42 protein-coding genes (1 of these 42 running past the window's edge) are annotated in these 57,671 nt (G+C 61.2%); 29 read left to right on the plus strand and 13 right to left on the minus strand.

Features of this window, described 5'->3' with window-relative positions; translation table 11 throughout:
- Positions 1-242 precede the first annotated feature (242 nt).
- The 4 genes from SB765_RS26955 to SB765_RS26970 all read right to left on the minus strand — a co-directional run bounded on the left by SB765_RS26955 (position 243) and on the right by SB765_RS26970 (position 11,379).
- On the minus strand, positions 243-1,733 hold the full coding sequence (locus SB765_RS26955; protein WP_410932214.1) for a hypothetical protein: 1,491 nt from the start codon (positions 1,731-1,733) through the stop codon (positions 243-245).
- A gap of 64 nt (positions 1,734-1,797) precedes the next feature.
- The gene (locus SB765_RS26960) at positions 1,798-3,990 is read right to left on the minus strand and encodes an autotransporter outer membrane beta-barrel domain-containing protein (protein ID WP_410932215.1); all 2,193 of its coding nucleotides are present in this window, start codon (positions 3,988-3,990) and stop codon (positions 1,798-1,800) included.
- A gap of 188 nt (positions 3,991-4,178) precedes the next feature.
- Complete coding sequence (locus SB765_RS26965) at positions 4,179-6,182, minus strand: hypothetical protein (RefSeq protein WP_410932216.1); 2,004 nt, start codon at positions 6,180-6,182, stop codon at positions 4,179-4,181.
- 79 nt (positions 6,183-6,261) lie between these two features.
- On the minus strand, positions 6,262-11,379 hold the full coding sequence (locus SB765_RS26970; protein ID WP_410932217.1) for an RHS repeat-associated core domain-containing protein: 5,118 nt from the start codon (positions 11,377-11,379) through the stop codon (positions 6,262-6,264).
- Between SB765_RS26970 and SB765_RS26975 the strand changes: the two genes are divergently transcribed.
- Genes SB765_RS26975 through SB765_RS27000 form a run of 6 tightly spaced genes read left to right on the plus strand, consistent with a single transcriptional unit; the run spans position 11,372 to position 25,391 of the window.
- Positions 11,372-13,177 (plus strand): hypothetical protein, encoded by a 1,806-nt coding sequence (locus SB765_RS26975; RefSeq protein WP_410932218.1) that lies wholly within the window; start codon positions 11,372-11,374, stop codon positions 13,175-13,177. The genes SB765_RS26970 and SB765_RS26975 overlap by 8 nt on opposite strands.
- 38 nt (positions 13,178-13,215) lie before the next feature.
- Positions 13,216-15,681: a hypothetical protein gene (locus SB765_RS26980; protein ID WP_410932219.1), complete on the plus strand. Its 2,466-nt coding sequence runs from the start codon at positions 13,216-13,218 to the stop codon at positions 15,679-15,681.
- A gap of 59 nt (positions 15,682-15,740) precedes the next feature.
- On the plus strand, positions 15,741-18,095 hold the full coding sequence (locus SB765_RS26985) for a hypothetical protein (protein ID WP_410932220.1): 2,355 nt from the start codon (positions 15,741-15,743) through the stop codon (positions 18,093-18,095).
- A 4-nt stretch (positions 18,096-18,099) separates the two neighbouring features.
- Positions 18,100-20,991 (plus strand): hypothetical protein, encoded by a 2,892-nt coding sequence (locus tag SB765_RS26990; protein ID WP_341797934.1) that lies wholly within the window; start codon positions 18,100-18,102, stop codon positions 20,989-20,991.
- On the plus strand, positions 20,988-21,488 hold the full coding sequence (locus SB765_RS26995) for a hypothetical protein (RefSeq protein ID WP_341797935.1): 501 nt from the start codon (positions 20,988-20,990) through the stop codon (positions 21,486-21,488). The genes SB765_RS26990 and SB765_RS26995 overlap by 4 nt, the downstream gene beginning before the upstream one ends.
- A 36-nt stretch (positions 21,489-21,524) precedes the next feature.
- Positions 21,525-25,391 carry an RHS repeat domain-containing protein gene (locus SB765_RS27000; protein WP_410932221.1) on the plus strand — a complete coding sequence of 1,289 codons (3,867 nt, stop codon included), beginning with the start codon at positions 21,525-21,527 and terminating at the stop codon, positions 25,389-25,391.
- Positions 25,392-25,438: 47 nt separating this feature from the next.
- Here the strand turns inward: SB765_RS27000 and SB765_RS27005 are convergent, their stop codons facing one another.
- From SB765_RS27005 to SB765_RS27030, 6 genes are all read right to left on the minus strand, one after another.
- Positions 25,439-26,533, minus strand: a complete 1,095-nt coding sequence (locus SB765_RS27005; protein WP_341797937.1) for a fimbrial protein — start codon at positions 26,531-26,533, stop codon at positions 25,439-25,441.
- A 56-nt stretch (positions 26,534-26,589) separates the two neighbouring features.
- Positions 26,590-29,079, minus strand: a complete 2,490-nt coding sequence (locus tag SB765_RS27010; RefSeq protein ID WP_410932222.1) for a fimbria/pilus outer membrane usher protein — start codon at positions 29,077-29,079, stop codon at positions 26,590-26,592.
- Between the two features lie 33 nt (positions 29,080-29,112).
- Positions 29,113-29,865 (minus strand): molecular chaperone, encoded by a 753-nt coding sequence (locus SB765_RS27015; protein ID WP_410932223.1) that lies wholly within the window; start codon positions 29,863-29,865, stop codon positions 29,113-29,115.
- 80 nt (positions 29,866-29,945) lie between these two features.
- On the minus strand, positions 29,946-30,485 hold the full coding sequence (locus SB765_RS27020) for a fimbrial protein (RefSeq protein WP_410911370.1): 540 nt from the start codon (positions 30,483-30,485) through the stop codon (positions 29,946-29,948).
- A 219-nt stretch (positions 30,486-30,704) separates the two neighbouring features.
- On the minus strand, positions 30,705-31,115 hold the full coding sequence (locus SB765_RS27025; RefSeq protein ID WP_410911368.1) for a PA2817 family protein: 411 nt from the start codon (positions 31,113-31,115) through the stop codon (positions 30,705-30,707).
- Positions 31,116-31,183: 68 nt separating this feature from the next.
- Positions 31,184-33,631 carry an acyl-CoA dehydrogenase gene (locus SB765_RS27030; protein ID WP_410932224.1) on the minus strand — a complete coding sequence of 816 codons (2,448 nt, stop codon included), beginning with the start codon at positions 33,629-33,631 and terminating at the stop codon, positions 31,184-31,186.
- Positions 33,632-33,853: 222 nt separating this feature from the next.
- Here SB765_RS27030 and SB765_RS27035 point away from each other — a divergent pair, with 222 nt between their 5' ends.
- The 3 genes from SB765_RS27035 (at position 33,854) to SB765_RS27045 (ending at position 36,317) form a co-directional block, all read left to right on the plus strand.
- Complete coding sequence (locus SB765_RS27035; RefSeq protein ID WP_341797941.1) at positions 33,854-34,477, plus strand: glutathione S-transferase; 624 nt, start codon at positions 33,854-33,856, stop codon at positions 34,475-34,477.
- 131 nt (positions 34,478-34,608) lie between these two features.
- Positions 34,609-35,541, plus strand: coding sequence for an ABC transporter ATP-binding protein (locus SB765_RS27040; RefSeq protein WP_409315476.1), 933 nt, complete (start codon positions 34,609-34,611; stop codon positions 35,539-35,541).
- Positions 35,538-36,317 (plus strand): ABC transporter permease, encoded by a 780-nt coding sequence (locus SB765_RS27045; RefSeq protein ID WP_016500910.1) that lies wholly within the window; start codon positions 35,538-35,540, stop codon positions 36,315-36,317. Before SB765_RS27040 ends, SB765_RS27045 begins: the two co-directional genes overlap by 4 nt.
- On the opposite strand, the gene SB765_RS27050 is transcribed toward SB765_RS27045, so the two are convergent.
- Positions 36,201-36,839: a DUF2062 domain-containing protein gene (locus SB765_RS27050; protein ID WP_341797943.1), complete on the minus strand. Its 639-nt coding sequence runs from the start codon at positions 36,837-36,839 to the stop codon at positions 36,201-36,203. The genes SB765_RS27045 and SB765_RS27050 overlap by 117 nt on opposite strands.
- Positions 36,840-36,981: 142 nt before the next feature.
- On the opposite strand from SB765_RS27050, the gene SB765_RS27055 reads away from it, so the two are divergent.
- The 8 genes from SB765_RS27055 to murB all read left to right on the plus strand — a co-directional run bounded on the left by SB765_RS27055 (position 36,982) and on the right by murB (position 43,839).
- Positions 36,982-39,195: a DNA internalization-related competence protein ComEC/Rec2 gene (locus SB765_RS27055; RefSeq protein WP_410932225.1), complete on the plus strand. Its 2,214-nt coding sequence runs from the start codon at positions 36,982-36,984 to the stop codon at positions 39,193-39,195.
- A 104-nt stretch (positions 39,196-39,299) separates the two neighbouring features.
- The gene (locus SB765_RS27060) at positions 39,300-39,935 is read left to right on the plus strand and encodes a MotA/TolQ/ExbB proton channel family protein (RefSeq protein WP_016500907.1); all 636 of its coding nucleotides are present in this window, start codon (positions 39,300-39,302) and stop codon (positions 39,933-39,935) included.
- Complete coding sequence (locus tag SB765_RS27065; RefSeq protein ID WP_016500906.1) at positions 39,932-40,366, plus strand: ExbD/TolR family protein; 435 nt, start codon at positions 39,932-39,934, stop codon at positions 40,364-40,366. The genes SB765_RS27060 and SB765_RS27065 overlap by 4 nt, the downstream gene beginning before the upstream one ends.
- The gene (gene lpxK / locus SB765_RS27070) at positions 40,366-41,367 is read left to right on the plus strand and encodes a tetraacyldisaccharide 4'-kinase (protein ID WP_341797944.1); all 1,002 of its coding nucleotides are present in this window, start codon (positions 40,366-40,368) and stop codon (positions 41,365-41,367) included. The genes SB765_RS27065 and lpxK overlap by 1 nt, the downstream gene beginning before the upstream one ends.
- Before the next feature lie 45 nt (positions 41,368-41,412).
- A complete protein-coding gene (locus SB765_RS27075; RefSeq protein ID WP_003247142.1) occupies positions 41,413-41,598 on the plus strand; it encodes a Trm112 family protein in 186 nt (61 codons plus the stop codon).
- Positions 41,595-42,359, plus strand: coding sequence for a 3-deoxy-manno-octulosonate cytidylyltransferase (gene kdsB, locus SB765_RS27080; RefSeq protein WP_341797945.1), 765 nt, complete (start codon positions 41,595-41,597; stop codon positions 42,357-42,359). The genes SB765_RS27075 and kdsB overlap by 4 nt, the downstream gene beginning before the upstream one ends.
- Positions 42,359-42,823 (plus strand): low molecular weight protein-tyrosine-phosphatase, encoded by a 465-nt coding sequence (locus tag SB765_RS27085; protein ID WP_049276734.1) that lies wholly within the window; start codon positions 42,359-42,361, stop codon positions 42,821-42,823. The genes kdsB and SB765_RS27085 overlap by 1 nt, the downstream gene beginning before the upstream one ends.
- On the plus strand, positions 42,820-43,839 hold the full coding sequence (gene murB, locus SB765_RS27090) for a UDP-N-acetylmuramate dehydrogenase (protein WP_410932226.1): 1,020 nt from the start codon (positions 42,820-42,822) through the stop codon (positions 43,837-43,839). Before SB765_RS27085 ends, murB begins: the two co-directional genes overlap by 4 nt.
- Positions 43,840-43,986: 147 nt before the next feature.
- On the opposite strand, the gene rne is transcribed toward murB, so the two are convergent.
- Positions 43,987-47,238 carry a ribonuclease E gene (gene rne, locus SB765_RS27095; protein ID WP_410932227.1) on the minus strand — a complete coding sequence of 1,084 codons (3,252 nt, stop codon included), beginning with the start codon at positions 47,236-47,238 and terminating at the stop codon, positions 43,987-43,989.
- Positions 47,239-48,031: 793 nt separating this feature from the next.
- On the opposite strand from rne, the gene rluC reads away from it, so the two are divergent.
- From rluC to SB765_RS27110, 3 genes are read left to right on the plus strand one after another with little or no spacing between them, the layout of a single operon-like run.
- Positions 48,032-48,988 carry a 23S rRNA pseudouridine(955/2504/2580) synthase RluC gene (rluC, locus tag SB765_RS27100; RefSeq protein ID WP_043200393.1) on the plus strand — a complete coding sequence of 319 codons (957 nt, stop codon included), beginning with the start codon at positions 48,032-48,034 and terminating at the stop codon, positions 48,986-48,988.
- Positions 48,989-48,991: 3 nt separating this feature from the next.
- A complete protein-coding gene (locus tag SB765_RS27105) occupies positions 48,992-49,666 on the plus strand; it encodes an HAD family hydrolase (RefSeq protein ID WP_410911354.1) in 675 nt (224 codons plus the stop codon).
- A 6-nt stretch (positions 49,667-49,672) separates the two neighbouring features.
- Positions 49,673-50,671, plus strand: a complete 999-nt coding sequence (locus SB765_RS27110) for a S49 family peptidase (protein ID WP_341797949.1) — start codon at positions 49,673-49,675, stop codon at positions 50,669-50,671.
- 32 nt (positions 50,672-50,703) lie between these two features.
- Here the strand turns inward: SB765_RS27110 and SB765_RS27115 are convergent, their stop codons facing one another.
- A complete protein-coding gene (locus SB765_RS27115; protein ID WP_341797950.1) occupies positions 50,704-51,282 on the minus strand; it encodes a Maf family protein in 579 nt (192 codons plus the stop codon).
- 95 nt (positions 51,283-51,377) lie between these two features.
- Here SB765_RS27115 and SB765_RS27120 point away from each other — a divergent pair, with 95 nt between their 5' ends.
- From SB765_RS27120 to mltG, 9 genes are all read left to right on the plus strand, one after another.
- Entirely contained in the window at positions 51,378-51,905 is a 528-nt protein-coding gene (locus tag SB765_RS27120; RefSeq protein WP_016500896.1) for a YceD family protein, read from the plus strand.
- Positions 51,906-51,918: 13 nt separating this feature from the next.
- Positions 51,919-52,101: a 50S ribosomal protein L32 gene (rpmF, locus tag SB765_RS27125; RefSeq protein ID WP_016485486.1), complete on the plus strand. Its 183-nt coding sequence runs from the start codon at positions 51,919-51,921 to the stop codon at positions 52,099-52,101.
- Positions 52,102-52,104: 3 nt separating this feature from the next.
- The gene (gene plsX, locus SB765_RS27130; protein ID WP_016500895.1) at positions 52,105-53,115 is read left to right on the plus strand and encodes a phosphate acyltransferase PlsX; all 1,011 of its coding nucleotides are present in this window, start codon (positions 52,105-52,107) and stop codon (positions 53,113-53,115) included.
- Between the two features lie 127 nt (positions 53,116-53,242).
- A complete protein-coding gene (gene fabD, locus SB765_RS27135; RefSeq protein ID WP_341797951.1) occupies positions 53,243-54,181 on the plus strand; it encodes an ACP S-malonyltransferase in 939 nt (312 codons plus the stop codon).
- Positions 54,182-54,196: 15 nt separating this feature from the next.
- Complete coding sequence (gene fabG / locus SB765_RS27140) at positions 54,197-54,937, plus strand: 3-oxoacyl-ACP reductase FabG (protein WP_016500893.1); 741 nt, start codon at positions 54,197-54,199, stop codon at positions 54,935-54,937.
- A 203-nt stretch (positions 54,938-55,140) separates the two neighbouring features.
- Positions 55,141-55,377, plus strand: coding sequence for an acyl carrier protein (acpP, locus tag SB765_RS27145; protein ID WP_008096410.1), 237 nt, complete (start codon positions 55,141-55,143; stop codon positions 55,375-55,377).
- 189 nt (positions 55,378-55,566) lie between these two features.
- Complete coding sequence (gene fabF, locus SB765_RS27150; RefSeq protein WP_341797952.1) at positions 55,567-56,811, plus strand: beta-ketoacyl-ACP synthase II; 1,245 nt, start codon at positions 55,567-55,569, stop codon at positions 56,809-56,811.
- A complete protein-coding gene (pabC, locus tag SB765_RS27155) occupies positions 56,811-57,626 on the plus strand; it encodes an aminodeoxychorismate lyase (protein WP_341797953.1) in 816 nt (271 codons plus the stop codon). The genes fabF and pabC overlap by 1 nt, the downstream gene beginning before the upstream one ends.
- A gap of 4 nt (positions 57,627-57,630) precedes the next feature.
- On the plus strand, positions 57,631-57,671 hold the 5' portion of the coding sequence (gene mltG, locus SB765_RS27160; RefSeq protein ID WP_410932228.1) for an endolytic transglycosylase MltG. It continues 1,150 nt past the right edge of the window; only the first 41 of its 1,191 coding nucleotides appear in the window; its start codon is at positions 57,631-57,633; its stop codon lies off the right edge, out of view.

Genomic DNA, 57,671 nt, shown 5'->3' on the forward strand with positions numbered 1-57,671 from the left:
CGGGAATAGCTCAGTTGGTAGAGCACGACCTTGCCAAGGTCGGGGTCGCGAGTTCGAGTCTCGTTTCCCGCTCCAAAATCAAGATTTACAGCCTTCCACGGAAGTCTGTAGATCCTCGAAAATAGACGCTTCGGCGTCTTTTTTCGTTTCGGTCAAAGCCATCGGGATCCATGGTCATCCCGACATTTGGCTTCAACTGCAAAAAACGCCACTCTTTCGGGTGGCGTTTTTTTTGCATCGGGCTACGGCTTGTCTTCCAGTTGGGCTGCCGCATCGGGAAATTTCAACCAGCTCAGCTTATCGTCGAACGACACTTCAACCGACACCCGGAACTGATAGTTGATTGCCAGCCTCAACAGCTCGGTTTTCGTGACGGTACCCAGCACCATTACGTCCGTTTCGCTGGGTACAGGCAGCGCGGTGGCAATCGGCAGCCTGATTTCCCGAGTGACGTTGCCGCTTTCCACCCCGTCGATCCAGGCGTTGACGAATTGCGACGTATGCCGGAACGGCCAGCTTTCCAGGGTAAAGGTCGTGCTTTCGCCCAGTGTGCGCAGGTTCAGTGCGCGGTTGTGAATATCGCTGCACTGTACGATTGGCAGTCCTTCGATTTTCCGCACCGTGACATAGTGCGAAAGCGAGGGGGGCACGTCAGGCTTGTCGATTTGGTAATACAGTTCCACCCGGTCGTTCATGTGCGGCGGCACATATTGGCTGGGGATCAGGTATTCAAGTGCGCCTGGCGATATGGGCGTGTTGGTGGAGTAACCGCCGAGCGTCCCGGGTTGGCCCCAGAATACGGTGACAGTCTCATTCGGCCGGATTTCTGCCCCGTCGGGTATGACGAATGTGACGCCGTCGGATGCATTGCCAGGTTCCAGCGTGCTGGAGAATTCGCTGCCCTTCGCCTCCTTGATGTGTGGCGGTGGCAATTCGCGTGGTGCCAGGGAAAGGTCGGACTCCAACGCGACCGCTAGCGCACGCTGGGGCTGTGTGCCAGCGCGGTCCTGCACTTCATAACGCACGTAACGCGTGCCGTTGCCGGACTGGCGAATGAAAGCGCCCGGGAAGGTCAGCTCGAGCGGTTTGCTGGTGCCTAGCGGGCCCAGTGTTTCGATGTGCTCCTGAGTCAGTGTCATCATGTCGACCATTTCCTGCCCGGCGCCGTTTTCGCTGTAAAACCACTTCACGACATCGCCTGGCTCCGCACCAATGAACGAGGGGACTGTGCAGACGAGCTTGTCGCCGTTGGCCGCGAGGTAGTCCTCGGTGACACCTTCGCGAATAACGTAGTCGGGAAGCATCAATCGATCATCCGCGGGGAGCAGCGGCGGGGTCTTGTCGATGTAGATATCCAGTGGCCGTGAAGGCACATGGGTATCGTTGTGCAGCGTGACTGCGTAGTGCAGGCGGTGCGTGCCTTCAATAAGCCTGTCGACCGGTACCAAAATGAACAGCTCTTCAGGTTCGATAGGCTTGCTGAAGGTCTTCTTGTCGACCAGTACTTCATTCCAGTAGAGGAAAAGGTATTCCTCATCTATTTCCGGGTGCGAATTTGCCCACGGGTGAAACTCTACCCGCAGGGGGGAATAGGTTGCCCGGAACTCGACCGTGTTGGGTTTCCCCCCTTCAACATCGGGCACCACGCTTGGTACGGTTGGGGGGACAAGAGGGGCCGAGGCCAGTTCAGGGGTGGGAGTTCTGCGGTTACCGGAGCGCTTGTTCTGCGTCATCGTCCATCTCCATGTGTCACGCATGAATGCAAAAGGGAAGGCGCATTGGCCTTCCCACGTTTTTTCACCAGTTGTAACGGGCGCCGACGCTCACGCCCCATGGCTGTTCAAGCTTGCTGCCATGGCTGTAATCGAAGTCGGCGTGGGCCTGCCATTTTTCGCCCCAGGCGACCGCCACCCCTGCACCGATTTCAGCACGCGAACCGGCCAGGTTGCTGCTGAAGCGGTTGTCGTTGACTTTCACCTGGTTGTCGTTGACGAACTCATGAACTGCTGCCACCCGCAGGTAGGGTTGCACGCTACGGCCTGTGCCCGCACTGAAGGTGCGCCCGACCGAAGTGCCCACTTTGCCCAGCAGCGAGTGGGTACTGGTGCTGTTGGCGCGCATGCCGTTGTCCAGGCTGTAGTCCTTGCCCTGGACCACGAGCCCGGACAGTTGAGCGAACGGTTCGAGGAACCAGTCGTCGGCCAGGTTCAGATGACGTCCCACCTCCAGCGAAACGCCAGCACCCAGGTTGCTGTAGTCACCCTTGGCCTTCCTGCCGTCACTCAGGCGCACGTCGGCCCGGTTGTGGAAACGGTTGATGCGCGCCACGGTGTCGATGTAATAGCCGCTTTCGGGATCGAGCCAAGTGGCGTAGGCGCCGGCATGGTAGCTGTCTACGCTGGCCGAAGAGCCGCGGGCGAGGTTCAGGTCGGAATTGCTGTAGCCGGCCGTGATCCCGACCAGCCAGTTGCCGTCGCCAGCTGCCAGGGGCGCATCTGCGCCGATCGACAGGCCTTGTTGCTGTTGCTGGTACGCCGCGCCAGACGTCGCCGAGACATTGAATTGGTTACCGTAGCTGCGTACCCAGCCACCGGCTTTGCCAGGGTTGCGGCGCACGTCGCCCATGCGGCTACGCAGCACGCCGAGCTCGCCGTACCAGATGGTCGGCACGACGTTGGCCAAGGCCATCACTGTTTGTGTCCCGGGGCTGACCGTACGGGTGGTCGCGTCCAGGTACCAGTCGTTGTCGCTGCGTTGCACCAGGTCGTAGGAATAGGCGCCCAGGTCCACAGAGCCACCTAGCAGCGAGAATTGTGAATCGCCAGCAGCGGTATGCACCACATGCAGGCTGTTGTCTGTCAGCGGATCGTTGCCGCTGGCGCTGATCAGCAACTGGTGGTTGCCGCTGGCGGTGCCCGTCACGTCGAGGAAGTCCGACTGCGAGGTGCTGAAATCGGCCTCCATGATGAAGGTGCCGTTGCCGGTGAGGTTTTCCACGGAAAGGGTAAAGAATTCGCCCGGCCCGCCGAAGCGCACGGCACCGTTATCCAGTGACAGGTCGGTCACCTGGCTGTTGTCGACCAGGGCCCATTCGCCACCGCTGTTGATTTCCAGGCTTGCAACGTTGTCCAGCCGGCCTTTGAGGGTGGCGAAGTTTTCCAGCAGCACGTTGGCGGTGCCGCCGCTGGCGGCGACGATATCGCCGACCAGGTGGCTGTTGTTGACCCGCAGGTTGGCGGCAGCATCCTCCGCCACCTGCAGCAGCACGCCGTTGCCACCACTGAGGCTGGCACCGTTGATAACGTCGATCTGCGCCGATGCTGCAAAGCCGGCCCCTCGGCCGACGGCAATCGCTGGCCCGTTGCGTCCCTCGATCAGGCTGTTGTCGACCACCAGCGTAGAGCCGCGGCCGTCGTCCTCAAGAATGCGCGCGCCATAATTGCCGCCGCTGATGGTGCTGCCGTCCCTGGCAATCAGGGTGCCGGCAACCAGTCGTGCGCCCTCGCTGCTGGCGCCCGTGCCGCGTAGTTCGCTGCGCTGCAGTTCGGCAGAACTGGCATTGATGGTCGCGCCTTGTACGCCGCCTTCGATCACGCTGTCGTTGATCGAGGCGCGCGAGCCGTTGCCCGCCCCTGCAGCACTCAGCGCCAGGCCACGGGCGTCACTGCGGATGGTCGAGCGGTGTACGGTGGCACTGGCACCATTGAGCGCCAGGCCATTGCCATTCGATTCAGCGGTGACCTGGCTATCCGACAGGTTCACGGTGGCGCCCGCCTGGCCGGCGATCTGCAACGTCGTCGCCCCGGTGGCTGTCAGAATGGCCGGGCCGATCACCCGGTAGCTGTCGAGTGTGCTGCCGGCATCCAGCTGAGTATCGGCATCTATGAGGGTTTCTGCCCAGCAGGCACTGGCGAAAAACAACGGGCCTGCCAGCACGAGATGAGCGGGTGTTGAACAGTGGCGAAGGGTGTGAAAAAGGCGGCTCGGCATTCAGGGAAAACCTCGAAGTGAACAAATTTTTGTAAGACCGTTCTGCTTTTCGTTGGAGAACAATCCGCATACCGCGAGGCTAAGCGCGTTAAATCGCAAAAAATGTAAGGAAATTCCTACTCCTCAACGGAAAATTCCTATAAGTGGATCGGCAGCGGACGATTGCCAAAGCCGCTGCCGAGGCTTGCTCAAGGTTGGCTTACGTCACACGAGCCCCCGGTACCCTGATCGGCGACGCTGATCTTGTTGGCCGTGGTATTGGAGGTAATGGGTGGCTGCGTGTTGAGGACGTAGCTCACCTCGGCCCGCCCGCCGGACGGCGCGGCGTCATAGATGGGCTTGATGTGCTGATCGTACGGCTCGACTCGCGTGACGAAGCCGTTCGCGATCTGCTCGGCGTTCAAGGTCACAGTCCAGGTTTTCTCAACGCCATCGATCAGGTTGCCATCCACAATTTGGTCATACACCACCCAGTTCAGTGTCATGGTGGTGTTTGGTGGCACATTGAAGCGGCTGCAGGGCGGTACCTGCACCCTGATCGCCGGGGCGGCGGAGGGGTCATCAGGGTCCCAGAGGGATCGGCAACTCAGCCAGAGCCGGTCCGTTAAACCCAGGAACTCGAGATCGTCGGCCGTCATGTCGATGGCCGATACCTCTACGAACTGTGGAAGCGACTCCTGTTCATTGAGCGCGTTTTCGTCGCCCTTCACGGTGTAATGCACAGGCAGCGCCAGCTGGTTACCAGCAGCCTCGATATAGCTCCACGGAATCGTGACGGACTTGTCGGCACCGGGTGCCTCATTGACAACCCAGCTTGTCACGTGCGTGCCGTCCCAGTAGAAGTCCACTACCTGGGGGGCTGCGGCGCCCTCGAATACCCTGAAGGTCAGCGTGGCGTCTTTGCCGCGGTCGGCCGGGGGAATGAGGTTCGTATCGCCGCTGAAACTGGTGATTGTGGGGGCGAGCATCTTGTCGTTGACCGGGTCCGGCCAGTCGGGGTCGGGGTCAGGGCGTTCCGGGCCAGCAACGGAAAAGTCGACAGCGAAGTTATCGGCCGCCGGTCCATAGGCGGCGTGGCCACGTAGCACCTGGTAGCTGACAGGGGTCGCTACCTCCCCGGAAGCCTTGCCGTATTCGTTTCGCAAGATATCGCTGGGTACGGATATCGATATAGGGAATGGGCGTGAGCCCACCTGTTCGGCGATCAGGGGCGTCGTGCCCCACTTGATCGCGATCTTGTCCTCTTTGCGGGAATTGGTGTAAGCCTGTATTTCTACCTGCACACCCGCCTGTGCATCTTTCAGGCTCAGTACGCCGTCATCTACCGCTAGCGGCACCTCTGGTGGCAGCAGGTCTTTGGGCTCTGGTGTGAGCACCACATCGACCGTCGCCGGCAGCCGGATGCGACTGCGGTTCTGGGCTTTATCGAACAGGTAGTAGACGATGTAGAACCTGCCATCACCCAGGCTGCGTACCACATCTGCCGGAATGGTTATCTTGCGGTCGTCTGTGACGGTGCCATCAACGACAGGGTTATCGTAGTCCGCATTTTCTTCAGGCCATTCCTTCAGATAGAACGCCTGGTATTTATCTTTGGATGTACGGTCCGGGTACTCGGGTATACCCAGTTCAATGCCGGCCTGGTGGTTGGTCAGGTAGGCTTCGTTGATGATGTCCGTGGGCGCGGTCAGCCGGGGAGCGGGCTCATCCCCCCAGGGCGGAACACTGTCACAGATCAGCTCGATGGGGTGCGAAACATATGGGTCGCTCTTGTGGTCGACCAGTTCGTAGCGAATCCACAGTTTGCCATTGCGTGGAATGGACGCTTGGGGAAAAGCCAGTGCTAACGGAAAGTCTCCTGGCACGAGGGGCGGGAGGAACTTCTTGACAGGGCCAATGGCCCTGAAGGTGTTTTCGGCGCCAGTCAAGGTGAACTGCAGTTGTAACGTCGAGTAGTCATTTGGATCACTGCCCGGTGGCAGGTCAGACCATGCGGGGATCTCGACGGTCAGGTCGGTTTTCAAGCGGTCTTTGTGCAGCGTGCCATCGTCACTGTCGATGATGCCTTGGACATTGGGGGCGGTCACCGGTAACGGCGCTGTCTTGTCAGGGGCATCTTGCAAGTTCAGATACTTGCGCCGGGCTTTGGTGGTGCGGTCATGTTGCTGCGTGCTGAACGTTAGTGGTTTCATTGTTGTCTCCAACAAATATGACTACATGAGGTGTTGAACTGCAGCGACGGGTTTCGTGTTCGTGGCTTCGGGTTGTTATTCAGTGTCTGATATCAGTGGTGGATGGTAAATATATTTTGCGTCGCAGCCTTATTTGATTGACTGATTTTGTGAAGTGCCAGCTTTTTTCAGTTGGAGTGATGAGGGTTTCTGGTCTGGAGAAGTTATTGATTGATTTTACTTGGTGGAGGGTTCTTCCGCTATTTTGAAAAGTTTCAAATGCATGGTCGAGTGTATAACTTCCACTGCGTGTAAATAAATTTGCCAGCTTTGGCACTTGTGAAGCCAACTGCATCGCGCCCACCGCAAGCCCTAAAATAGCTGCCGAGTAATTCAGGATTGTCCCAATATTATTCCGCGTTTCATGTCCCGAAAGTATCGCTTCCGTTTGTAGCGTCGTACCGGCGACTGACAACGCGGCTGTAGCCACCGTGGCCGCCAACTTGATGCCGGCGGCGAGCGATACGCTGGCAATTGCCCCGACACCTGCCGAAAGTGCCGCACCCGCGCCACTGATGCCGCCACCGGCGGCTGACCAGGCAGCCGCGATTGCCGGCGCAGCTACGCCACCTGTCACCACGACGGCGGCCACGGAGGCAACTGCGGCGAAGAGTATGCCCAGGCCCATCCCGATCCAGCCGATCGCACCTAAGGCCATGCCCCGCGAGATGCTGTAGCTATTCAGATCTGCCAGCGATCGGCTCTGCCCGCTATAGCCGATGCTGTAGTGCCCGGTCGGGTCGCGGAAGGTTATCGGGTTGCCTTGGCAATAGCCGTAGTAGTTCAGCCCCCCCGCGCCGAAGGGGCTGAGTGCGTCGGGGCTGTGAAAGCGCATCAGCACCGGGTTGTAGGCGCGGTAGCCACTACCGAGCAGGTACCAGCCGCTGTCGGGATCGAGCGCTTCGCCGTTGTAGCCCAGGGTGCCGAGCAGTGGATCGTCGGCGTGCCGTTCGCCATAGGCGGTATAACGGACGGCGCGCGTGCTGCCGGCCTGGCTCTCGGCGATCACGCTGTGGCTGGCACTGGTGTGCAGCAGCAGGGGCGATTGCGCACCACTGCCTTTCTGCTGCTGGCCCAGCGCTTGCTCGTCATGATGCAGGTACAGGGTTTGCAGGCTGTCACGCACGGCCATGCGCAAACGCTGGCCGTCATGCAGCAGCAGCGTGCGCTCGCCGGCCTCGGGCCTGCTGACCAGCAAGCCGCCTGCGTCGTAGCCATAGGTGTCCGGGGCGCCGCTGTCGTTAAGGCCCAGCAACCGGTTCTGGCTGTCGTAGCGAATCGGCCGGGCTCGCTCGTCTCGGGTCAGGTTGCCATTGGCATCGTAGTTGAACTCAGGATTGGGCTCGGTGCGCGGCGGTGTGTACTCGATACCCTGCAGCTGGCAGGGGTCTCGTTCGGCATGAATGAACTTGGCGCGTTCAGCGGCCGGCCCACCTGTGAAGGAAGTGACGGTCAACTCGATGTTATTGTAGGCATCGAAGTTGAAGACCTGCATGGCGATGCTGCGGCCCAGCGCATCGCGAGGTTGGTCCGGCCCTGTGCAGTTGTACATGTTCAGGCGTGCATGGCTGTCGTAACCGAACTTTTCGACCAGTTGCGATACTCCGCCGACCTGCAGGGTGCGGCTGAGCAGGAGGTCATCCTTGTCCCAGACGGTTTGTTGTGTGCGTTCTGGCTGCCCGGGCTGACGCCAGGTGCGTTTGACCTCACGGTCCTGGTCGTCGTACTCAATCTCGGTTTCCAGGGCCTGTGCGCTGGCTCGGTCATGGCTTGTGATGAATTTGATACGGCCCAGGTCATCGTATATGAACTCGGCCTGCAGCTGCCCCTGAAGGGTTGAGATCAGGCGGCCCTGGGTGTTGTATTCGTGGGTGGTGTCTTCACCGTAGGGTTCGTGGGTGTTCTTCAGACGATCCTGCAAGGTGCTGCTATGAATGCGGCTCCAGGTCTTGCCGTCGCGCTTGTCCTCCCAGTGTTCGGCGGTCAGCTGGTTGGCTTTGTTGTATTCGAAGCGCCGCGCCCATTGCCGGTTGTCGTCGCTCAGCAATCGGGCGCTGACAGGGTCGTAGGCGAAGCTGGCGTGGTCCTCGGGTGCGGTGTTGCTGATCGGCTCATTGGTCAGCTGCAGGTTGTAGTCCAGCTCGATGGTCTCGCCAGCGGGGTTGATGCGTTGGCGCGGTATCGATTCACCGTCGCGGAACAGGAAGTACTCCGTCCGGTCACCGGTGGTGGTACCTATCAGGCGGTCCAGGCCGTCGAAGTACTGCGCGCCGATCTGGCGGGCGGGCAACTGCACATTCGCCGGGGTCACCACCAGGCGGGTCGGCAGGTCTTCGGCAGAGTGTTCGGCGTAGGTGCGGGTGAGCAGGGTTTTATTCGGTTGCTCGGTCGTGAGCATCCGGCCCCAGGCGTCGTAGCTGAATGCAGTGGTGTGGTTTCGCTCATCCGTTTCGGTGAGCGTGCGTCCGAGGCCGTCATAGCTGTAGCGACGTTCGCCAATCAGCTCCCCCAACGCATCCAGGCGCTTGCGCAGCACCGGCTTGTTGAACAGGTTGAGCCAGGTCTCGGTCTTGCCGCTGATGGCCCGTGCCTGGTGGGTGAATCGGATGTTCCTGCCGTTGCGGTTCTGCACCTGGGGCCGTGATCTCTCTTTCCCGGCTACGCGCCAGCTGTAGCGAATGGCGCCCTGGTGATTGGCGTCGCCGATCGGGTCCAGTACGTTGTGCTGCTCCACGTCGTCCGGGCCGATGGTGCAGCATTGCTCACCCCAGTCGTCGTACCGCGTTTTTGTTACCAGGTGCAGGTACTGCTGGGCTTCCAGCCAGTCGGTAACGCTTTCCTTCACCCGATTGCCGTAGGCATCGTACTGGATGGCCAGGATTTCGTAGAAAGCGCCCGGCCTCGCCTCGAGCACGTTGTCACGGCTCTCCCGGGTCGGCCGTCCGAGGCCGTCCAGCTCGGTTTCGGTGGTGATGCCGCGAGCGTTGGTGACTCGGGCGCGGGCAATATCGACATCGCTGGCACAGAGTTCGTAATCGTAGCGTTTTTTGGCCTCGAACAGTGTCTCTGGCGATACCCTTTCCTCGGTGACTCGGCGCAGGGCGTCGTACGCCCATTGTGTGTGAACCCCGTTCTCGTTGAGTTCGTAGAGCTTCTCGCCATGCAGCAGCGAGCGCCGTTGAACGGTGGATCGTTGCGCGCCGTCGTAACCAAAGAGGGTCTTGCGGGTTTCCAGTACCTGATGGCCGCCCAGAGGGTCTAGCAGTGAATTGAACTGGTACTGGGTGGTGGTTTCCAGCTTGTTGCGTTTGACCACCTCCTGATAACGACGGCCATGCCGCAGGCTGGACTTGGGCGCGTCGAGGTAATAGTAAATTTTCTCTTCCAGGGGGTGCGCCGGATCGTGCGCCTGCGTCAGGGTTTCACTGTGCTCGACAATCATCGGGTTGAGGGTGATGGCGTTGCCTGCCAGTGGCGCCAGCGCCTTGTAGCGGTAGTGCTGAGTGAGAACAGGGGCTTGCCCCCGGCCGCTGCTCGCCGGGGTGGTGGTTTTGCTCTTCAGGTGACGAACGAAACCATTGGCATCACCGGGGTAGCCATCTTCCGCTTGCGTGCCATACCACTCTTGGGTCTCGGTCACGCCGTTGGCAAGTTTGCGCCAGATGATGTTGCCCGATGAATCGTAGGTGGTTTCGACGGTTTCAAGGCGGCTGCGCGTGATGTTGTCCGCCAGCGACCAGCGTGTCTGTTCCCTGATCGGCATTTGCAGGGTCGACACCTGTAGATCGAAGGGGGCGTCCTTGATGTCGTAATGCTTGGTGACTTCATGTACGCAGTTGTTCTGCACGGTTCTGGTCGAGGTCAGCAGATGGAAGCGGTTGAAGGTGCGGGTGATGTCGCGCAGTGCCGTTCCGTCCTTGTCGCGCAAGGTTTCGACCGTTTGATACTCAAAGTCATACCGTTTCGAATCGTACAAGTTGTCCAGCCCGTTGTCAGACCAACCGATCCCGGCGCCGTAACCCAGAAAGTTGTTTGAGCCCGGGTAGGTATAGGTTCGCTGGAACGCAGGTTGGCCACCGCGCGGTTCGATGACGTGCCGGGTCACCCGCGGCAGGGCTGTTGGCCGAGCGTTACCGGGGAACAGATGGCCACGGTCCTCGTAATAGAGATATTCACGGGCACCGGTAGGTGGCTCGACCTTGCTCACGCACAACAGCCCGTTCACCAGGCGGTATTCCAGGCGCCAACTGGCCAGCTCACGGGTTGGCAGAACGATCGATGTGACCCAGTCAGTATTGATCAGGTTCATCGTATAAAGGGCAACGGGCTGGCCGTTGTCGCCCTTATAAGGGCGCTCGCGCAATTCGATGCGGCCATCGTCGCGTTCGATTTCCAGCAGGATCTCCTTACGCTCGTCGCTGATCGAGCAGAGCATCATGTAAGACGGGTTGAACGGTTTGTATTCGAGGTCGATCCTGTGCCCCGTGGCCGCGTATATCTCCACCGGCAGGGCGATACGCCCGTTCGCGCTGCCCATTTCTTCGAGGATTTCCACCAGGCCTGAACGGTGCACCACGCGATAGCGCGCGTTGCCGCCTGGCCCGGCAGGTTCGCGGTAGAAGTGAAAGTGCGCCAGCCGTTGCTCCTGCATTAGCAAGCGTGAACCCGAACTACCGGTCACTTTGAATGATTCACCGCTGTACGTGGTGATGACCTGTGTATGTGGTGCGAACTGCGTCAGTGACAGATTCCATCCCCGCCCCCAACCCGAATCAATCGTATTGAGCGGGTTGAAGTTTAGGCTGAGTTCAAGCTCGGGGCCGGAGAAATAATTGGCGCCCAACTCGGGAAGTTTGATGGACAGTGTGTATTGTCCGGTGCGGCTATCGACACCGCTCTCCATGAAGCTCATGAAGTTAAGGGCGTTGGAATGCAGTGAAGATTCCGTACTCATAATGAACGTTCTCACTCTGCTTGTCAGGGGGGCGGGCGCTGTAAGACAGGGGTTGCGCGTGCCGAATACGTGTCGACAGTAGTGGAAGTTTCGTGTGTTGACACCTATCAGTTTTGCCAGGTGTTCAGGTTCAGGGGCGGTGTTATATCTATGCCAAGTCTCGAACCGGACATGTGCAAGGCGGAGATATTCATACATGGACATGCCAGACGTTTCACACCTTAACGAACGTATGAACTCTGTCGACCTGGACGCGCTTGGCACCGCTGATCTGATGACTTGGATTAGCTATCCCGGCATTGCCGAGCACGACCTGGTATCTATCAACTGGCGGGGGTGCAAGGCCGACAACAGTGCCGAGGACCTCTTTGTTGAACGCGAAGTATTGAGCCTGGATGCCGGCCGCGGGGTGATCCTGATCGATAACGCACTCGTCACTGCCTTGCGCGGTGGCCAAGTGTTCTATTCGTTCACGCGTCTGGACAACGCCGGCGATCCTGTGGGGCCTGAGTCCAAGCGTCGTTTCTTCTTCGTTGACCGGCCCGCTGAAGGCATATGGGCTTTGCCGGTTGCTCACTTGCAAGATGCCCATGAGGGGGTGATCGACGTCAACCTGCTCAATCCCGAAGGCATATTGCTGGCAACAGCGCCCTATGCCGCCATGGCCGAAGGTGACAAGGTTTTCCTGAGTTGGGAGCCCTGGTTCAACGAGTCCTTGCCAGGTGAGCTGTTCGAGCAAGTACTGGAAGTGCAGGAGTCTGATCCTGGCCGACCACTGCTGTGGCACCTGGAGCTCGGCGTGGTCTTCATGTATCTCGGCGGGTTCGCCTTTTTGCACTATCGCATCGAATTCGCCGATGGCACCAGCAGCCGGTCGCCAGTGCAGCGCTTCGACATCGTTTCGCCCGCCGCCAGCGACCCACCGCCGGCACCTTTGCTGGCGGCGCCACGTATCCCCGGGGCGACGGATGGCGCGCTGGATCCTGATGACGAAACCTATCGCACCGGCCTTCTGGTGGAGGTGGATCCCTATCCGGAGCTGGAATTGGGCGATTCACTGGTGCTCTATACCGTAGGGCCGGAGGTGACGCTGCGCAGCCTGCGTGTGGATGCGACTTCGGTGGACAGCAAACGCTTGACCTTCCACCTGGAGCGGGAGTGGCTGCAGAGCGAGGTCAACCGCGGCAAGCGGTTCGCGTTCAGCTATGAGTTTTCGCGTCAGGGTGTGCAGATGCGCTCCCAAGTGCTGCATCTGGTCTTGCAGCGCAAGCTTTACCTGCCTTTACCGAATATCCCGGACGCCACGCAGGAGGACGGTGACGCGCCGTACCAGGGCGTGGTCCATCCGAGCAAGCTGGAGTCTGGCGCCACCGTGCGAATCCCGGATAAGGCCGAGCTGGGTGATGGCGAGGAGCCGGCGCTGACCGTCAACCTGCATTGGGAAGGGCACGGCAGCACGGGGGCGGCCATCATTCCCCGGCCGTCCACTGGTGACACACGCCTGTTCACCGTGCCGCGGTCGGCCATGGCCGCCAATCTGGGTAGACGTCTGTGGGTGTACTACACCGTCACCCGCACCGGCGAACCGCCACGCACATCAGAAAAGTTCGAGCTGCGGGTAAGCGATTTCGATCAGCGCAAATACTCGATACTTCAGGTCAAAGGTGCCGAGAACCGGGAATTGAAACTGCACGAAGTTCCAGTGGGTGGTGCTTTGTGCACGCTGCCTTTTTGGCCGTTCATGGCAGAAGGGCAATTGCTGGGTATCGAGGCGCTAGGCCGTTCGCCATCTGACCAGGATGTCACGCATATTCTGCGTCCCCCCACCGAGGCGGTGACATACGACGAATATTCTGATGGCGTTATTGAAGCCTACCTGCCCAAACAGTTTCTCGAAAAACTGGAATTTGGCAAAGATTTCAGGTTGAGCGTATCTGCAAGTTTCGATGACGGCGAAACCTGGCGGGCATTTCCAATCGTTGATATTAAGCTGTTCCCTTAAGCAGACGCGCCTGCGTGTGTGTAAATGTGAGGTGATGTATGTCGAGCAATTCGAAACAGGATTTGCTGGAGTGGTTGCAGTCTGACTACCGGATGTTGGGGTGGAATACGATTTTCGCTATCCAGAAGGACAAGGCGGACACTTTGTTGACCCAGGAATATATACGGCGCTTCAAGACCAGCTCTTACCTGGACCCTATCAGCGGTGAGACGGCGCCGGACAATGGTTACAAGGTTTATATGCAGAACTTTGTTCTGGATCACCCGCGATTGTCATTCGATAATGCCGATATCACCGGTTCGCGTGCCAGCCTGCGTATGAAAATACTCGGCGGCAACCAGGTAGGGCTGAAGCAGGTGGGGGCCCATTGGTACCCACAGCGGATCGATCGGATAGAACCTCTGGTCGGGCCAGAGCTGCGCCTGCGACTGGAACTGTCCGACGTGCCTGGTTATGTCGCTGACAACGGCGCATTGACGCTGGACTTGCACAAAAGTGATGACTTTGTGGTGACCTTCTCGGATTCCAGGCGCGTTCGCGAGCTAGGGGGGGACTTCTTCAAGGAGCTGTTTCGCGGGTTGCCGGACCATCAACGTGTCTGGTCATTCGGCAGCATCGAACATGGCGAAAATGACCTGATGCGGCCCGAGTCGTTCATCCTGCGTACCCAGCGTAACCCCTCGGTCGCCCTGGCCCCGATGGAAAGCGATGACGCCGCTGACATGGACGGTGCACTGGTGGGGCTGGTCGCCATGGGGCCCAGCAACGGGCCGCAGAATATGCCTGGCCCGGAATACCGTTACTTGATTCCCGATGACAACGGTGATTACTCGGCGACGGTACTGCTTGATAAAGCCTGGGTGGCGTTGGCTACCGTGTTAAGCAAACTGCCTTTGGAGTTTTTCAAGAATGTTGAATTTAAAATTGAACGTGCAGAAAACGGTGATCTGACAGCGACTGCCATTGCAGGTGTAATACCCTCAGAGACAGAAAGTCGTGTTGAGCCTTACCATGAGGCAAACTGGCGCGGTAGTGTTGATTGCCGGGCGTACATCGATTTAATTACCGATGAGCTGCCGCTCAAGGATGTGCTGAAGTTTCGTGTGTCAGGGGAGCGTGTGTCCATGGAGCTGGTCACCGTTCATACAGCCACTGCGGATTTTACCCGATATGAAGAAATCGTCGCCACGCCGCATTCCTGGACGTGGGGGTACGCGTGCGTGGGGCTCTGGCATGCTGAAATCAATGTGGAAATAACAGCCAGTTGGCAGATGCAAGACCTGCAAGGCGCTACGTTGAAACTTGAAGAGTATAAGCACTCTATATACCCCAAAGAGGACGGTTCGTTTAAATTTGAAGGTGACCCCTACGAAGATCAGATCAGGGCGTTGAGCCTTTTCCATGTACTGTGGGGAGTTGCAGCGCCGAATGTTTCATTTGTCTCGCTGATGAGCGATCGCGGCCCCCTTGCCGCGGCAAGAGCCGCACTCGCCAAGGACCTTCGTTCAGACCTGTACACGGAGGAATTAATCGATAAGACCATCAAACTGAACTTTGGTGACGCGATAGTCGCAGGCGAGCGGCACATGCCCCGCGACATTGCCTGTTTTGGTAGCGTCGCTCCACAGCGGACCACGTTCGCCGTCACCCCCCTGGAAAAAATCGTGACCCACGGCAGCCCGTTGCAGCTTGCCACCGTCCCGGCGCAAGCCAACGTAACCTGGTCGGCCGAGTCGGTAGAGGGTTCCTCGGATGACCCGGGCCATTTCGACCAACACACCCATGGCCTGTATCTGGCGCCCGGGGCCACGGGCATCGAGGGTGAATTTACCCGGGTGCGTGTCACTGCCACTGTTCCAGGCTCAAGCTTTGCCAGTTCGGCCCTGCTCACCGTGGTCAAGAACGCGCTGCAGGTCAGCCCATTGCTGTCGGTCTGCCAGGTGGGCGATGAGGGCGTCAGCCTCAAGGCGGACAGTGTCGTTGAAGGACCGCTGCAATGGCGCATCCTCGGCGCTTCACCCCATGGCAGGCTGGCGCAGGAATCGGGCACGGCCAATCGCTATATCCCCGGCGAGAACCTGCCCGACAAGTCATTCATCGTCGAAGAAGTCGAGGTCCGTAACAGCTTGACCGATGAGCACCGGACGCTGTGCATCGTTACCCAGATGACCCTGAAACGTCCCTCTGATGTGGTGGTGGAAAAGCGCGATGAACAACACGCCAGGGTGTGGCTGTCGATCCATTTCAGCGGGGTGTCAGGTGTCGACCAGTTGACGGTGGTGCATGGCCCGGGGCAGATCGATATCGATGAAGACGGCAAGCCTTACTACCAGGCCGACGCCGCGAGCCCCGCACATTTCTGCGTGGTTGACGCGGTCTGGAGGCCCTCCCCCGAATTACCCATCACGCTCCAGGGCTTCATCGTGCTGCCGCTGCCGCTGGGGCAGCACAGCCAAGCCTATCAGGCCCTTGAGCAGGCAGCGCAAAGGGCAACGCGCAGGTAGTCAACCGGCGTTCACCTAAACCCATACCTTTCAGCACTCCAGTTGAGCGGGGCCACATCATGCCTACCAATTACCTCTCGGTCATCACGGCCTGGATGAAGCATAACCACAAACACCTGAACTGGGACCTGACGTTCGCCACGCGTCCCGAGGCCATCAACGACCTGCTCGCGTTGGCACATTGCAGCCAACCAGACAGTGCCTTGGGCGATATCGAAGGTGAGATCGCCATGCCCGATTCCGATGTCACCCACATCCTGACGGGCTACCGCATGGGGCCGCCCGCACTGGTGGATATGCAAGCGAACTACACGTCGCCCAAGGTCCGGCAAAGCCTGGCATTGGAAGGTGGCAGCCACCTGGTCATGGACAAGACCGACGGGTTGCTCAGCCTGTCGGTTCATGACCTCCTCGACCCGTTGCCGGTCACTCAGACGGTGCCGCTGAGCGCCGATGCCCAGGGCGTGAGCGCCGACCTGCGTGAAGGCACGGACACCGAGCTGGACCTGGGCGGTGGTTTGCCACAGCGGCAGGCCGCCGGGCGATTCTTCAAGGAGGTGCTCAGCGCGTTGGGCAGCGCCCGGCAGGTCTATCCCTTGGCGGACTTCAAGGCGCTGTCTGGCAACCCCTACCTGGCGGTTCGGCACAGTGAAGTACGCACCCACGTCAGCAAAGCCGACGGCAAGTCCGCACTGGTGATATTTGCGGGTATCAATAATGGCTCTGTGGGCAACCTGCCCGCTGAGCAGTCCGATTACCCGTTCCTGCTACCCGATGATCTTGCGCAACCGGTCGACAGCACATTGTTGCTGACGGCGCGCTTCCTGCACCGTGCGGCTTACGCCACAGGCCTGGCGCAGATGCTCGAGGGGGGCGCGTTCGAGGCCCAGTTCGATGAAGACAATAACTTGCAGCAGCTGAATGCCACGGCCGGCCTGTTGGAGGTGTACCCCAGCACTTACGAGAGCGACAATTATCAGTTTGCCTGCGAGGGTTTCAAAATTGCCGTGGACGCAGGGGCCCCGGCCAGCGATCAGGCGCGGGCTGCCCTGGCGGATTTTCAGCCCCTTCTGAGTGTCACCTTCGAACACGATGAGGTCCGCCAGCAATGGAAGTCCCATTGCACGCTGACCTTCACCTACAAGCCCAAGCCAACAGGTCCCCTGTACAGCCGAACCGCAACGTTCCAGTTCGACCTGCAAACGGTGTTCACCCTGAATGCACCTGCATCACCTGAGGAAAGCGCTGGTTGTATGTTGCTAGGGCAGGTTTTGTGGCCGTGGCAGGCGGCCGAAGTGACGGAAGTCAGTGGCCTGCCCAGCGACACGCCATCGGCCCTGCGAGAGGAGATTTATGCGTTTGTCGCCTTCCTGGTCAAGCAGGCGGTACTTGAAGGGCTGGCCAGGGAGTTGACCGCGATGATCCCGGAACAGGTGATGGCCGGTCTGTCGCTGGCAGATGGCAAGCGCCTTGTACCGTTCGACTTCCAGTTACCCGATGGAATGGCCGTGTTCGACAGCGGCTATGGCACGGCCGGCATGCGCATCGTCGATCGCCCCGTGACGCTGGCACCCGGGCAGCGGCATACGTTCAGCGTTGAACCGCCGCGTGAAGGGCTGACATGGTCCCTGGAGGCTTTGCCAGGCACCGTCGGTGATCTGGGGCGCATCGACCCCGCCAGCGGTGAATACCGGGCACCGCCTGCGCACGCCATGGCGGGGGAACCCGTGCGGGTCCGGATCATCGCCACCGACCCGGGTACCAACAAGCAGGCCATCAGCATGGCCTCTGTGGCGCCCGCGACATTGACGGTCAATCCACTGATCCGGGTCTGCTACTTCGACGACAAACTGACCCTCACGGCGGGGGCGCTGACCGGAGACCTTGACTGGTCTGTGGTCGATGATGGCGAAGAAGGACGGGGCTCGGTCGTCGCTGAGGGCGATGGCAGGCGTTGCACCTATACCGCAGGCAGTAAGGTGGATGCCAACGTGGCCTACGTGCTCGATCAGGTCAGGGTACAGAACCGGGAGACCAGCGAGTCGCGTTCAATTTATGTGCTGGTACGCCAGCGGCGGCCTGAACTGGTGATCGACGTCGAGCAGTTGCCCGATGGCGAGCTGCAGTTGACAGGTATTTTCGATGGGGTAGGCCGGCCAGACACCCAGTGGGCATTGCCAATTGCAGGGACTGGGGAGATCGATGAGGCCACTGGCCGCTATTCCCCTGCATCTGCCGACGCCGATGCGCGTTTCGCGCTGATTACCGCCAAATGGGCGATTCCAGGTTCTGTCTTCATCCTCGAAGGCCACCTCATTCTGCCGCTGCCCCTTTCCTTGCACTTCGACGCCGCACGGCGCGCTGCCAGCCCGACAGGCCTGCGTGTGGCCACATCACCATCCATTGGAGGCTGAGACCATGTCCAATTCACTGGAAGAACTGCTCGAGCACATGAAAAAGGGCTCAGTAACGCTAGGCTGGGGGGCGGTTGCTGTCTATAGCCGTGACCGGCTCAACCGCTTGCTGGAGCAGCAATACCTGACGCGCTTCAAGGAAAACCGCTACCTCCCGCCTTTCAGTCACACGTTCGCAGGCGTGGGGGTGAAGGAGGCCGTCAGCGTTAAGTCGCTGGAGTTCGGTACGCCCTTGCTGTCGTTCAGCAATGCGTCGACGAGCGATGCCAAAGCAACCCTGACCATGAACATCATCAAAGGTACGGTGAACAACAGTGGCAAGTTGGTCAGCAGCGTCGAGATCACCGAGGCGTCGGGGTACTGGCTGCAGATGGAGGTCGACCTGGAGACCGTGCGCGGTGAGGTTCACCCGTACGGCCTCGTTGCGCTCAACCTTGCCAAGGGGGGGCGGTTCACCAGCAACCTGTTCGAGGATAAACCCGACCTCGCTCAGCAGCTGATCGACGCACTGCAAGCCTGGATGGGCGAGATGCCTGGCCGTTGCGCCAGGTTCCAGCTGGGCACCGTGGACTTTTCTGGTTATGGCCCGCTGACACCTACAGGCTTCATCCTGCGCACCCAGGCGGCACCTGGTGCGCGAGTACGCGATGGCGTCAACTACGGCGATGGCGCAGTGCTGGTGTTCATCCGCCTGCGCGATAGCCTGATCGATGGTCAGCCGCCAGGCACAAGCTACCCGTATCTGTTGCCCGACGGCGATTACTCGGCAACGCTGGTGCTGAACAAGGACATGCTTGGCCATGCCTCCGACGACGGCCTGGAGCTACTCGCCCGACTGCTGTTCCCTGAGCTCAATGCCTTTGTCAAGAAAGTGGACAGTACGCCGTTGGACCGCGTCATGTTCGGCAATATCGACCCGTTGCGCACGCAACTGACGGTGAAACCGACCATGGACACCGTGGTGACGGCCGGCAAGACGCAGCAGTTTCGGCTGTACGACGGCAAGGATCAGGTGATCACTGCCAGCGCCTGGTCGGTGATCAACCCGCAAAGCCATGATGACGCAGGGCATGGTTCGATCGATGGAGATGGCCTTTTCACGGCCCCTTCACCGGAAGTGATCGGACAGGAAGTGCAGACATTCATCATCAAAGCTGAATACAAGCAGGGTGAGGACACTTACCATGCCGCCGCCCGCGCACTGGTGATTTCCGAGCCAGTGCTGGCGATGCCTGCCTTCGGCGCATATCGCCCGCAAGAGAGTGCGAACGGGATCGATCTGTGGAATGCAGGTAAAGGCAACGTCAGCTTTGAAATGCTCGGGCAGCCGCTGGGCCAGATAGCCAGCCTGGGCAATGGGCGCTCGCGCTTTGTGCCTGATCAGCAAGCCAGCCGGCGGATTCTGGGCGTGCAACGATTGCAAGCCAGTTCAACGGCAAAGGGCTACAACGCGCTTGTCCTGGTGAACAACCAGCCACTGGTTTCGGTTGACCCACCTTTCGTACCCAGGCTCGGCCACGGTGAGGCCACCCAGCTGAGCGAGGTGAACCGTATCATGCCCAACGAAGCGCGGCGTTGGCGGATGCTGGCAGGGCCGGGCAGCGTCTCGCCATCGGGCCATTTCCGGGCTTCTGAGCTTGCTGTTTCGCAACCCAACGTAGTGACCTGTGAAGTGGTGCGCAACGGTGTCGTGTTCGCGGCGGGCTACAGCGTGGTGAAAGAGACCGCGGTCAAAGCCATCAGCGGCTGGGTGGATCTGCAGCGCTTTGCCCTCACGGTCGGCAAGAGCCCTGACGGTGTGACCGGCACCGTGGGTTCCAATGGTTACCAGCAACTGGAACTCGAGGTCACCATCGAAACCATGCAGGCGGATGGCAAGGATTACAAACTGAATCTGGACGAGATAGCCTCCATCTCGCTGTTCGACAGGTCGGGGCAGAAGATTCCTTTTCTGTGCGAGGACGGGATAGGCTCGGGCTCTGGCAATGTCTGGCGCACACACCTGGAGCGGAATGATTTTATCCTCGCCAATGAAAGTCTGATGGCGACTGAAGGGCAGGGGCCGCAGCCCGCAGCGCCACAAGGCGTGGAGGACCGAACCATCCGCCTGCAGCTGTTCTTGCACCGCCGCGGAACCTCTTCGTCGGAAGTTTTTTACGCCGGTTTCCAGGCAAGGAGCGGGATATGGCACTACTCGAACGACACCCGTCATCAGAATGCCGAAATCGAGGTCAAGGTACACACGCCGGACGCCTACAAATCCACAGACTACACATTTACCCGCATACGGGCGGCGGGTGGCGGTGGTAACTCGGGCTCGACAGAACCGGAGCACGAAGATTTCGACCTGCACCCGGAGACCGACGATTACTGGATGTTGAGCTACAACCACGGGACCTTCTATACGGCCGAATTCGTCAAGGCCAGGGAAAGTGATAACGACAGGGATGTGAATACCTCGATGGTACGCTGGGAAAGTTCTTTTCCTGGAGAGAACTATCGCAGTTACACAGGGTATGTTTTTCAGGGCTACAACGAGCCGCTGCCGAAGTTTGTTTCCTTTGACCCCGATTCGAAGCCTTTGATCGATGGCGTCGAACGTGAAGTCAGCTCGGTGTACCAGGCCGGTCTTTTGGCAATTGTCAATTTCCGTCGGCGGGACCTGTCCTATGGTGAGGCGACCAATAATAAGGCTGTCTTTGAGAAGCTGAGTAAACCGTTATTTGTTCAGTTGCGCGACGCTCACGCGAATTTGCATATTGTCCAGATCGATTACCTGCCCGCTGACACCATCGGTGATCGTAATATTCTTGTCCACACGGTCCCTTGGCGACCGACGGGCAGACAAACTTCGATTGTCCGGCTTAGTAATTACCAAGAAGGAGAACACGTATGAAACGTTATTGCATGGCACCCCTTGTAATCGGTATGTTTTTCGGCTTCCACAGTGTGGGCCAGGCAGCGACTGAGCCAGTTCGTCCAGGTACGATTCAGTTCGCCGAGAATATGGACCCGTCAGGGCTACCCAGTGGCAAGCAATGTACGGTCTCGGGGAAAGAGGGTGGTGGATTCAAAAACATCGTAATGTCGGACACCACCTGTAAAAATGATTCGGCTTCCTACTTCAAATTCAATAATGTACCCTCAACGGCAACGGTGATGTTTAACTCCGAAGCAAACTGCCGCGATTTGGATGACTGGAGGTTTCGCGTTTTAACAATAAAGCAACCGACTACCACGGGTTGGATGAGTATCGAAGAGCTCAAGGCGCATGCTGAAGGTGACGTGGTGACGGCGGGATTGGAGCTAGATCAACATATTTATAATCATGGCAATATCCATGGCAAGTTATCTTGTGTGCGCATTTGGTTGCCGGGGCCCGAATATCCGTAATCATCAATAGTCTAGATTCTTTGATGGAGCTAACTAATGAGCACATCCACTTCAGTGCATTCCAACGCTTTTAACTTTTCTTCCTATATTGAAAACGGCGTTGATCCTCGCACCGGGCAATACACCGTGTCGATAAGGCTGCCCGAATTGCAAGGTAATGATTTGCAAGGCCCGGGTTTCGAACTGACGTTGTTCTATAGCCCTTTGAATGGCGAGGACTCTGGATTCGGCAAGGGCTGGAACCTGCAACTGACACAAGTACGCAAGCACATCGTGACGCTGAGCAGTGGTGAAACGTACAGGATCACCGGTAAGTCATCGGTTACCGGGCGGCTGGAAATGAAAGAACAGAAGCTGCGGCAGTTCGATCTGTATGAGGATCCCCCTGGGCCCGGTGGTGCCGCACGTTATCGCGTGGAGCACCGTTCAGGGTTGGTCGAGGTACTGGAAGTGATGGGCTCGGAAGATGGCGAGGTCGCCTTGCCCGTGGAGCTGCATTCACCGCTGGGGCACATGTTGCACCTGAGTTACCTGCCCTTCGGCGAGGGTCACATGCGTTTGGACGAGGTCCAGGATGAAAGTGACGTGCTGCTGAGGCTGCTACGCAGCGACAACAGCCGTGTCGAACTGCTTTGCTACCCTTCCGGTGGTGATGATGGTGGCCCGCTGGCCCGGTATGCGATGACGTTGCGCGAAAGCGACAACCGGGTCAGTGAGATCATCCTGCCCACGGCCAATCAGGCCCGCTGGCGCTTCACTTATGACTACGTATTGGGGTACTTGTGCGTACGTGAGTGCACAACACCCTATGGTGGGGTGGAGCGCGTGTTCTACGAGGACGCCGGGCATGAGTTCCCAAGCAGCGCAGCACGTGACAAAAATCTGCCCAGGGTTACCCGCCATGAAATCGATCCACGCTTTTGTCAGGCGGCGAAAGTGGTGCGGTATGAATACCCCGGCACGCACAACTTCATCGGCGGTGGCAGCAGCATCCCGTGGTCTGACGAGGGCCTGGACAATCTCTATGAGGTGCCGGAGGACTATACCTACCAGTCGCTACAGATACAGGAAGTGCTCAGGCAGCCTGTGCGTACGATCACGCGTACATTCAACCGCTTCCATTTGCTCACCGAGCAAGCCACCGCTCAGGGTGACAAGCTGTTGCAAGCCTTCACCCGTTACGCTGACAAGGCTGGCAAATTCGAGAGCCAGGAGCCTTATTTCCAGCTGCCCCATGACGAAACCCAGCGTTGGTCGCTGATCAGCAACTCCTCCCGGCAGCGAGAAGAGCAGCGAGTCACCCGCTATGATAGCCACGGCAACGTGTTGACTCGCCTTTTGCCGAATCAGGTACTGGAAACCAATGTCTGGTACTCGGCTGAGGAGGAGGGTGATGAGCACGGTTTCGTGCGCAACCTGAAGACCCGGACCGTGCAACCCGCAGCGACAGGACACGGGGCGGCGGCCACCTTGACCCAGGCGTACCAGTACCGGGCGCTGACCCCGCTGGGTAGCTACCTGAAGCAGCCCTGGCGCTTGCTGGAAAGCGAGACCCTGAGCGAATCAGGTAGCGCGCCTGATACGTTCCTGGAAAAAATCAGCAAGCTTTACCGGGAGGAATCGGCCGAGCGCTTCAGCTATGGGCGAGTCAGGCAGCAAACCGTCAGTTACCCCGGTGTCGATGGGGGCAGCCCGTTCGACACCCTGACCCATTATGGCTACTCCCTGCCGGACGATGAGCGTGCACTGCAGACGGTGGAAAAGCTGGTGGGTGTTGACGGTGAGTCCAAGACCATCACCTTGCGACATTCCCTGGAAACGGGCGAGCCGCTGCTCAACCTCGACGACAACGGTGTCGAAATCCGATACTACTACGACGCTTTGCGTCGGGTAACGCGCGAGGTCGTGGCGCCAGGCAAGATTTTCGAAGCGGAACGCAATTACAAGTACTTCCTCTGCGCATACGACAACGAGCAGGCCCAGCAATGGGCCTATGACGTGAAGCAAGTCGAGACGCACACGCTGCTCGACGGGCTCAGCCGACCCATCTTCGAAGAGCGCGCAGACAAGGACAGCGCGACGTATGCTGGTGCTTTGCGGCCTATCTACCGCGCACGTTACGACGAACTGGACCAGCTGGTCGAGGAAACCGAAATCGACTGGCTGGGTGATGGGTTGCTGGAATTGACCAGCCACATCAGTTACGACGACTGGGGCCAGAGGTACGCTGTCCTGAATCCGGATGGCACGACTCAAGTCGAGGAGATCGACCAGGTGGCGAGCAAGGACGGTCCGGTGCATCGCGCCTGGCGAGAGGTGGAGCACTCACGGGTCAGCGGCATCAACGAGACGTGGTACAACCTGTTCGAGAAGCCGGTGCGGATCGAGCGATTTGCCCTGGATGGAAGCACCAGTATCAGCTTGCAGGTCAATGACTACGATGGGCTTGGCCGGCTGAGCAGGGAAGCTCAAGGAAGCGGTACAGGCCAGCGTGTGGTTGAGTATCGTTACGACGCTTTCGACCGTGTCCGCGAGGAACGGCTGGCAGATCGAGTCAACACGGTCTATCGCACCTATGCCGGGCACAGTCGCAATGACCTGCCGGTCAGCATCAAGGTGGGTAACACCGAAAACGCCGCCGTGTTGTTGGGCGAACAGGTGTTCGATGGTCTTGAGCGGCGAACCGTGGCCATCACCGGAGGGCGAGAGCAGAAATTCGAATATGACCCAGGTGAGCGGCAACCGCACTGGGTGGAGGCGCCGGATGGTACCCGGATCGAGTACCATTACCGGCCAGAGTTGGGTGAAGAGCCCGTCCTTCGGGTCCTATCCGGCAAGGAAGCGAAATACACGTATGACGAGAAAAATGCCAGGCTTACCCATTGCGAAGAGCCTGGGGATGACGAGAATTCCGGTTACACATTGGACCGTAGCCATTTCCTGAGCAACGGTGAGGTCAAGCACGAGTCGCGTACGGTGGATGGTGAAGTGTTCAGCATGGCCTACGACTACAGTTTTCGCAGTCGCTTGCGTGCCTATGTGGATGTGCTGGGGCAGACACAGCTCTATGATTTCGACGATGTCGGGCGCCTGGAAAAAACCACGCTGCACGCGCCTGAGCCCAAAAGGACTCGCTACCGGCTGCAGCGTGCGCCTGCCGGGCAACTGCTGCTGGAGTCGACGTTCGGGTATGACCCCCAAGGACGCATGGAGTCCATTACCACCACCGATGCCAGCACCGGGAATGCTTTGGCAATTCTGCTCGAGTACGATGAATTCGACAGGGAGATCCTGCGGACCTTCGATTTTGGTGACACCGTGCAAACGTTGGCACAGGACTATGATGAGTTCGATTGTTTGAAGTTCCGCACTCTGAAAGAGCGCCCGAAGGGCAGCGACGAAAGCCAGGCCACGCTGTTGCGGCATGAGACTTACCTGTACGACCGGCGCGGGCGGCTGCAGATATACACCTGTGATGGCCCTGAAGCGCCCGTGGACCCCTCCGGTCAAACCATTGCCAAGCAGATATTCGGCTTCGATGGCCTGGACAACATCCTCTCGGTGATCACTTTCAGCCCGGACGAGTCGTGGCAGCGGACCTTGTACGAATTCAAGAATAGCGATCCGGCACAAATGAGCCGGATCATTCCGCCTGATGCGCTACTGGAGACCTATGACGTCGATCACGACCTGGAGGAGTTGTTCAAGATCGTCAAATACGATCCGCAGCTGGCTATAGAGTTGCATTACGACGACAATGGCAACCTGATCAGTGATGAGCAGGGGCGGGTACTGACGTATGACGGGCTCAACCGTTTGCTCAGGGTCGAGACCCCGGACGGTGAACGCTGTCGCTACAACTATGACCCAGAGAACATTCTGTCCGGCACGACACCTGGCTAAGGGCACCGGGGCCGACGAGGCCGGTATGGGAACCGGCCTTGTCGCATTTAGCGGTAGCGAATGGTGAAGTTCAAGGCACCCTTGGCCAAGCCCGGGCGCAGGCTGCTGTTGGGTTCTGTCTGGAAGAAGCGAGCCTGAAAATTCAAAGGCACCTTTCTGCTCGTCAGGGGTACCAGGTCGATCTCTTTGTTCAGGGGCATCGATACCCCGTTGTACAGCATCTGAATACCTATGCCACGGGCTGCGGAGTCGTCGGTCAGGCTGAACACGTTTTCATCCGCAGGGCCAATCGGTCGAGAACCATTGATGCCATCGAGTTCGATGGTAGCGAGGGCCTCGTTACCCGGGTCAGGGTCCACCTTGCAGTTGTTCAAGCGGACCTGGAATGCTGCAGGGGGCGTGGTGAAGCCTGGGCCGGTGAAGTCGTTGACGCTCCATTCGCCAAGGTCCACCGGGTTGGCACTGACGTCTGCTGAAGCATCGCACTGGGTCTGGATGACCTTTGCCCTGAGGGTGTATTCCAGAACTTTGCCAAAGCCTCCCCAGTCCAGATGGCCGGTCACCAGTACGCCATCCAACTCATGCTCGCCGGGCGGCAGATCGCCGGTCTTGACCAGCGTGATCCTGTGCCTGAACGTGGATAGCGTGGCCGGGCCCAACTGGGTCTGCTCGTAATAGGCCGTGAACGGCACCCTGGGTGGCCTGCTGTCGGGGATGAACTGGTCGGTGCCACCGAGAAAGGGGTACAGCAACTCTACGATCGCTCCGATGCCTGGAATGTTGGTCCTGAGGACGGGGGCGTCGAGGAAGCGTCCATCAACCGCAGGCAGGGGAGGATGTACCCCGCGGGCGGCCTGGAAGTTGAAATTTATCCGCTCGCCGTAGGTCCGGCACCGGAGGGTAAGGTTGTTCTGGTCGATAGTGCCGTCGAGCAGCTCAGGGGTGCCGATCGTTGTGCCGATCCGCGCATCGCGTGGCACATAAAGGGTGTACAGGTCGCGGATATGGACCTTGAGGTTTGCGCTGGTCAGCTGTTGGAACTCGCAGCCGGTCCGGTCTACCGGCATGGCCATGGCGTTTGCAGCCGGCCATGCCAGGGTGGCGAGCAGCGCCTTGAAAAGGGTCTTGTTGATGTTTTTCATGGGGGTCCTGAAAGACGCGGTACAGCCGTGGGTAAGGCGGCACCGCGTGAAGGTTGCTAGATACAGGTCAGGGTTTGCTGGCGATAGCCGTCGACGACGGGAGCGTCCAGTTCATCGAGATGCACCTGGCAGCCGGCGTTGGGCTGGTCGCCCCAACTCACCTGTAGCGGTTGCTCCTGGCTGGGGTTGGTGAGCATTACCAGGCCCGCCTGCCCGACCATGCCGAGTCGGGTACCGTTCTGGGCCAGCACCCGGGCCCCAAAGGGCAGCGGTTGACCCTGGGTATCGTGCAGGGTCAGTACAAGGCGTGAAACGCGGCGTGCCTCGAAGCGGTGCTTGACCACTGCACCCTGGCGAGGCACTACCTGGGCGATGCCGTTGTCGATTTCCACATCAGGATCGAGACGGTCGGTTTCCAGGACGACCGAATTGGTCCGGTACGGTTGCAAGTAGGGCAAAAGTGCATAACCGCGTGAATTGGTGCGCGTACCCGTTGCGTTTTGCAGGCCCACATTGGCCACGCCAGGGACTTCGATCAAGGCCGCGGTATCTCCCAGGTATCGGCCGAACTCCAGCCCGTCAGCATGCAGCAGCACCGCACCACTGGCATTCAAGGACAGGCTGCGGTAGTTGTCGGCTTCGGTATAGCCAGCACTCACGCTGGCATAGGGCGCCTGATGGCCGAGTGACAGTGCTGCTGTCTTGCGGGCGTGTTCGTCACGGCTCAGGCTGGTGCTGTAGCTCAGCGCGCTGTCACTGCCGCTGAGCGTGGCGCGCTGGCTGTAGCCGTTGGCGTTGTGCTGCAGGTCGAAGGTCGCATTGGCGCGGTGACCGAAATGCAAGGGTATCGTCACGCTCAGGCCGAACTGACGATCACTGCCGTAACGGTCGGTCAACGATTGTGAGGCGAACAGGTTGTAGCCTACACCCCGATGATGGGTATTGAAGTTGAACTGGTATTGCCGTTGGGTGGCATTGCTGCGCCAGTAGTCCTGTTGTGACAGCGTCAGGGTCAGCGAGCTGGTCCTGCCCAGGCTCTGGTGGACCGAGGCCTCCAGGCGGCTGCGGCGACTGCCGCTGAACGTAGTGTCTTGGCTGCGCTGGCGCACCACTTCATCGAAGTCACGGTAGCCTTGGGTCGAATAGCGATATCCGGCAAAGCGCAGGTTGGTTTGGGTGGTGAAGGCCTTGGCATACTTCAGGGCATAACTGGAACCCTGCACCTCGCGCTCATCGGCATTGTCGATTGCGCTGGACGCCTGCGTTACATCGAAGGCCACTGCACCCAAGTGGCCCAGGTCCTTGCTAAACCCCAGGTTGGCCGCGCGGTAGAATTCGCTGGCCATCAAGCCGCCGTAAACAGTGGTGTCCCAGTAGGAGCCTACGGCCAGCGTGCCTTGCCAGAGCAGAGGGGTCTCGAGGGCGCTGGAGGGGTTGTAGCGCCCGACCGTGGCACTGTAACGCCATACGCCTGGGCGCAGCAGATTGCTCATGGTCGAGTACGGCTGGATGAAGCGGCGGACCTGGCCATCGGCCTCGGTCACGACGACTTCCAGCTCGCCGCTGCCTGCGGTACTCAGGTCGTCGATGGCGTAGGGGCCGGCGCTGACGTACGTCGAGTAGATCGGATAACCATGCTGCCAGATCTCGACTTTCGCCCGGCTCTGGGCCACGCCGCGAATGATCGGGGCATAACCGCGCTGGTTGTCGGCCAGCATGCCCATGTCCGAGGCCACGCGTACGCCTGATATCGGCACCGAACGGAACACGTCCCTGTCCGTGAAGGTTTCGCCGATCGTCAGATTGGCGAGGGTACCCGGTATATCGCGCTGTGCGTAGGTCTGTGCCCGGGTCCATTCAGTTTTGCCCTGGCTGTCCTGGCGCCAGGACTGGGTACTGCGCAGGCGCCATTCGCCCAGGTTGATACCGCTGTTCAGGTACAGGTCGTTGCTGGTGTACCGGCCAGAGGAGCGATTGCGGCCGTTCAGAGTGGAGGCCTGATAGTTGATGAAAGCGGCATTGATACCACTGTCCCAGCGGGAAGGGTCGACCTGGTTAGCGGTGTTCCGGCGCATGGCGATCTGCGGAATCGAGATGGCCAGGTGCAGCTCCGCAGGGGTGAAGACGATTTGTGCACCAGGAACGACGGCCAGCAAGTCCAGGCAGCCACTCGCCTGATCCTCTGGATTGGCCAGTGCGTCCAGGCGCATTCCCCATTCGCCAAGCAGCTTGGCTGGCAGGCAAGGCTGCAGCTCGCCGTCCGGGCCTGGCTGGAAGTCCAGCTCATGCTGGCCGGCAGGTTCAAGATTGACCTGTACCTCTACCCGGTAGCGGCCAGACGCGAGCCCCTGATCGCTGGTCAACATGCTCAGCGACCAGGCACTCGCTGCTTGCGGTTGGCCAGGCACCTGGCGCAGGAAGCCGCTCTGGAACCCGGAGTCTGCCTGGGAATAGGGCGCTGAGAGCAAGGTGGAGCTACCCAGCAGGCACAGCAGTGCGCTGCGCTGGCGGCGCATAGTGCGCCAGCGTAGTGGGGGGAGGACCATGATGACGATTCCTGTTTGCGTGCGAGGCAGGCCCTAGTTGGCCAGTTGAATAGGCGCGCTCAGCGGTTCGGTGAAGCCACCGTAGTCATTGACGATGGAAAAACGGGCCTGCAGGCTGGAGGCGCGAGTGATGCCGGTCAGCGGGTAGGCTTTTTCGCCAAAGGGTTCCAGCATGGCGGTGTTTTTCAAGGTGTGTTGCTGGCCTGGGCCATTCACCTCCAGGCGGTTGAAGGTGATGTGGAAAGGCGATGGGTTCTTGACCACCAACTGCTCCACCCCGTTACGTACGCTCAAGGAAAATGTCAGCGAGCTCAGGTGATCGGTCGGCGTACCCTTGAGTGTGGGCGGCCGATAGAACAGTTTGATGCGTGTGCGCAAGGCGATGTTGAGTTGATTGTCCGTGTCGCTGCTGACTTGCGGAATCTCCTGCACGTTGAAGAAGAACAGCGACTCGCGGTCGTGCGGCAGTGTATTGGGCAGTCCAATTATCTTTAGAAGTTGTTCACTGTTCGGGTTCATTTTGAACAGCGGTGGGGACGTTGCAAAGGGTACGCTGGTCGTATTGTCGTCGGCGTCCGTATTTATCCAGGCCTGCACGGCATAAATGCTTTTCGATGGGTTTCGAACAACGACGGATGTACTGCGTTTGTCACCGTTGAAAACGAGGCGTGTGTTGTTTAATGTCAAGGCGGCATGACTGCTTACCGAGAGGGTAAGCATCCATAAGGTCAGGCAGGCGCAAGCAACGACGCGGGCGGGTATCGTGAATATTGACGGATTGGTCATCGGGTAACTCGCTGCATCCAGACGCACAACTACGCCTGGATGGTTTAACCGTGCAAGGACTGCACAGAATTTATGCGTAATTATTGATAGTCGACTGTGTAACGAACCTGGGCGGATGCAAGGCCGTGCGTCACGGTGCTGGCAGTGGAACGGTAGTAGGCGTCGAACCGGAGGTCGGTTGGGCCTGTCGCGTTGAGTGGATAATCAACCGAGGTTCCACCGGGTTTGATCGAGGCCTTGGAACTGTCCCTGATCACAATCGAGATGTTTTCTGCCGTGCCGACACTGGTACCAATGCTGAAATAGTCGCCGCTGGCATCAGCGGCACCGTCAAACTTTACGAAGGCATTGTCTTCGCTGATGCCACAGACTGTTTTGTCGGGTACGCGGATGTTAAAAGATGCGCCACGGACTTCAACATTGGCAGCGGGGAATCGCCCCATGGGAATTTCGCCCATGGCGACGCGGTCACTGACATTGCCGTCACCGGGATTGACGATCTCGATAGGGCACGTTTCGGGCGTGATGCGGCCTTCAAAGAATATCGAGCCGGAAGCGAATGCAGCATTGCTTGCCAGGCCAGTAAGCAGGCCGAGGGATAGTACTAAGGACTTCTTCATGACATAACCTGATTGGGTAAATGGGTCAAGTTTCAGTGCGGGGGTGGGCTGGGTCTTTCCAGTTTCCCGTTTTCGCCCCGGCGCTGATTCTATTTGTCATGAGATTTATCGGGCTGTAGGAATAAGCCGGAAAACTTTGCGATCTTTCGCTTTGTTACAAGATCTTGAGGTGTAAGCGTCCACAGGTGCCCTGGCGTTACCAGGGCACGTGAAATCAGGTTAATGGGTACTGCTTGGGCCACTCTGGCTCAGCAGTTGCTTTTCCAGGTTCCAGTCGAATGGCTCTGCGTTCAACTCGGCCTCGTGACGACGCTCTTCAAGCTGCTGATAAAGCGCCAGCTCCTCGTCTGGCATGAAGTGCAGGCAATCGCCAGCGAAGAACCACAGCAAGTCACGCGGCACCAGATGAGCGATCTGCGGGTAACGCTGGATAACCTGACACATCAGGTCCTGGCCCAGGTACTGGCTCTCAAGCGGATCCTGCGGCAATAGCGTCAGCAGTTCGTCGAAGCGTTCGAGGAACAGGGCGTGGCTTTCTTCTGGCACCTGCTCTGCTTCACCCAGCGCCAGCAGAATGGTGCGCAGGTGCTGGAGCAGTTGCAGGTGATATTCCAGGTAGGGGTTGGCCATGGAATGGGTCCTCGGTATGGCTGAAACGGGGGCGGAGTATACGCCGCCCCCCCGTTTCTCGCGAAGGGTCAGCGCACCTTGCCCGGTTCGGCGAGCAACTGCGCCTTGTCGAAGGCATCGACATCGATCACCTTGCGCCGAGCCTGTTCGGCCTCGTGCAGCCGCTGGCCCTCGCCGGGTTGCAGCACGCCTGCCTCGACGGCGGCGTCGATACCGGACTGGCCGGGGGCTGGCTGGACTTTGCCTTCCTTGACGGTTTGGTACAGGGCCTTGCTCAACTGTGCCGTGTCTTCGAGCAGGTCACTGGCCCGTTGCAGATCCGCGACCGGGTCGTGTTGTGCCTGCGGGCGGTAGCAGCCGGCCAGCAGTTCCTCCAGCGCCGGATCGCCCTTGCGCCGGCCGATCAGCTCGGCCACCTCGGCATCCAGTTCATCACTGGGGCCCTTATGGCGGCGGCCGAAGGGGAATACCAGTACCCGCAGCGCGCAGCCGGCGAAGCGGTTGGGGAAATTGTCGAGCAGGCGGTCCAGCGCACGCTCCGTTTGCGCAAGGCTTTCCTCCATGGCCCAGCGCAGCAGCGGCTGCAGGTATTCAGGCGAGCCCTGATCGTGATAGCGCTTCAGGGCGGCGCTGGCGAGGTACAGGTAGCTCAGCACATCGCCAAGTCGAGCGCTGAGGCGCTCGCGGCGCTTGAGCGCCCCACCCAGCAGCATCATCGAAAGGTCGGCCATCATGGCAAACGCCGCCGCCTGGCGGTTAAGGGCACGGAAGTAGCCCTGGCTCAGGGCATCGCCCGGCACCCGCTCAAAGCGACCCAGCCCCAGGCCGTAGACCAGGGTGCTTGCCGCATTGCCGGCGGCGAACAGGATGTGTTTCATTAGCAGGTCATCGAATTCCTTGAGTGCCTGATCGTGGTCTTCACGCCCGGCCAATGCCATTTCCTTGAGCACGAACGGATGGCAGCGAATGGCGCCTTGGCCGAAGATCATCAGGTTGCGCGAAAGGATGTTGGCGCCCTCGACCGTGATGAAGATCGGCGCACCTTGCCAGTTGCGGCCCAGGTAGTTGTTCGGGCCCATGATGATGCCCTTGCCACCGTGCACGTCCATGGCGTGCTGGATGCATTCGCGGCCACGCTCGGTCAGGTGGTACTTGAGGATCGCCGACAGCACCGAGGGCTTTTCGCCCAGGTCCACCGCCTTGGCGGTCAGCAGGCGGGCACTGTCCATCAGCCAGGCGTTGCCGCCAATGCGTGCCAGTGATTCCTGGATGCCCTCGAAGGCCGCCAGTGGCACGTTGAACTGCTCACGGATATTGGCGTACTGGCCGGTGACCAGGCTGGTGTACTTGGCAGCCCCTGTACCCACGGCAGGCAGTGAGATGGAGCGGCCCACCGACAGGCAGTTCATCAGCATCATCCAGCCTTTGCCGAGCATGGCTTGGCCGCCAATGAGGAAATCCAGCGGGACGAACACGTCCTTGCCGCTGTTGGGGCCATTCATGAACGCGGCGCCCAGTGGCAGGTGGCGTTTACCGATTTCCACCCCGGGGGTATCGGTGGGTATCAGCGCAAGGCTGATGCCCAGTTCTTCCTCATCGCCCAGCAGGTGGTCCGGGTCGTAGGCCTTGAATGCCAGGCCAAGCAGGGTAGCGACCGGGCCCAGGGTGATGTAGCGCTTTTCCCAGTTCAGGCGCAGGCCCAGCACTTCTTCGCCATTCCACTGGCCTTTGCAGATGATGCCAGTGTCGGGCATGGCGCCGGCATCAGAGCCAGCGAGCGGGCCGGTCAGGGCGAAGCAGGGGATTTCCTCGCCTCGGGCCAGGCGGGGCAGGTAGTGGTTGCGTTGTTCGTCGGTGCCGTAGTGCAGCAGCAGTTCGGCAGGGCCGAGGGAGTTGGGCACCATCACCGTGGAGGCCAGGTCACCACTGCGGGTGGCCAGTTTCATCGCCACCTGCGAATGCGCGTAGGCAGAGAAGCCTTTGCCGCCATATTCCTTGGGGATGATCAGCGCGAAGAAACCATGCTGCTTGATGTGGTCCCAGGCTTCGGGCGGCAGGTCCAGGTCCTGGCCGATCTGCCAGTCGCTGACCATGGCACACAGGTCCTCAGTGGGGCCGTCGATGAAGGCCTGTTCTTCTTCGGTCAGCTTCGGTGCCGGGTAAGCCAGCAATGTGCGCCAATCGGGGCGCCCGCTGAACAGTTCGCCGTCCCACCATACCGTGCCGGCATCGATGGCCTCGCGCTCGGTTTGCGACATTGGCGGCAGGGTGCGCTGGAACCAGCTGAATACCGGGCCGGTGAACACTTTGCGGCGCCACTCCGGCAGCGCAACCAGGGCGATCTTCAAGGCCAGTACGATCCAGATCACAGCCAGAAGCCAGCCGGGCGCGCTGCTGAAAATGCCCATGAGCAGCACATAGGCCGCCATGATGCCGAGAATCTGCAAGGGCGCCAGGCGCCGGTGCGTGAGGTACGCCGCGCCGATCACCAGCACTACCAACCACAACAGCAACATAATCGGTCCTCCTTGGAACCAAGGGCTTGAGCCGTCCCAGACAGCTTAGACGCAATGCTGTGAACGGCAGCTTCAGAACAGTGACAGGGTGTGGCAGCGGGAGTTTCAGTTGATTTGTTCGTCTGTACCGGCCTCTTCGCGGGCGTGCCCGCGAAGAGGCCGGTACAGGCGGCGAAGGTCTGGAGTAGACTGCACCACCTCCGCATTTATAAGGACGTTGCCATGCTGAAGATCTGGGGCCGCAAGAATTCGAGCAATGTGCGCAAGGCACTGTGGATTGCCCAGGAACTGGGCCTTGATTTCGAGTCCATCGACGCCGGTGGCGCTTTCGGCGTGGTCAACGAGCCGCACTACCGCGCCCGCAACCCCAACGGGCTGGTGCCCATGCTCGAAGACGGCGACCTGACCCTGTGGGAGTCCAACACCATCGTCCGCTACCTGTGCGCCGAGTACGGCGCAGAGCAGGGCTGGTACCTGGAGGACCCGCGCCAGCGCGCCTTGGCCGACAAATGGATGGACTGGACCACCTCGTCCTTCGCCGCACCGTTCCGTCCGCTGTTCTGGGGCCTGTTGCGCACCCCGGAAGACCAGCGCGACTGGGTGGCGATCAACGCCGCGCACAAGCAGTGCGCCCAGCTGCTGGCCATTGCCGATGAAACCCTGGCCAAACAGCCCTACCTGTCCGGTGACCGGATCGGCATGGGCGACATCCCACTGGGTAGCTTCATCTATGCCTGGTTCGAAATGCCCATCGAGCGCCCGGCCATGTACAACCTGCAAGCCTGGTATGAACGCCTGAAACAACGCCCGGCCTACCAGGCCGCGGTGATGACCGCGCTCACTTGAACCTGCTTCGATAGTCATTATCAATAGATGTGACTGTACTTGTGCGGCCTGGCCTTGCACCATGGCTGCACTCACTGCGCCAGTGACTTTACCTGGCGTGTCCTGCACCTTTTTTCGGTAAATGACCCGCTATGAGTTCCGCCCTGTCCATCCGACAGCTGACCAAGACCTACGGCAATGGCTTCCAGGCCCTCAAAGGCATCGACCTCGATGTTGCCGAAGGCGACTTCTTCGCCTTGCTCGGCCCCAACGGCGCCGGCAAATCCACCACCATCGGCATTCTCTCAACCCTGGTGAACAAGACCAGCGGCACGGTGAGCGTGTTCGGCCATGACCTGGACCGCGAGCCTTCAGCGCTGAAGCGCTGCCTGGGTGTGGTGCCGCAGGAATTCAACTTCAACCAGTTCGAGAAAACCTTCGACATCGTCGTGACCCAGGCCGGCTATTACGGTATTCCGCCCAAGCTGGCCAAGGAGCGCGCCGAGCAGTACCTGACCCAGCTGGGCCTGTGGGACAAACGTGATGTGCAGTCGCGTTCGTTGTCCGGCGGCATGAAGCGGCGTCTGATGATTGCCCGTGCATTGATCCACGAACCGCGCCTGCTGATCCTGGACGAACCCACCGCCGGGGTGGATATCGAGCTGCGCCGCTCGATGTGGAGCTTCCTCACCGAGCTGAACCAGAAGGGCATCACCATCATCCTCACCACCCACTACCTGGAAGAGGCTGAACAGCTGTGCCGTAACATCGGCATCATCGACCATGGCACCATCGTCGAGAACACCAGCATGCGCCAGTTGCTGGGCAAGCTGCATGTCGAAACCTTCGTGCTCGACCTCAAGCAGGACCTGGCCGCGGCGCCGGTACTGCAGGGCTACCCGTGCCGGCTGCTGACCCCGCATACCCTGGAAGTGCAGGTGGAGAAGGACATCGGCATCACCGCGCTGTTCGGCCAGCTGGCGCTGCAGAACATCGAGGTGCAGAGCTTGCGCAACAAGACCAACCGACTCGAGGAGCTGTTCGTGTCCCTGGTGGAAAAAAACCTGTCGAAGGTGGCCGTATGAGTGTGGAGCTGCGCACCAACTGGGTCGCCCTGAACACCATCGTCTACCGCGAAGTGCGGCGCTTCTTGCGCATCTGGCCGCAGACGTTGCTGCCGCCTGCGATCACCATGGTTTTGTACTTTGTCATCTTCGGTAACCTGATCGGCCGACAGATTGGCGACATGGGTGGCTTCACCTACATGCAGTACATCGTGCCGGGGCTGATCATGATGTCGGTGATCACCAACTCCTACGGCAACGTGGTGTCGAGCTTCTTCGGCAGCAAGTTCCAGCGTTCGATCGAAGAGCTGATGGTGTCACCGGTGTCGCCGCACACCATTCTTGTCGGCTATGTGCTGGGCGGCGTGCTGCGCGGTTTGGCGGTGGGGGTGATCGTAACCATCCTGTCGATGTTCTTCACCGACCTGCAGGTGCACCACCTGGGCGTGACCGTGGTCGTGGTGCTGCTGACGGCCACCATCTTCTCGCTGCTGGGCTTCGTCAACGCCGTGTTTGCGCGCAATTTCGACGATATCTCGATTATCCCGACCTTTGTGCTGACGCCGCTGACCTACCTGGGCGGGGTGTTCTACTCGATCAACCTGCTGCCGCCATTCTGGCAGACCGTGTCGCTGGCCAACCCGGTGCTGCACATGGTGAACTCGTTCCGCTACGGCATCCTAGGGGTGTCGGATATCAGTATTGGCACGGCGATCACCTTCATGCTTGTGGCCACCGCAGTGCTCTACACATTGTGCATCCGCCTGCTGGTCAGCGGCCGCGGGATGCGGGCATGAGCCCTGTTGTGAACATCTGAGCTTGCGCCGGCGCCACTGCCGGCCAATCCACCAGCGCCAGTACAGCAGGGTGGTGAAGTAGGCGGCAATGCCCAGCACCACCCCGCACACCACCGACCCCAGCAGGAACGGCTGCCACACGGTGGCAAGCTGGTCGGTGATCCAGTCGAACGTCAGTTCGTCGGGCAATGTGCGCGGCGGCACCTGCATCAGCCAGGCGCCGGTCATGTAGGTGACGAAGAACACCGGCGGCATGGTGAGCGGGTTGGTCAGCCACACCAGGCTGACCGCGATCGGCAAGTTGCCACGTACCGGGATTGCCAGCGCCGCCGCCAGCAGCATCTGCATGGGGATAGGAATCAACGCCGCGAACAGGCCCACGCCCATGGCCCGTGCCACCGAATGGCGGTTCAGGTGCCAGAGGTTGGGATCGTGCAGCAACTTGCCGAAAAAGCGTAAGGACTTGTGTTCCCGAATGCTGGTCGGGTCCGGCATGTAGCGTTTGAAAAGGCGGCGCGGCATGTAGGCTCCCGGAGCGTTGATCCGCGCAGTATGCCCTTAATCCTGCGCAGTCTCGTTTAGAGTTTGTGACAATTGTTGAGCAAGCTTTGCCGGCAATTGAGCTATGCCTCAGGGGGTGATTTACCTTCTGGAGCTCTACCTCATGCGCACAGGGATGTTTGCGCTCGCGCTCGGGCTGCTGTGCCTGGGCTTTCTCCCCGTATTGCCATCGGTCGGATGGCTGCTGGCGCTGGCGGCCTTCGCTGTCCTAAGCCTGTTTTCCCGCGCTTGGCCGTTGGGCTGCTTTCTGCTGGGCCTGTGCTGGGCGTGCTGGTCTGCTCAGCACGCCCTGGATGATCGCCTGGCTGACGGCCTGGATGGCCGCACCTTGTGGCTGGAGGGGCGGGTGGTCGGCTTGCCAGCCCGAACGGCGCAAGGCGTGCGCTTCGAGCTGGAGGCAGCACACTCGCGGCGGGCCGAGCTGCCGCAACGGTTGCAACTGAGCTGGTTCGACGGGCCGCCGCTGCGGGCCGGTGAGCAGTGGCGGCTGGCCGTGACCTTGCAGCGCCCCGCCGGGCTGCTCAACCCACATGGGCCCGACCGGGAGGCGCAACTGCTGGCGCGGCGGGTGGGTGCCACCGGTACGGTAAAAGCCGGGCAACTGCTGGCGCCGGTAACCGGTGGTTGGCGCGATGTGCTGCGTCAGCGTTTGCTGGCGGTCGAAGCCAATGGCCGGCAGGCCGCGTTGGTGGCACTGGTGCTTGGCGACGGCACAGGCCTGGCCCGGGAGGACTGGCAGACGTTGCAAGCCACCGGCACGGTGCACCTGTTGGTAATCTCTGGCCAGCACATCGGCCTGGTGGCCGGCTTGCTGTACGGTCTGGTCGCCGGACTGGCGCGTTGGGGGCTGTGGCCCGCTCGGTTGCCGTGGCTGCCCTGGGCGTGTGGTCTGGCCATGGCGGCGGCATTGGCCTACGGCTGGCTGGCCGGTGCTGGTGTGCCGGTGCAGCGCGCCTGCCTGATGCTGGCGGTGGTGCTGCTCTGGCGCCTGCGCTTTCGCCATCTCGGTGCGACGCTGCCGCTGTTGCTGGCGCTGGTCGCGGTGCTGCTGGTCGAACCACTGGCAGCGCTGCTGCCTGGGTTCTGGCTGTCATTTACCGCGGTGGCCACGCTTGTCTATTGCTTCAGTGCCCGGCTAGGGGGCTGGCGGCCTTGGCAGGCCTGGACGCGCGCGCAATGGGTGATCGCCATCGGCCTGCTGCCGGTGTTGCTGGCCACGGGCTTGCCGGTGAGCCTGAGTGCGCCGCTGGCCAATCTTGTCGCAGTGCCTTGGGTGAGCGTGGCGGTGCTGCCTTTGGCACTGCTGGGTACGTTGCTGCTGCCACTGGGCGGGGTAGGGGAGGCGTTGCTATGGCTGGCGGGTGGCCTGCTGGATGGGCTGTTCCGGCTGCTGGCGCTGGTGGCGCAGCAGCGTCCGGCATGGGTGGCGCCGGCCCTGCCATTATGGGCCTGGCTATTGGTGAGCCTGGGCGCTCTGTTGGTTTTGCTGCCCCGTGGTGTGCCGCTGCGCGGGTTGGGCGGGGTGATGCTGCTGGCCTTGTGGGTGCCCAGAGAACCGGTGCCCCACGGGCAGGTCGAGGTCTGGCAGCTGGACGTTGGCCAAGGGCTGGCGGTGCTGTTGCGCACCCGGCATCACAGCCTGCTGTACGACGCCGGGCCGGCCAGAGGCGAAAGCGACCTGGGGGAGCGGGTGGTGCTACCGACGTTGCGCAAGCTGGGGGTGGGCAGCCTGGACACGATGGTGATCAGCCACGCGCATGCCGACCATGCGGGTGGTGCCTCGGCCATACAGCGTGGTCTGCCGGTCAGGCGGCTGATCGGCGGGGAAGCGCTGGAAGAAGTGCCATTGCAGCCCTGTGCCAGTGGCGAACAATGGGACTGGGATGGCGTGCGCTTTTCGCTGTGGCGCTGGGCGGCCGGGCAGAGCAGCAATGACCGTTCCTGTGTGCTGTTGGTAGAGGCGCAGGGCGAGCGCTTGCTGCTGGCGGGGGATATGGAAGCTGCTGCCGAACGGGCCTGGCTGGCGGACCATGAAACGCCGCGTATCGACTGGTTGCAGTCACCGCACCATGGCAGCCGCAGTTCGTCCACCGAGGCATTCATCCGGGCTACTGCGCCGCGTGGGGTATTGATTTCGCGAGGGCGCAACAACAGCTTCGGGCACCCGCATGTTCAGGTGATGGAGCGTTATCAGCGGCATGGGCTGGCGGTGCATGACACGGCGGTGGAGGGGGCATTGAGGTTGGTGGTGGGGCAGCATGGCGAAGTCGAAGGTATGAGGGGGCAGCGGCGGTTTTGGCGGGTTCGAGCTGAGTGAGCGGGAGGCAGGCCGGTGCATACGCCAATTCCCTGACCTCCGGCAGATGAGCCCTCGGCGCGCCTATGGTAGAGTGGCGGCCTTTTTGCGAAGGGGCGTTTACTGTGTGGGAATTGGTCAAGTCCGGTGGTTGGATGATGCTGCCGATCATTCTGAGTTCCATCGCTGCCATGGCTATCGTCGTCGAGCGCCTGTGGACCCTGCGCGCCAGTCGCGTCACCCCGCCGCACCTGCTGGGCCAGGTGTGGATGTGGATCAAGGACAAGCAACTGACCAGTGACAAGCTCAAGGCCCTGCGCGCCGATTCGCCATTGGGCGAAATCCTTGCCGCGGGCCTGGCCAACTCGCGCCATGGCCGCGAAATCATGAAAGAGTGCATCGAGGAAGCCGCCTCGCGCGTCATTCACGAACTGGAGCGCTACATCAGCACGCTCGGCACCATCGCCGCCATGGCCCCGCTGCTGGGCCTGCTGGGCACCGTGCTGGGCATGATCGACATCTTCAGCGCCTTCATGGGCTCGCAGATGAATGCCAATGCGTCCGTGCTGGCCGGTGGTATCTCCAAGGCCCTGGTCACCACTGCGGCCGGCCTGATGGTCGGTATCCCGGCGGTGTTCTTCCACCGCTTCCTGCTGCGCCGCATTGATGAGCTGGTGGTGGGCATGGAACAGGAGGCAATCAAGCTGGTGGAAGTGATCCAGGGCGACCGTGAAGTGGAAGTGGCCGGAGGCAAGGCGTGAAGTTCCGGCGCAATCGCCAGCGGGAGAACGTTGACATCAACCTGGCGTCGTTGATCGACGTGGTGTTCGTCCTGCTGCTGTTCTTCGTGGTCACCACCACCTTCACCCGCGAGACCCAGCTGCGCGTCGAGCTGCCCGAAGCTGCCAGCGCCGAGAAGGCGCCGGCCGACCAGGACAAGCTGGTGGAAATCACCATCAGCGCCGAAGGCGTGTATTCGGTGAACAACCACCTGCTGCCCAAGAGCGACCTGGCCACCTTGAGCGAGGCCATCGAGCGTGAGTCGGGCGGTGACAACAAGCTGCCGCTGGCCATCAGCGCCGACGGCAAGACCCCGCACCAGGCTGTGGTCACCGCAATGGACGCCGCCGGCAAGCTCGGTTTCAGCCAGTTGCGCATGACCACCGTCGAGGCGGCCCAGGGCACGCCTTGATGGCTTTCGCCGACCGTTTGCTCGCCGCCTGGTACGCCGGGCACCCAGCGCTGGCGCTGCTGCGCCCGCTGGAGGCGTTGTACCGCCGCGTGGTCACGCGCAAGCGGGCACGTTTTCTCAGTGGCGAAAGTGCCAGCTACCGGGCGCCAGTGCCAATCATCGTGGTGGGCAACATCACCGTGGGCGGCACCGGCAAGACGCCGATGATTCTCTGGCTGATCGAGCACTGCCGCCAGCAGGGGCTGAAGGTGGGCGTGGTCAGCCGTGGCTATGGTGCCAAGCCGCCGCAGCTGCCCTGGCGGGTGCAGGCCGACCAGCCGGCCGACCAGGCGGGCGATGAACCGCTGCTGATCGTGCAGCGCACCGGCGTGCCGCTGATGATCGACCCCGACCGCTCCCGCGCTGTGCAGGCGTTGTTGGCCAGCGAACCGCTCGACCTGATCCTGTGCGATGACGGCATGCAGCACTACCGCCTGGCCCGCGACCTCGAACTGGTGCTGATCGATGCCGCCCGCGGCCTGGGCAATGGCCGCTGCCTGCCAGCCGGCCCTTTGCGCGAGCCCGCCGAACGCCTGCAGGATGCTGACGCGGTGCTGTTCAACGGTGCCAGTGCCGACCGCGCCGATGGTTTTGGCTTCTGCCTGCAGCCGTCCGCCCTGGTCAACCTGCGCAGCGGCGAGCGTCGTGCCCTCGACCATTTCCCCGCAGGCCAGCGCCTGCACGCGGTGGCCGGTATTGGCAACCCGCAACGTTTCTTCAATACCCTGCTGGGGCTAAACTGGCAGCCGGTGCCGCATCCCTTCGCCGACCATGCACAGTTCAGTGTCCAAAGCCTGGCCTTCAGCCCCCCGCTGCCGCTGGTGATGACCGAGAAGGATGCGGTGAAATGCCGGGCCTTCGCCGCTGATGACTGGTGGTACCTGGCCGTCGAGGCGCAGCCCACGCCGGCTTTCAGCGCCTGGTTCGACAACCAGCTGCAGTGTCTGCTGCGCAAGCCCTGAGCCCGTTTTCAATTTTCGGCCACCTGGCCTAGAAGGAAGCCTCCAATGGACACCAAACTGCTCGATATCCTGGCCTGCCCGATCACCAAGGGCCCGCTCAAGCTCAGCGCCGACAAGACCGAGCTGATCAGCAAGGGCGCTGGCCTGGCCTACCCGATCCGCGACGGCATCCCGGTCATGCTGGAAAGCGAGGCGCGTACCCTGACTGACGACGAGCGTCTGGACAAATGAGCCTGGACTTCACCGTGGTAATCCCCGCCCGGCTGCGCTCCACACGCCTGCCAGGCAAGCCGTTGCTGGCGATTGCCGGCAAGCCGATGGTGCAGCATGTGTGGGAGCAGGCGCGCAAAAGTGCTGCCAGCCGTGTGGTCATCGCCACCGACGACGCCAGTATCCTGGAAGCCTGCCAGGCTTTCGGCGCCGAAGTGCTGATGACCCGTGCCGACCATGAATCGGGCACCGACCGCCTGGCCGAAGTGGCGGCGCACCTGGGCTTGCCGGCTGACGCCATCGTGGTCAACGTGCAGGGCGACGAGCCGCTGATCCCGCCGATGATCATCGACCAGGTGGCGGCCAACCTGGCTGCGCACCCGGAAGCTGGCATCGCCACCCTGGCCGAGCCGATTCATGAGCCGGAAACCGTGTTCAACCCCAACGCGGTCAAGGTGGTGAGCGACAAGAACGGCTTGGCCCTGACGTTCAGCCGCGCGCCGCTGCCCTGGGCCCGCGATGCTTTTGCCAGGGACCGCAACGTGCTGCCAGAAGGCGTGCCGTATCGCCGCCACATCGGCATGTACGCTTACCGCGTCGGCTTCCTGCAGGACTTTGTCGGTTGGGGCCCGTGCGGGCTCGAACAGACCGAAGCGCTGGAGCAGCTGCGTGCCTTGTGGCACGGCGTGCGTATTCACGTCGAGGATGCCATCGAGGCGCCTGCCGTGGGCGTTGATACACCTGAAGACCTGGAGCGCGTAAGGCGCTTGCTGGAGGCTTGATGCGCGTCCTGTTCGTCTGCCTGGGCAACATCTGCCGCTCGCCTACCGCCGAAGGCGTGCTGCGCCATCAATTGCAGGCCGCCGGGCTTGCCGACCGGGTGCAAGTGGCTTCTGCCGGCACCGGCGACTGGCATGTCGGCAAGGCGCCAGACAGCCGCACCTGCAAGGCGGCGCTGGCGCGCGGTTACGACCTGTCGCCGCAGCGCGCCCAGCAGGTCAAGGCGGCGCATTTTGCCGAGTATGACCTGATCCTGGCCATGGACGAGAGCAACCTGCGCGATCTGCGCGCCCTGCGCCCGCATACCGCAGCGGGTGAACTCGACCTGTTCCTGCGCCGCTATGGCTCGGTGCTGGATGAGGTACCTGACCCGTACTACGGCGGCGCTGACGGCTTCGAGCAGGTGCTCGACCTGGTCGAGGCGGCCTGCCAGGCGCTGGTGCTGGAAATCAAGGGGCGGCTATGACAGGGCAGTGGCAGGAGCAGGTATCGCTCAAACCGTACAACACCTTCGGCATAGACGTGAAGGCGCGTTACTTCAGCCAGGTGCAGGATGACCAGCAGGTGCGTCAGGCACTGGGCCAGGCGCAGCAGCGCGGGCTGCCGGTGTTGGTCATCGGTGGTGGTAGCAACCTGCTGCTCACCCGCGATATCGACGCGCTGGTGCTGCACATGGCCAGCCGTGGCTGCCGTGTGCTCAGCGACGATGGTGAACATGTCGTGGTCGAAGCCGAGGCTGGTGAGCCGTGGCATGTATTTGTGCAGTGGACACTGGCGCAGGGCTTTTGCGGGCTGGAAAACCTCAGCCTGATCCCAGGCACCGTGGGCGCCGCACCGATGCAGAACGTGGGCGCCTATGGGGTGGAGATCAAGGACGTGTTTGCCGGCCTGACCGCCCTGGACCGCGAGACGGGCGACCTGCATGACTTCGGTTTGGCAGAATGTGCCTTCGGTTATCGCGACAGCCTGTTTAAGCGCAACCCCGGGCGCTGGTTGATCCTGCGCGTGCGTTTTGCCTTGAGCCGTACCTTGCAGGCCCATCTGGACTATGGCCCGGTGCGTCAGCGCCTGGCGGAGCAGGGCGTGGCCGAGCCGACTGCGCAGGCGATCAGTGATGCTATTTGCAGCATTCGCCGTGAAAAGCTGCCAGACCCGGTGGAGCTCGGCAATGCCGGGAGCTTTTTCAAGAACCCGGTGGTGTCGGCTGAGCTGGTTGAGCGTATTCGTGCGCAATACCCGGCAGTGGTCGCTTATCCTCAGGCCGATGGCCAAGTGAAGCTGGCCGCGGGCTGGTTGATCGAGCAGGCGGGCTGGAAGGGCCATCGCGACGGCGATGCGGGCGTGCATCGCTTGCAGTCGCTGGTGCTGGTCAACTACGGGCATGCGAGCGGGGCACAGATGCATGCGCTGGCTCAGCAGATCCAGGCGGATATCCTGGAGCGGTTCGGGGTTGAGCTGGAGATGGAGCCTAACCTCTACTGAGCGTTCGGCTTTGGAATTGCGGGGTGGCAGAAATCGCGCGCCGCCCGCGCGGCGCTCGATCTCATAGGCAATGCGCCAGTAGCGACGAACACAAGAAAAAGCCCCGCCAGTTCGCACTGGCGGGGCTTTTTCATTCAGCCTTGGCTATCAACCGTGATGAGGCTTGTGCTCATCGGCGGCTTCCAGGGCTGGCTCCTCGGTCGCTGCAGCAGCTTCCTGCGCGGCTTTGGCGGCGGCCTCGGCCTCACGCTTGCGGCGGCGCACTTCCCGCGGGTCGTTCGGCGCACGGCCGTTGGCCAGCATGACGGTGGCAGCTTCTGCCTCTACCGGGGCTTCGACCGGGGCAGGCTCGACGACCACAGGTGCAGGCTCTGCGACTACTTCTGGCTGTGCTTCGACAGCCGGTGCAGGCTGCTCGGCAACCGGAGCGGTTTCAACCACGGCCGGAGCCTGTTCGATTTCGCCCGCTTCGACAACAGGCGTTTCAACAGGGGCGTCGGCGACGATCACCGGTTCGGCAGCAGGCGCTTCTTCAACCACGGGTTGCGGGGCGACTTCGACCACAGGCTCGGCGGTGACCTCGGCCACGACAACCGGCTCGCTGACAGGCTGCTCCACCACTGGGGCTACGGCAACTTCTTCAGCCTTGGCGACAGCTTCAACCTGCTCGACCTTTTCAGCCTTCTCGACCGGCTGGGCGGCTTGGCTGTTGTCGGTCTCTGCTGCGGCAGCGACTTCGGCGGTGGCCAGTTCGGCCTGCTGGTTGGCCTGGGCTTCGGCGTCCGCGCTGATGTTGCTGCTGGCAACAGCGGCAGTCACGGCCAGGCCGGCGGCCAGTTCGGCACCCAGCTCGGTGGCCTGGTGCTGTTGTGGCTGCCCTTCGCTGCCTTCTTCCTCTTCGCCACCGTCGATCAGCTCGCCATTGGCGTTGCGCTGGCGCTCACGACGGTTGCTGCGACGACGCTGGCCACGGGAGCGGCGGCGCGGACGCTCGCCATCGGTGCCTTCCTGTTCGTCTTGCAGCAGCTCTTCGTTCGGCAGTTGCTCTTCGGCCAGTTCGGCAGCCTGCTCGGCCGCTTCTTCGGCTACGCGTGGCTGGCGCTCTTCGCGTGGTGGGCGCGGGGCACGTTCTTCGCGTGGGGCGCGTTCTTCGCGAGGAGCACGCTCTTCACGCGGAGCACGTTCTTCACGCGGAGCACGTTCTTCGCGAGGTGCGCGCTCTTCACGCGGAGCACGTTCTTCGCGAGGTGCACGCTCTTCACGTGGGGCGCGTTCTTCACGGGCTACACGCTCTTCACGTGGCTGGCGCTCTTCGCGTTCGGCTGGCGGGGTGGCATCCAGCGGCTCACGCAGTTCGCGCACGCGCTCTTCGCCGCGGTTGCTGCGGCGGTCTTCGCGTGGCTGGCGTGGGGCGCGTTCTTCGCGTGGGGCGCGTTCTTCACGAGGTGCACGCTCTTCACGAGGTGCACGCTCTTCACGTGGCGCGCGTTCTTCACGAGGTGCACGCTCTTCGCGCGGGGCGCGCTCGGCACGTTCTTCACGCGGCTTGCGCTCTTCGTCGCGGCGTCCGTTGCGGTTGCGGCTCTGTTGACGGCCGTTGCGGCGCTCCTCGTTGCGCGGGCTGCGCTCGGCGGCCGGTTTCTCGGCGACGACCGGTGCAGCAGCGGCAGGTTCGTCCTTGCCGGCGAACAGGCTGACCAGCGACTTCACCAGGCCTTTGAACAGGCTTGGCTCCGGGGCGCTCGGGGCCGGGGCGGCCGGGGCGACAGCCTGAGGCTCTTCAGCAACCGGTACCGGCGCGTTGGTGCGGGCCGGGGCGGTCTTGACCGCTGCTTCCTGGCGAACCAGGGTGCGGGTGGCGGTCTGCTGCGGTGCCTCTTCGGCTTCGGTGGTGGCGATCTCGTAGCTGGACTGGTTGTTCAGCACTTCCGGGTTGTCGTCGCGCAGGCGCTGGACTTCGAAGTGCGGGGTTTCCAGGTGATCGTTCGGCAGGATGATGATGCGGGCACGTGTGCGCAGTTCGATCTTGGTGATCGAGTTGCGCTTCTCGTTGAGCAGGAACGCGGCCACTGGGATCGGCACTTGTGCACGGACTTCGGCGGTGCGGTCCTTCAGGGCTTCTTCTTCGATCAGGCGCAGGATGGCCAGCGACAGCGACTCGACGTCACGGATGATGCCGGTGCCGGAGCAGCGTGGGCAGACAATGCCACTGCTTTCGCCCAGCGATGGGCGCAGGCGCTGACGGGACATTTCCAGCAGGCCGAAGCGCGAGATGCGGCCAACCTGCACGCGGGCACGGTCCGCTTCCAGGCATTCGCGCACGCGTTCTTCAACGGCGCGCTGGTTTTTCGCCGGGGTCATGTCGATGAAGTCGATCACGATCAGGCCGCCGATGTCACGCAGGCGCAGCTGGCGGGCGATTTCCTCGGCCGCTTCCAGGTTGGTCTGCAGGGCGGTTTCTTCGATGTCGCTGCCTTTGGTGGCGCGCGCCGAGTTGATGTCGATAGACACCAGGGCTTCGGTCGGGTCGATCACGATCGAACCACCGGACGGCAGGTCGACCACGCGCTGGAAGGCGGTTTCGATCTGGCTTTCGATCTGGAAGCGGTTGAACAGCGGTACGCTGTCTTCGTACAGTTTCACCTTGCTGGCGTACTGCGGCATCACCTGGCGGATGAAGGTCAGGGCTTCTTCCTGGGCGTCGATGCTGTCGATCAGCACTTCACCGATGTCCTGGCGCAGGTAGTCGCGGATGGCGCGGATGATGACGTTACTTTCCTGGTAGATCAGGAATGGCGCGGCGCGGTCCAGGGACGCTTCCTTGATGGCGGTCCACAGCTGCAGCAGGTAGTCGAGGTCCCACTGCATTTCTTCGCTGCTGCGGCCAAGGCCGGCAGTGCGCACGATCAGGCCCATGTCGCCCGGCACGGTCAGACCGTTCAGGGCTTCGCGCAGTTCGTTGCGCTCTTCGCCTTCGATGCGGCGGGAGATGCCGCCAGCACGCGGGTTGTTGGGCATCAGCACCAGGTAGCGGCCAGCCAGGCTGATGAAGGTGGTGAGGGCGGCGCCTTTGTTGCCGCGCTCTTCCTTCTCGACCTGGACGATGACTTCCTGGCCTTCGCTGAGCACTTCCTTGATGTTCACCCGGCCCTCGGGGGCTTTCTTGAAGTATTCGCGGGAGATTTCTTTCAGCGGCAGGAAGCCGTGACGTTCGGAACCGAAGTCGACGAAGGCGGCTTCGAGGCTGGGTTCGATGCGGGTGATCTTGCCTTTGTAGATGTTGGCCTTTTTCTGCTCACGTGCGCCGGACTCGATGTCCAGGTCGTAGAGGCGTTGGCCGTCCACCAGGGCTACACGCAACTCTTCGGGTTGAGTTGCGTTAATCAGCATTCTTTTCATGTTGTACCGTCGGTTTCCGGGCTGCCGGAAACGGCGTTCGGCACACACGACGTCTCATGGTCGGTGCCAAGGTGCGCAAAGGGTGGCCGGGCCACCCCCGTGTCGAGCGACGTTCGGCACCAGCCGGTTGCCCAGCCTGCCGTTGTCACGACGACGCGTCCTGTTTGCTGCGGTGCCAACAAGGCCCCGGTGGCTTCGAATGGATATCGAATCAACCAAGCGGGCCTTGTGCACTCAGTCAGGAGGAGGAATCAACCTTCAGCCGTGGACGCCCGGGGGCATCTGTTCAGGACCTTATCCGCTCGCCAGCCGTCAGTGGCTGGTGGCCGGACGCGGTGCTACACGGTCCGAGGGCTGTGCATCTCCACCCTGCACGTATCCCTGATAATTCGGGTGCTGCCGCGCGCTGAATCCGCAACGGGTTGCATTTTTCGCCACTGCAGGTACTGCACTGGCGCCATTCATGTCCAAGGCAGGTATTTCCGAAGCATTCGCCGTGCGTTGCGTGGAAGCGACTCGCGGGCAGAGGTACTGCGAAAAGAATCGGGTAAGCAGGTGAAACACCGCACTTGTCGTTTTTTTTCGCTCTTCTCTACACAGCGCTGGTGGCGATTCCAGGCAATTCGGTAAACTGGCGAAAACCCCGTAGGACGGCCTCGCGTCCTGGAGAATTGCGTTGGTCAGGGCCGGCTGAAAGCCTGGTGCCGCTGGCCTGCCGCTTTTGGCGGCGTTCGCGACTATAGCAGCAATGATTAAGTGCTTCAATTCCATAAAAAATTGTTATGATCCCGCAATGACGACCAATACCCCTCCGACTTCCGGCGTACAGCTGATCGAAGTCGCGCCGGAGCTTGCCGGCCAACGCATCGATAATTTCCTCATCACGGCCCTCAAGGGCGTGCCCAAGACCTTGGTCTACCGCATCCTGCGCAAGGGTGAAGTACGGGTGAACAAAGGTCGGGTAAAGCCTGAGTACAAGATCCAGGCCGGCGATATCGTGCGGGTACCGCCCGTCCGCCTGCCGGAGCGTGACGAGCCGGCGCCGGTGGCTCAGGGCTTGCTGCAACGCCTTGAGGCGGCCATTGTCTACGAAGACAAGGCGTTGATCGTGATGAACAAGCCGTCCGGCATTGCCGTGCATGGCGGCAGCGGCCTGAGCTTTGGCGTGATCGAAGCGCTGCGCCAGCTGCGCCCGGACGCCAAGGAGCTGGAGCTGGTACACCGCCTGGACCGTGACACCTCCGGCCTGCTGATGATCGCCAAGAAGCGCAGCATGCTGCGCCACCTGCATGCCGCCCTGCGTGGCGATGGCGTCGACAAGCGCTACATGGCGCTGGTGCGCGGCCACTGGCCGACCTCGAAGAAGCAGGTAAACGCCCCGTTGCTCAAGAGCAACCTGCGCTCCGGCGAGCGCATGGTCGAAGTGAACGAAGAGGGCAAGGAGGCGTTGACCCTGTTCCGCGTGCTGCGCCGCTTTGGCGAGTTCGCCACCATTGTCGAGGCCCGTCCGATCACTGGGCGTACCCACCAGATCCGCGTGCACACACTGCATGCCGGGCACATGATTGCCGGTGACAGCAAGTACGGTGACGAAGACTTCAGTCGCGAAATTCGCGAGTTGGGGGGCAAGCGCCTGTTCCTGCATGCCTATGCGCTGACCGTGCCGCTGCCGGACGGTGGTGAGCTGAAGCTTGAAGCGCCTGTGGATGAAGTCTGGGCGAAAACCATTGAACGTCTGAGTGCGTCCTGATCCATGAATAAAGGCTATGAGCTACTGATCTTCGACTGGGACGGTACCCTGGCCGATTCCATCGGGCGTATTGTCGAGGCCATGAATGCCGCCGCCGAGCGTGCCGGCGAGGCGCCCAGCCAAGACGACGCGGTCAAGGGCATCATCGGTCTGGCCCTGGGTGAGGCGATCCATACCCTGTACCCGCACCTGGCGCCTGTGCAGGTCGAGCGCTTCCGTCAGCACTATGCCGATATCTACATGGCGCTGGACCAGCAGCCTTCGCCGCTGTTCGAGGGCGTGGTCGAGTCGCTGGATGCCTTCCGTGCCGAGGGTTACCGCCTGGCGGTGGCCACAGGCAAGGCGCGTCGTGGGCTGGATCGGGTGCTCAAGGCCAATGGCTGGGAGGCGTTCTTTGACATCACTCGCGCTGCTGACGAAACCCGCGGCAAGCCGCATCCGCTGATGCTTGAGGAAATTCTCGGCCATTGCGGCGTCGAACCGGGGCGGGCGCTGATGGTCGGAGATTCGGCATTCGACCTGCAGATGGCCAGCAATGCCGGCATGCATTCGGTGGCGGTGGGCTATGGTGCCATGTCGCTGCAGGCGCTGGCCGAGTTTGGTCCGCAGGTGTGCATCGATCACTTTTCCCAGCTGCGTGAGTGGCTGGGCGGTTCCGCAATTCCACTTCCAAGGTAGGTAAGCATGGCAGACGAATGGAAAGCCCCCGAGGCCGAACCCGAGGAGCGCGAAGGGCGCGAAGAGCGCAAGAGCTGGCAGCTGCTGGAAAAGACCTTGCTGGCCAGTGTGCAGGAGCAGCGCCGGGCGCGGCGCTGGGGGATCTTCTTCAAGCTGCTGACTTTCATCTACCTCTTCGGCTTCCTGGCATTGTTCACGCCGCTGATGGACATGGACAAGGCGGCATCGCGCAGTGCCAGCCATACCGCGCTGGTCGAGGTGCGCGGGGTGATTGCCGACCAGGAGGGCGCCAGCGCCGACAACATTGTCAAGAGCCTGCGCGACGCGTTCAAGGACAGCAAGACCAAGGCCGTGGTCATGCGCATCAACAGCCCGGGCGGCAGCCCGGTGCAGGCGGGTTACGTGTATGACGAAATCCGCCGCCTGCGTGCTGAATACCCGGCTATCAAGCTGTATGCAGTCATCGCGGATCTCGGCGCTTCTGGTGCCTATTACATTGCCAGTGCAGCGGATGAGATCTACGCCGATAAAGCCAGCCTGGTGGGTTCCATTGGTGTGACGGCGGCCGGTTATGGCTTTGTCGGCACCATGGAGAAGCTAGGGGTGGAACGGCGTTCCTATACCTCGGGCGAGCACAAGGCCTTCCTCGATCCGTTCTCGCCTGAAAAGCCCGAAGAAACCCGATTCTGGCAGGGTGTGCTGGATACCACTCACCAGCAGTTCATTGCCATGGTCAAGCAGGGGCGGGGCGAGCGGCTGAAGGACAAGGAGCATCCTGAGTTGTTCAGCGGCCTGATCTGGTCGGGCGAGCAGGCCAAGGCGTTGGGGCTGGTAGATGGGCTGGGCAGTGCCAGCTATGTGGCGCGTGAGATTGTCGGCGAGAAAGAGCTGGTGGACTTCACCGTCCAGGAGTCGCCTTTCGACCGTTTCTCCAAGCGCGTAGGTGCCAGCGTGGCTGAGCACCTGGCGATGTGGATGGGGTTCCAAGGGCCTCAGCTACGCTGAAGCTGCTGGGGGCGCTTTGCGGCCCCCAAATATCAAGGGATGACAACCCCTTCCTTGGTCAGCATATCCACCAACCGAATCAGCGGCAGGCCGATCAGGCTGGTCGCATCGCACCCGTGGGTGCTCTGAAACAAACTCACCCCCAAGCCCTCTGCCTTGAAGCTCCCTGCGCAATCCAGTGGCTGTTCCGCCGTCACATAGCGCTCCACCCGCTCCCGGCTTAATTCGCGCAGCGTCACCGTAAACGGCACGCAGTCCACCTGGCAGTGCCCGGTCGCGCTATTGAGCAATGCCAATCCGGTCAGAAAGCTCACCTGCTGCCCGCTGCACTCCAGCAGTTGCTCGCAAGCCCGCTCGAATGTGTGTGGTTTGCCCAGCACCTGTTCGCCCAGTACTGCAACCTGGTCCGAACCGATAATCAGGTGCGCGGGGTGGCTACCCGCCAAGGCCTCGGCCTTTTGCCTGGCCAGCCGGCGCACCAGTTCCACGGCGGGCTCGTCATCCCGTCGCTGTTCGTCTATATCGGGGCTTGCCCAAGTGAAGGGCAGGCGCAGGCGTGTCAGCAGTTCGCGGCGATAGGCAGAGCTGGAAGCCAGTAACAAAGGAAGCATGGTAGACTCCGTTTCGGTTGAACCAATCCTATCACGCACGATGCCGCCGAATTTCCTTTGACAGGGACGGGGGGCATCCCTAGAATGCTGCGCCTATGTTGAATGACCCGATTCCACCTCACGTTGACCCGCGCAAATTAGCCGATCGTGGCGTAACCCTCAACGGTTCGCTGCAACTCGCTGATTTGGAAAGACTCTGCGACCCGCTTTCCGACAATGTCGGTACGGTGCAGGCGAAGTTCGATTTTGAACGAGATGAACAGCACGTGGTGGTTATCCACACCGAGCTGAACGTCGAGGTCAAGATGGTTTGCCAGCGTTGTCTTGAGCTGGTCACCCTGCCGATCTACAGCGAATGTACATACGCTGTGGTGAAGGAGGGTGCGAATACCCAGTCGTTGCCGAAAGGCTATGACGTGCTGGAACTGGGCGAAGATCCTTTGGATCTGCAGGCATTGGTCGAGGAGGAGCTTCTGCTCGCCTTGCCAATCGTGCCTGCTCACCATCCGGAAGAATGCCAGCAGCCGGCGGGCGCAGACGAGCCCGAATCGAGCAAGGACGAGGTATCGCGGTCCAACCCGTTCAGTGTTTTGGCGCAGTTAAAGCGTGACCCAAACGTTTAGGAGTTAATCAATTATGGCTGTTCAGCAGAACAAAAAATCCCGCTCTGCCCGTGACATGCGCCGTTCGCACGACGCCCTGTCGGAAAACGCGCTGTCGGTAGAGAAAACCACCGGTGAAATTCACCTGCGCCACCACGTTTCGCCAGAAGGCGTATACCGTGGTCGTAAAGTGATCGATAAGGGCGCTGACGAGTAATCCTTGTCCGCTCAGATCATCGCGATCGACGCAATGGGCGGGGACTTCGGTCCCCGCAGCATTGTCCAGGCTAGCATTGCCTGCCTTTCGGCTACCCCCTCGCTGCACCTGACCCTCGTCGGTCAACCCTCCCTCCTAGAAGATCTTGTCAGCGGCCTTGCAGCTGCGGATCGCGCGCGCCTGCAGATTGTCGCCGCCAGTGAGGTGATCGGTATGGACGAGCGGCCCTCCCAGGCGCTACGCGGCAAGCCGGACTCGTCGATGCGCATCGCCCTCGAACTGGTGCGTGACGGCAAGGCCCAGGCCTGCGTCAGTGCCGGCAACACCGGGGCGCTGATGGCGCTGTCACGCTTCGTGCTCAAAACCTTGCCGGGTATCGATCGGCCAGCCATGGTGGCGGCGATCCCGACCCAGGCGGGTTACTGCCAGCTGCTGGACCTGGGTGCCAATGTCGATTGCAGCGCCGAGAACCTCTATCAGTTCGCGGTGATGGGCTCGGTGGCCGCCCAGGCCCTGGGTGTGCATCGGCCGCGTGTGGCATTGCTGAATATCGGTACCGAGGACATCAAGGGCAACCAGCAGGTCAAGCTGGCGGCCACGCTGTTGCAGAACGCTCGCGGCCTTAACTACGTCGGTTTCGTCGAAGGGGATGGCCTGTACAGAGGGGAGGCGGACGTGGTGGTGTGCGACGGTTTTGTCGGCAACATCCTGCTTAAATCCAGCGAGGGCCTGGCAACGATGATCGGTGCGCGCATCGAAAAGCTGTTCAAGGGCGGTGCATTTGCCCGGGTTGCCGGGGCCGTGGCCATGCCGCTGCTCAAGCGCCTGCAGGCCGACCTGGCGCCGGCGCGTCACAACGGTGCGAGCTTTCTGGGGTTGCAGGGTATCGTCATCAAGAGCCATGGCTCGGCAGGCGTGCAGGGTTTTCAGAGCGCCATTCAGCGCGCGCTGATCGAGATCCAGGAAAACCTGCCGCAGCGCCTGCATGGGCGCCTCGAAGACCTGTTGCCTTAGGCATTTCGCCGATGAAGTGCTTAAATGTGACCGCTTGGTCTGTGTTTCCATCCAAGTTTTCAGATTCTGCGTCTAGCCCCGGGCTCGGCGCACCCTATCCGACGACAAGATCATAAGGGCTTGTTCAATGTCTGCATCCCTCGCATTTGTCTTTCCCGGTCAAGGTTCCCAGTCGCTGGGCATGCTCAATGAACTCGGCGCCGAGAAGCCGGTAATCGTCGAGACCTTCAAGGAAGCGTCCGAAGCTCTGGGCTACGACCTGTGGAAGCTGGTCCAGGAAGGGCCGGAAGAGCAACTCAACCAAACCGACAAGACTCAGCCGGCGATCCTCGCTGCCTCCATCGCGCTGTGGCGCCTATGGCTGGAAGAGGGCGGCGCGAAGCCGGCCTTCGTTTCCGGTCACAGCCTGGGTGAGTACAGTGCGTTGGTCGCGGCGGGCAGCCTGTCGCTCAAAGATGCAGTGAAGCTGGTCAAGCGCCGCGGCGAACTGATGCAGGAAGCCGTGCCTGCCGGTCACGGTGCCATGGCCGCGATTCTCGGGCTGGACGACGCTGTCGTTGTCGAGATCTGTGCCAAGGCTGCCGAAGACGAAGTGGTCAGCGCAGTGAATTTCAACTCGCCAGGCCAGGTCGTGATCGCCGGTAACAAGGCGGCGGTAGACCGCGCCATGGCGCTGTGCAAAGAGGCCGGTGCCAAGCGCACTCTGCCGCTGCCGGTCAGCGTGCCGTCGCACTGCGCACTGATGAAGCCGGCTGCCGAGCGTTTTGCCGAATCGGTCAACGCCATCGAATGGAAGGCCCCACAGATTCCGGTGGTGCAGAACGTCACCGCCGCCATCGCCGCCGACCTCGATGCGCTCAAGCATGACTTGCTGGCGCAGCTGTACCAGCCGGTACGCTGGGTCGAGTGCGTGCAGACGCTCGCCGCAAACGGCGCGGTCAACCTGGTCGAGTGCGGCCCGGGCAAGGTCCTGGCTGGCCTGAACAAGCGTTGCGCCGACGGCGTGACCACCTACAACCTCAATACCCCTGACGCCGTTGCCGCCACCCGCGCGGCACTGGCCTGATTTGGAGAAGCTTGCATGAGCCTGCAAGGTAAAGTTGCACTGGTCACCGGCGCCAGCCGTGGCATTGGCCAGGCCATCGCCCTCGAGCTGGGCCGCCAGGGCGCGACCGTGATCGGTACCGCCACTTCGGCCTCCGGCGCCGAGCGCATCGCTGCCACCCTGAAAGAGCACGGCATCACCGGTACCGGCATGGAGCTGAACGTGACCAGCGCCGAATCCGTTGAAGCTGTTCTGGGTGCCATCGCCGAACAGTTTGGCGCGCCGGCCATCCTGGTCAACAACGCCGGTATCACTCGCGACAACCTCATGCTGCGCATGAAGGACGACGAGTGGTTCGACGTGATCGACACCAACCTGAACAGCCTCTACCGTCTGTCCAAGGGCGTGCTGCGTGGCATGACCAAGGCACGTTGGGGTCGTATCATCAGCATCGGCTCGGTCGTCGGTGCAATGGGTAACGCTGGCCAGGCCAACTACGCCGCCGCCAAGGCTGGCCTGGAAGGCTTCAGCCGCGCCCTCGCGCGTGAAGTGGGCTCGCGTGGCATCACCGTAAACTCGGTGACTCCGGGCTTCATCGACACCGACATGACCCGCGAACTGCCAGAAGCGCAGCGTGAAGCCCTGCAAACCCAGATTCCGCTGGGCCGCCTGGGCCAGGCTGATGAAATCGCCAAGGTGGTTTCGTTCCTGGCGTCCGACGGCGCGGCCTACGTGACCGGTGCTACCGTGCCGGTCAACGGCGGGATGTACATGTAACACTGCAACTCAATGTGACGGATTTCGTAAAAAAAGAGTCATACTGCGAGCCTAAAATCCGTTATAAAGCTGCAACCAGATTCCAGGCGGCGGGTGCGGTGACTGGTTTGAAGGTGCGTTTAGCTTGAAAAGCGAACGTCTTTCTATAAAATTAGCCACCGGCCAGCTGCCTGACATATATCCATTAGGAGTGAAAACTAGGTATGAGCACCATCGAAGAACGCGTCAAGAAAATCGTCGCCGAGCAACTGGGCGTGAAGGAAGAGGAAGTGACTAACGAGAAGTCCTTCGTCGATGACCTGGGTGCCGATTCGCTTGACACCGTTGAGCTGGTGATGGCTCTGGAAGAGGAATTCGAGACCGAAATCCCTGACGAAGAAGCCGAGAAAATCACTACCGTTCAAGCCGCTATCGACTACGTCAACAGCCACAAGGCCTAAGACGCTGTAGTCGTCGCTATTTGACGAGAAAAACCGCACTGCCTTTGCCGGCGTGCGGTTTTTTCTTTGCGAACGTGCTGCTTTCGGGCGAGCCGGCTTCGCTGACCGCGCACCAAGAGCCTGTTGCCATTCCATTCCTGCGCTTGAATGTAATCGCAAGAGACTCTGTTATTAGAAAAGGAGAGTACTGTGTCGCGTAGACGCGTCGTGGTCACCGGTATGGGTATGCTGTCGCCACTGGGTACCGATGTACCGAGCACCTGGCAGGGCATTCTGGCTGGCCGCAGTGGCATTGGTCCGATCGAACACACGGACCTGTCTGCCTACTCCACCCGTTTTGGCGGCTCGGTGAAAGGCTTCGAGGTCGAGCAATACCTGTCGGCCAAAGAGGCCCGCAAGCTTGACCTGTTCATCCAGTACGGCCTGGCGGCCGGTTTCCAGGCGGTGCGTAATGCCGGCCTGGATGTCACCGACGCCAACCGTGAACGCATTGGCGTGGCCATGGGCTCGGGGATCGGCGGCCTTACCAACATCGAGGAAACCAGCCGTACGCTGCACGATTCGGGGCCGCGTCGCATTTCCCCGTTCTTTGTGCCGGGCTCGATCATCAACATGATCTCCGGGTTCCTGTCGATCCACCTGGGCCTGCAGGGGCCGAACTACGCCATTGCCACCGCCTGCACCACCGGCACCCATTGCATCGGCATGGCCGCGCGCAATATCGCCTACGGTGAAGCTGACGTGATGATTGCAGGTGGCGCGGAGATGGCTGCCTGTGGCCTGGGCATGGGCGGCTTCGGTGCCTCGCGTGCGCTGTCCACCCGCAACGACGAGCCAAGCCGGGCCAGCCGCCCGTGGGACAAGGGCCGTGACGGCTTTGTATTGTCCGACGGTGCCGGTGCCCTGGTGCTCGAAGAACTGGAGCACGCCAAGGCCCGTGGTGCGACCATCTATGCCGAGCTGGTTGGCTTTGGCATGAGCGGCGACGCCTACCACATGACTTCGCCACCCGACACCGGCGAGGGTGCTGCCCGCTGCATGGCCAACGCCTTGCGCGATGCCGGTATCCAGCCGGAAGAGGTCAGCTACATCAACGCCCACGGTACCTCGACCCCTGCGGGCGACGTGGCCGAGGTGGCCGCGATCAAGCGCGTGTTCGGTGAGCATGCCTACAAGCTGGCTGTCAGTTCGACCAAGTCGATGACCGGCCACCTGCTGGGCGCCGCAGGCGCGGTGGAAGCGATCTTCAGTGTGCTGGCGATCAACAGTCAGATGGCCCCGCCCACCATCAACCTGGACGAACCGGACGAAGGTTGCGACCTCGACTTCGTTCCGCACCAGGCGCGCAGCATGCCGATCGACGTGGTGTTGTCCAACTCGTTCGGCTTTGGCGGCACCAACGGCTCGCTGGTGTTCCGCCGGTTCGCCGGTTGATGCACAGCTGGGTCGATGGCCAGCCCGCGGTTGCAGTCAACCTGCAGAACCGCGGCCTGGCCTACGGCGATGGCCTGTTCGAGACCATTGCCGTGCGCGGCGGCCAGCCCAGCTTGCTGGACGGCCACCTCGCACGCCTGGCGCTGGGTTGTCAGCGCCTGGCGATCAGTGCCGACATGGCGCTGGTGCGCGACGAGCTCCTGCGCTATACAAGCCAGCTCGGTGAAGGTGTAGCCAAACTCATCCTTACCCGTGGTGACAGCCAGCGTGGCTATGCGCCGGTTGCCGGTGCCGCGCCGCGGCGAATCCTGCAGGGCAGCCCGTTACCCAGCTATCCTGTGGAGCATGCCGAGCACGGCGTGCGCTTGTTTCCGTGCCAGACCCGGCTTGGGGAACAACCGCTGCTGGCCGGCCTCAAACACCTCAACCGCCTGGAGCAGGTGCTGGCCCGTGCCGAATGGCAGGACAGCGAGCATGCCGAAGGCCTGATGCGTGACGGGCAGGGCAGGGTGATCGAAGGGGTGTACAGCAATCTGTTCCTGGTGCGCGATGGCGTGCTGTTCACTGCCGACCTCAGCCGTTGTGGTGTGGCCGGGGTGATGCGTGCTGCATTGCTGGAACAGGCCGCGCTGCTGGGCATCCCGGCGCAGGTCGCTGACCTGCCGTTTGACGCGCTGGAGCAGGCAGATGAAGTATTTGTTTGCAATAGCGTTTACGGCATCTGGCCCGTGCGGGGCGTAGCCGCGCTAAACTGGTCGCCTGGCCCGCTCACCCGTAAACTGCAGGCCGTTGCCCGTACGTTACTGGAAACCTGAATTCGTGAGACGTAAATTCCTGCTACTGCTGGAAATGGGCTTGAT

Origin of the sequence: Pseudomonas sp. SIMBA_067 (assembly GCF_046534675.1) — a bacterium.
Taxonomy (GTDB): domain Bacteria; phylum Pseudomonadota; class Gammaproteobacteria; order Pseudomonadales; family Pseudomonadaceae; genus Aquipseudomonas; species Aquipseudomonas putida.

Excerpts from the sequence above, each read along its gene's own strand:
- SB765_RS26970 (WP_410932217.1), bottom strand. The coding sequence starts at position 11,379 with ATGTCCATGTATGAATATCTCCGCCTTGCACATGTCCGGTTCGAGACT.
- SB765_RS27120 (WP_016500896.1), top strand. The coding sequence starts at position 51,378 with ATGTTGAATGACCCGATTCCACCTCACGTTGACCCGCGCAAATTAGCC.
- kdsB (WP_341797945.1), top strand. The coding sequence starts at position 41,595 with ATGAGCCTGGACTTCACCGTGGTAATCCCCGCCCGGCTGCGCTCCACA.
- rluC (WP_043200393.1), top strand. The coding sequence starts at position 48,032 with ATGACGACCAATACCCCTCCGACTTCCGGCGTACAGCTGATCGAAGTC.
- fabD (WP_341797951.1), top strand. The coding sequence starts at position 53,243 with ATGTCTGCATCCCTCGCATTTGTCTTTCCCGGTCAAGGTTCCCAGTCG.
- SB765_RS27030 (WP_410932224.1), bottom strand. The coding sequence starts at position 33,631 with ATGTTGCTGTTGTGGTTGGTAGTGCTGGTGATCGGCGCGGCGTACCTC.
- SB765_RS26960 (WP_410932215.1), bottom strand. The coding sequence starts at position 3,990 with ATGCCGAGCCGCCTTTTTCACACCCTTCGCCACTGTTCAACACCCGCT.
- SB765_RS27015 (WP_410932223.1), bottom strand. The coding sequence starts at position 29,865 with ATGACCAATCCGTCAATATTCACGATACCCGCCCGCGTCGTTGCTTGC.
- SB765_RS27075 (WP_003247142.1), top strand. The coding sequence starts at position 41,413 with ATGGACACCAAACTGCTCGATATCCTGGCCTGCCCGATCACCAAGGGC.
- rne (WP_410932227.1), bottom strand. The coding sequence starts at position 47,238 with ATGAAAAGAATGCTGATTAACGCAACTCAACCCGAAGAGTTGCGTGTA.
- SB765_RS27010 (WP_410932222.1), bottom strand. The coding sequence starts at position 29,079 with ATGGTCCTCCCCCCACTACGCTGGCGCACTATGCGCCGCCAGCGCAGC.
- SB765_RS27055 (WP_410932225.1), top strand. The coding sequence starts at position 36,982 with ATGCGCACAGGGATGTTTGCGCTCGCGCTCGGGCTGCTGTGCCTGGGC.
- SB765_RS27050 (WP_341797943.1), bottom strand. The coding sequence starts at position 36,839 with ATGCCGCGCCGCCTTTTCAAACGCTACATGCCGGACCCGACCAGCATT.
- SB765_RS27000 (WP_410932221.1), top strand. The coding sequence starts at position 21,525 with ATGAGCACATCCACTTCAGTGCATTCCAACGCTTTTAACTTTTCTTCC.
- SB765_RS27105 (WP_410911354.1), top strand. The coding sequence starts at position 48,992 with ATGAATAAAGGCTATGAGCTACTGATCTTCGACTGGGACGGTACCCTG.
- SB765_RS27110 (WP_341797949.1), top strand. The coding sequence starts at position 49,673 with ATGGCAGACGAATGGAAAGCCCCCGAGGCCGAACCCGAGGAGCGCGAA.
- SB765_RS27040 (WP_409315476.1), top strand. The coding sequence starts at position 34,609 with ATGAGTTCCGCCCTGTCCATCCGACAGCTGACCAAGACCTACGGCAAT.
- SB765_RS27045 (WP_016500910.1), top strand. The coding sequence starts at position 35,538 with ATGAGTGTGGAGCTGCGCACCAACTGGGTCGCCCTGAACACCATCGTC.
- SB765_RS26980 (WP_410932219.1), top strand. The coding sequence starts at position 13,216 with ATGTCGAGCAATTCGAAACAGGATTTGCTGGAGTGGTTGCAGTCTGAC.
- SB765_RS27020 (WP_410911370.1), bottom strand. The coding sequence starts at position 30,485 with ATGAAGAAGTCCTTAGTACTATCCCTCGGCCTGCTTACTGGCCTGGCA.
- SB765_RS27115 (WP_341797950.1), bottom strand. The coding sequence starts at position 51,282 with ATGCTTCCTTTGTTACTGGCTTCCAGCTCTGCCTATCGCCGCGAACTG.
- SB765_RS26985 (WP_410932220.1), top strand. The coding sequence starts at position 15,741 with ATGCCTACCAATTACCTCTCGGTCATCACGGCCTGGATGAAGCATAAC.
- SB765_RS27025 (WP_410911368.1), bottom strand. The coding sequence starts at position 31,115 with ATGGCCAACCCCTACCTGGAATATCACCTGCAACTGCTCCAGCACCTG.
- SB765_RS26965 (WP_410932216.1), bottom strand. The coding sequence starts at position 6,182 with ATGAAACCACTAACGTTCAGCACGCAGCAACATGACCGCACCACCAAA.
- lpxK (WP_341797944.1), top strand. The coding sequence starts at position 40,366 with ATGGCTTTCGCCGACCGTTTGCTCGCCGCCTGGTACGCCGGGCACCCA.
- SB765_RS26995 (WP_341797935.1), top strand. The coding sequence starts at position 20,988 with ATGAAACGTTATTGCATGGCACCCCTTGTAATCGGTATGTTTTTCGGC.
- pabC (WP_341797953.1), top strand. The coding sequence starts at position 56,811 with ATGCACAGCTGGGTCGATGGCCAGCCCGCGGTTGCAGTCAACCTGCAG.
- murB (WP_410932226.1), top strand. The coding sequence starts at position 42,820 with ATGACAGGGCAGTGGCAGGAGCAGGTATCGCTCAAACCGTACAACACC.
- acpP (WP_008096410.1), top strand. The coding sequence starts at position 55,141 with ATGAGCACCATCGAAGAACGCGTCAAGAAAATCGTCGCCGAGCAACTG.
- SB765_RS27035 (WP_341797941.1), top strand. The coding sequence starts at position 33,854 with ATGCTGAAGATCTGGGGCCGCAAGAATTCGAGCAATGTGCGCAAGGCA.
- fabG (WP_016500893.1), top strand. The coding sequence starts at position 54,197 with ATGAGCCTGCAAGGTAAAGTTGCACTGGTCACCGGCGCCAGCCGTGGC.
- SB765_RS27085 (WP_049276734.1), top strand. The coding sequence starts at position 42,359 with ATGCGCGTCCTGTTCGTCTGCCTGGGCAACATCTGCCGCTCGCCTACC.
- rpmF (WP_016485486.1), top strand. The coding sequence starts at position 51,919 with ATGGCTGTTCAGCAGAACAAAAAATCCCGCTCTGCCCGTGACATGCGC.
- SB765_RS26975 (WP_410932218.1), top strand. The coding sequence starts at position 11,372 with ATGGACATGCCAGACGTTTCACACCTTAACGAACGTATGAACTCTGTC.
- SB765_RS27005 (WP_341797937.1), bottom strand. The coding sequence starts at position 26,533 with ATGAAAAACATCAACAAGACCCTTTTCAAGGCGCTGCTCGCCACCCTG.
- SB765_RS26955 (WP_410932214.1), bottom strand. The coding sequence starts at position 1,733 with ATGACGCAGAACAAGCGCTCCGGTAACCGCAGAACTCCCACCCCTGAA.
- SB765_RS26990 (WP_341797934.1), top strand. The coding sequence starts at position 18,100 with ATGTCCAATTCACTGGAAGAACTGCTCGAGCACATGAAAAAGGGCTCA.